Below are 57,671 nucleotides of genomic sequence, written 5' to 3'. Positions count from 1 at the left end.
TGTCGCATGAATCCCAGCCAAGCTGATCCATCTCCTCCCTGCTCATGGGCAGGAATGGCGCTGGACCGAAACATTCGGCCCAGTACTTGGGATAGTCAAATAACGGCTTGGCTGTTTGCATGACGGTGACCGGTGTTGAGATGAAAAATCGCGGGCGCGGAATATAGCACAAAATTTGACCAATTCCGACGGTAATGGTCGGAATTGTGCTGACTCCATCGCGGGCTAGCCCGCCCCCACACTTGAATGGTGAATGCTTTCAAATGTGCGGGCGGGCTTGCCTGCGATAGGGCCCTTATAGACGCTGGAAACTATTCGTCGTCGTCGAAGTTATAACTGCCCGGCGCCAGGTTCTCGAAGCGCGTGTACTTACCGATGAACGCCAGGCGGATAAAGCCGATCGGTCCGTTCCGCTGCTTGCCGATGATGATTTCGGCAATGCCCTTGTGCTCGGTTTCCGGGTGATACACCTCGTCGCGGTACACGAACATGATCACGTCGGCGTCCTGCTCGATCGCTCCGGATTCACGCAAGTCGGAGTTCACCGGGCGCTTGTTGGGACGCTGCTCCAGGGAACGGTTGAGCTGGGACAGCGCCACCACCGGGCAGTTGAATTCCTTGGCCAGGGCTTTGAGGGACCGGGAGATTTCGGAAATCTCGTTGGTCCGGTTGTCGCCGCTGGAGCCAGGGATCTGCATCAACTGCAGGTAGTCGATCATGATCAGGGCGATATCGCCGTGCTCACGCACCAGGCGCCGGGTACGCGCACGCATCTCGGACGGGCTGATACCGGCGGTGTCGTCGATAAACAGCTTACGGTCGTTGAGCAGGTTGACCGCCGAGGTCAGGCGCGGCCAGTCGTCGTCTTCCAGGCGACCGGCACGCACTTTGGTCTGGTCGATCCGGCCCAGGGACGAGAGCATACGCATGATCAGCGATTCGCCTGGCATCTCCAGGGAGTACACCAGCACGGCCTTGTCGCTGCGCAACACGGCGTTTTCCACCAGGTTCATCGCAAAGGTCGTCTTACCCATGGATGGACGGCCGGCGACGATGATCAGATCGGACGGCTGCAGGCCGCTGGTCTTCTCGTCGAGGTCGGTGTAGCCGGTGGAAATACCGGTGATGGCGTTGTCAGTGTTGAACAAGGTGTCGATACGGTCGATGGCCTTGGTCAACAGGTCGTTGACGCTGACCGGGCCGCCGGTTTTCGGGCGGGCCTCAGCGATCTGGAAGATCTGCCGTTCGGCTTCGTCGAGGATCTCGGCGGCGGTGCGACCTTCAGGGTTAAAGGCACTGTCGGCGATTTCGGTGCTGATGCCGATCAACTGGCGCAGGGTCGCCCGCTCGCGCACGATCTGGGCATAAGCCTTGATGTTGGCGACGGACGGGGTGTTTTTCGCCAGCTCACCGAGGTAGCCGAGGCCACCGACTTGCGAGGTCTGGCCTTCCTTGTCCAGTTGCTCGGCCAGGGTCACCACGTCAATCGGTGAGTTCTGGTCGGCCAGCTTGGCAATGGCGCGGAAGATCAGGCGGTGGTCATGCCGATAGAAATCACCGTCCGAGACTTGATCGAGCACACGTTCCCAGGCGTTGTTATCCAGCATCAAGCCACCGAGCACGGCCTGTTCGGCCTCGATGGAATGCGGCGGCACCTTCAGGGCAGCGGTTTGCAGATCGTATTGCTCAGGAGCTGAAATATCGTTCATGGCCACTTGGAATTAGGGGGTGTGAAAAAAACAAAAGGCACGACCTGTAAACAGGATCGTGCCCGATGTTAACCGCCTGGCACGCGAGGTGCCAGTCAGTTAGGTGCTACTTAAGCTGCTACCACGACAACGCGTACGGTGGCTTCAACTTCAGCGTGCAGGTGCACGGCTACGTCGAATTCGCCTACGTTGCGGATGGTGCCGTTCGGCAGACGAACTTCGCTCTTCTGCACTTCAACGCCGGAGGCGGTCAGTGCATCAGCGATGTCGTGGGTGCCGATCGAACCGAACAGCTTGCCTTCGTCACCGGCGGTGGCAGTGATAGTCACTTCCAGCTCGGCCAGTTGGGCAGCACGGGTTTCAGCCGAAGCTTTCTTGTCTGCTGCGGCTTTTTCCAGCTCAGCGCGACGCTCTTCAAACGCGGCCAGGTTGGCAGCGGTTGCAGCGGTGGCTTTGCCGTATGGCAGCAGGTAGTTACGACCGTAGCCGGCCTTAACGTTTACTTTGTCGCCCAGGTTGCCCAGGTTGGCGACTTTTTCCAGAAGGATCAGTTGCATGTGAAAATCCTCTAACTTTTAACCTTCACCGTTCGCGTTATCGGCGTCTTTCGGCGCCAGACGACCGCGAAAATCAATCAGGCCGTCGACAATGGCCAAGACCACGAGTAACGGATAGATCAGTTGCATAAACAGCAACAGCGTCACGTACAACCCCACCAGCCAGAACTTGGCCAGGCGCTTTTGCGCCACCAGCCCGTGCATCAGGGCCAGCCCGGCAATCACCAGCGGTACGCTGCACAACGGCGTCAACATGGCCATTTGCGGACCAAAGTTCGGCCCTACAAGCATGCACGCCAGCAGCAACATCGCTGGTCCTGCGGGGATTCTGATACTGCGAAACTCGCGACCAAAACCACCCGGGTTATACAACAACGCCTGCCAGTAGCGCCCAAGAATCAGGCTCAGCACACTGACGATCTGCAACAGTGCCGCTATCAGGCCGGTAAGGACCGGAGCAATCAGTGTGGCCATGCGCGCTCGCTCATCTACCGACAATTGCTGGTAGAGATCCCCGAGGGCCAGTGGCAGGATTTTTACCAACTCCTGCGACAGCGCCTCGATTTGCGGGCGGAAAGCCGCGCCAAGCACCACTGAATACACCACTCCCAATGCCACGCTGACCAGCAGCGTACGGACCCAGGACTCACTTGCGCGTAAAACCAACGCAAGGCTCGAAGACCCCAGCAGTACCAGAAGTACCCGTGGATCGTCGAATTGCAGCCACCAGATCAAGGCCGGCAGCAACCCCAGGGCAAGAACGCCCAGGGCGTCCTTCAAACCGCGCCGCAGCAGCACAAGGCTTCCTGCGGCAGCACCCAACCAATACAACAACGGCAATGCAGCACATCCAGCCACTACCAGAGTGGCCTGCACACGACCGCGCATGATGAACTCAGCTAAGGCGCGCATGCATTCAATCCCTTACTACTTGTCGACTGCCCGGTCTCAGCGGCCGTGGCTGTCGGTGTAGGCCAGCAGGGCCAGGAAGCGGGCGCGCTTGATAGCGGTGGCCAGCTGACGCTGATAACGAGCTTTGGTACCGGTGATACGGCTTGGAACAATTTTGCCGGTCTCGGATACGTAGGCTTTCAGAGTGTTGAGATCTTTGTAGTCGATCTCCTTCACTTCTTCAGCGGTGAAGCGGCAAAACTTACGACGACGGAAGAAACGTGCCATTTGATAGGCTCCTTAATAAGGTCCGTGGATTACTCGTCAGCGTTATCGCTGTTGTCGCTGTCATCACTATCAGCGCTTTCAGCGCCTTCGTGCTCAGGACGGTCGCGACGCTCACGGCGCTCACTGCGGTTTTCTTCAGCCTTGAGCATCTCGGATTGGCCGGTAACGGCTTCTTCGCGACGGATGACCAGGTTACGGATCACTGCATCGTTGTAGCGGAAGTTGTCTTCCAGCTCGGCCAGGGCCTTGCCAGTGCACTCAACGTTCAGCATCACGTAGTGAGCCTTGTGAACATTGTTGATTGCGTAGGCCAGTTGACGACGGCCCCAATCTTCCAGACGGTGGATTTTGCCGCCGTCTTCTTCGATCAGCTTGGTGTAACGCTCTACCATGCCGCCGACTTGCTCGCTTTGATCCGGGTGGACCAAAAAGATGATTTCGTAATGACGCATGAATGCTCCTTACGGGTTGTAGCCTGCCGCTCAAAAACGGTCAGACAAGGAGTGAATGACACTTAGGAATCTTGCCACTGGGAGGCACATGCGTGCCCGCCGGGAAGGCAAGGGGCGCAATTGTAGAGAAGGGGGAGAAAGGGCGCAAGGCAATTGGTGATTATTTGTACAACCTTCCAAACCCTACAAACCAGTGTGGGAGCGGGCTTGCTCGCGAATACGTTAGGCCAGCCAACATCTATGGCGACTGACACTGCGCATTCGCGAGCAAGCCCGCTCCCACATTTGGACCTGCGCCAGACCTGATTACTTCTTGGACTTGGCCTTGGCGCCACGCTGGCGCTGGGCTTCGAACAGGCAGACGCCCGTTGCGACTGAAACGTTGAGGCTGCTGACGCTACCGGCCATCGGCAAGTGCACCAGGTAGTCGCAATGCTCACGGGTCAGACGCCGCATGCCCTTGCCTTCAGCACCCATGATCAGGATGGTCGGGCCGGTGAGGTCCTGGTCATAGATACTGACCTCGGCCTCCCCCGCCGTACCCACGACCCACAAGCCGCGCTGCTGGAGTTTTTCCAGGGTGCGCGCCAGGTTGGTCACGGCCACCAACGGAATCACTTCCGCTGCGCCGCAGGCGACTTTACGCACGACCGGGGTCAAGGTAGCCGACTTGTCTTTCGGCACGATCACCGCCAGCGCGCCGGCAGCGTCCGCCGAACGCAGGCAGGCGCCGAGGTTGTGCGGGTCGGTCACGCCGTCCAGCACCAGCAACAGCGGCGCACCTTCGGTGCGGTCGAGCAGCTCGTCGAGCATGGCCTCGCCCCAGACCTGGCTCGGACTCACGTCCGCCACCACGCCCTGGTGCACGCCTTCGACCCAGACGTCCATTTCGCGCCGCTCGGCCTGGCCGATGGCAACTTTATTCTGGTTGGCCAGCTCGACCAACGCTTGAACGCGCGGCTCGCTACGACCCTCGGCCAACCACACTTGCTTGACGCGCTTGGGGTGGTGACGCAGCAACGCTTCTACGGCGTGTACGCCGTAGATTTTTTCCAGACTCATGACTTGGCCTTAGGTTTGCGCGACCCGCCGCTCTTGGCAGGGGCCGAACCCGCTTTTGGCGGGCCTTTACGGTGTTTACTCGGTTTGCTCGACGGCTTGTCGGCGGCCTGGGACTTTCCCCCAGACGCCGCTTTACCACCGCTTTTGGCTTCGTTGAGCAACTGCTGCTTCAACTCGCGACTCTTGCGCAACTCGGCGTTTTTCGCCGCCGCATCACTGGGGCGGTACGCGTCGCTGACCTTTTCCTTGGCCGAGGAGCGGCGCGCAGGCTTGGCCGGCGCAGGCTCGGCAGCCGCTGCAGCTTTCGCAGGAGCGCCTTTTTTCGCCGGAGCTGTGGTTTCGGCACCCCGTTTTTTGCGGCCAATCGGCGCTTCGAGGGTTTTTTCAGCCATCTCGAAGTCGATCTTGCGTTCGTCGAGATCGACGCGCATGACCCGTACTTCTACGGTATCGCCCAAACGGAAGCTGCGACCGGTGCGCTCGCCCGCCAGGCGGTGATGCACAGGATCGAAGTGGTAGTAGTCACCCGGCAAGGCGGTGACGTGCACCAGGCCTTCGACGTAGATGTCGGTCAGCTCGACGAACAGACCAAAACCGGTCACGGCGGTGATCACGCCTGGGAACGACTCGCCTACGCGATCCTTCATGAACTCGCACTTGAGCCAGTTCACTACGTCACGGGTGGCTTCGTCGGCACGGCGCTCGCTCATGGAGCACTGCTCGCCCAACTGTTCCAGGGCCGCTTCGTCGTACGGATAGATCCGTGCCTTCGGAATGGTCATGGCACCGGCGCGCTTGACGTGCGGGGTGTTCTGCTTGGAATGGATCACGCTGCGGATGGCGCGGTGCGTGAGCAGGTCCGGGTAACGGCGGATCGGCGAGGTGAAGTGGGTATACGCCTCGTAATTCAGGCCGAAGTGGCCCTGGTTGTCGGCGCTGTACACCGCCTGGCTGAGGGAACGCAGCATCACGGTCTGGATCAGGTGGAAGTCCGGACGGTCCTTGATGCTGGCCAACAGAGCCTGGTAATCCTTCGGCGACGGACCATCCTTGCCTTTGTGCAGGGACAGGCCAAGCTCGCCCAGGAAGGCGCGCAGTTTTTCCAGGCGCTCCGGTGGCGGACCATCGTGCACCCGGTACAGCGCAGGAATCTCGTGCTTCTTCAGGAATTCGGCGGTGGCCACGTTGGCCGCCAGCATGCATTCCTCGATCAGCTTGTGCGCGTCATTGCGGGTGGTCGGCGTGATTTCCGCGATTTTGCGCTCGGAACCGAAGATGATCCGGGTTTCCTGGGTTTCAAAATCTATCGCGCCACGGACATGACGTGCGCCCAGCAACACCTTGTACAGCGAGTAGAGCTGCTTGAGGTGTGGAACTACGTCAGCGTACTGGCTGCGCAAAGCCTTGGCTTCGCTGGTTTTCGGCGTTTCCAGGATGGTGCTGACCTTGTTGTAGGTCAGGCGGGCCTGGGAGTGGATCACCGCTTCGTAGAACTGGTAGTCGGTCATTTCGCCGGTTTTCGAGATGGTCATCTCGCACACCATGGCCAAACGGTCGACTTTCGGGTTCAGGGAGCACAGGCCGTTGGACAGCTGCTCAGGCAGCATCGGGATCACGCGCTCAGGGAAGTACACGGAGTTGCCGCGCACCTGGGCTTCGTTATCCAGGGCCGAACCGATCTTCACGTAGCTGGATACGTCGGCAATCGCGACAAACAACTTCCAGCCGCCGGAGAACAGGCGCAGCTTGCCGGGCTTGGCTTCGCAGTAAACAGCATCGTCGAAGTCGCGGGCATCTTCGCCGTCAATGGTGACGAACGGCAGATGACGCAGGTCGATGCGTTTCTCTTTGTCTTTTTCTTCGACTTCCGGCTTGAGCTTGGCGGCTTCTTTGAGCACAGCCTCAGGCCAGACGTGAGGAATATCGTAGGTGCGCAACGCAACATCGATTTCCATGCCCGGCGCCATGTAGTTGCCGACCACTTCGACGATATCGCCCTGTGGCTGGAAGCGCGGGGTTGGCCAGTGGGTGATTTTCACCTCGACGAACTGACCGACCTTGGCGGCGCCATTGCGGCCCGGGGTCACCAGCACTTCCTGCTGAACCTTCGGGTTGTCCGGAATCACGAAGCCGATGCCGCCTTCTTCGAAGTAGCGACCGACGATGGATTCGTGGGCACGGGACACCACTTCGACGATCACGCCTTCGCGTCGACCGCGACGGTCCAGGCCGGACACGCGCGCCAGTGCACGGTCGCCATCGAACACCAGGCGCATTTGCGCCGGGCTCATGAACAGGTCGTCACTGCCGTCATCAGGGATCAGGAAGCCGAAGCCGTCACGGTGACCGGCAATGCGGCCAAGGATCAGGTCGAGCTTGTCCACCGGCGCGTAAGTGCCGCGACGGGTGTAGATCAACTGTGCATCGCGCTCCATGGCGCGCAGGCGGCGGCGCAGTGCTTCGAGTTGGTCTTCGGTGGTCAGACCGAATTCTTCAACCAGCTGCTCGCGGCTAGCAGGCGAACCCCGATCGGCGAGATGCGCCAGGATCAGTTCGCGGCTAGGAATAGGGTTTTCATATTTTTCCGCTTCACGAGCGGCCTCGGGATCGAGGGACTGCCAATCGGCCATTAGAGAGTTTTCACCTTGTCTATATGTGGGTTAGTTTGGCATACGCGTATTGAAACGGGAAATTTCAAGCAATAACTAGCCCGCAAATGCGTTTTATAGCCGCGCAAAACCACCTTGCGTGACCGCCTGCGAAATTTTCCAGGCTTTTTTGATGACGGGGGTTTACAGCTCAAAAGCCACTCCGTATAGTGCGCGCCATCGACGACGGCAACGTTGAAGATACTGCCCAGATGGTGAAATTGGTAGACACGCCAGCTTCAGGTGCTGGTGACCGCAAGGTCGTGGAAGTTCGAGTCTTCTTCTGGGCACCAATTCAAAACTTAAGGTTTGCGCCTTGAGTCTCACAAAAACCCGCGAAAGCGGGTTTTTGCGTTATAGCCCTTTGATTTTTAACCCAAAAGTTGATTTATAAAATCAAATCAGGGGTTTACAGATCAAAAAGCCCGCCGTATAGTTCGCCCCATCAACAGCGGCAACGTTGCTTGATAATGCCCAGGTGGTGAAATTGGTAGACACGCCAGCTTCAGGTGCTGGTGATCGCAAGGTCGTGGAAGTTCGAGTCTTCTCCTGGGCACCAAATTCAGATCAAACCCGCGAAAGCGGGTTTTTTCGTTTCTGGGGTTTAAAAACTCCACCCGCAATTCCCGCTGCGCCCGCACTTGAGAAGTTTTATCGTTTATCCTTGCAATGATTTGTTGCACTCAAGTGAGGAACACCCCGGATGATGATCCGCGATATCCGTCTCAAGACATCCCTTCTGCGTGGCCTGACCATCACTCTGCTCGGCCTGACCCTGCTCTCTCCCACCGCCTACTCGGCCGACAAGGTTGAACTGACCCTGTACAACGGCCAGCACAAGGAAGTCGGCGATGAACTCGCCAAGGCCTTCGAAGCCAAGACCGGCATTCATGTGAATGTACGCAAGGGCAGCAGCAACCAACTGGCCAGCCAGGTCGTCGAAGAGGGTGAGCGCTCCCCCGCCGACGTGATCTACACCGAAGAATCCCCGCCACTGAACAAACTTGGCGAACAAGGTCTGCTGGCCACTATCGACGCCAGTACCCTGGATGTCCTGCCCAAGGAATACGTGGCCGCCAATGGCGCCTGGATGGGCGTCACCGCACGTACCCGGGTAGTGGCCTTCAATCCGAAATTGATCAAGGAAGAAGAGCTACCCAAGTCGGTACTGGATTTCGCCAACCCCGAGTGGCAGGGCAAAGTGGGCTTCGTCCCCACCAGCGGTGCCTTCCAGGAACAGGCCGTGGCCATCATCAAACTGCATGGTCGCGATGCCGCCGAAGAATGGCTGACCGGGCTGCGCGCGTTCGGCAAGGTCTACAGCAATAACATGGTCGCCCTCAAAGCCGTGGAAAACGGCGAAGTAGCGACGGTGCTGGTGAATAACTACTACTGGTTTGCCCTGAAAAAGGAAAAAACCAACCTGGATTCGCAACTGCACTACTTCACCGATGGCGATGCTGGCGGCCTGATCACCGTATCGGCAGCAGCGGCATTGAAATCCAGCAAGCACCCCAAGCAAGCCCAGCAACTGCTGGCGTTCATGGCCAGCGAAGAAGGCCAGCGGGTTATCACCAACACCTCCGCCGAGTACCCGCTGCGCAAAGGCATGCAGTCCAACCGCGGCCTCAAGCCATTCAGCGAACTGCAACCGCCCAAAGTCACTCCCGCCGACCTGGGCAACGCTGAAGAAGCCCTGGAACTGGAACGTGACGTTGGCTTGAACTGATGACCCCATCGCAATCCGCCCCCGCCTTGCGCGGGGGCTTTAGCCCCCGGCGCAAACGCCCGTCAATCTGGCTGCTGCTGCCGGTCTTGTTGCTGGTGGGCCTGAGCCTGCTGCCGTTGGTGTATGTGGGCCTCAAGGCCTGGCAGGCCGGCTGGGCCGAGGCTGTGCATCTGCTGTGGCGCCCGTATGTGTTCGGGCTACTGCGCAACACCTTGGCATTGATGGTCGGCGTGACCGTCGCCTGCGCGGTGATCGGCCTGTCCCTGGCCTGGCTGCTGGAGCGCAGCAACCTGCCGGGCCGGCGGGTCTGGGGCGTAATCCTGTGCCTGCCGTTTGCCGTACCGGCGTTTGTCAGCAGCTTTACCTGGGTATCCCTGAGCGCCCAGTTCGAAGGCCTGGGCGGCGCCATCCTGGTCATGACCCTGTCCAAATACCCCCTGGTGTTCCTGCCAGTGGCGGCCACCCTGCGTAACCTGGACCCGTCCCTGGAAGAGTCGGCCCGCACCCTGGGGCTCAATCGCTGGAGCGTGTTTTTTCGCATCACCCTGCCACTGCTGTGGCCGTCGCTGCTGGCCGGCGCCCTGCTGATCGCCTTGCATATGCTGGTGGAGTTCGGCGCCCTGTCGATCATCGGCCTGCAGACATTCACCACGGCGATCTACCAACAGTTCGAATTGGAGTTCAGCAACGCCAATGCGGCGATGCTGTCTGCGGTGCTGCTGGTCATGTGCCTGACCCTGCTATGGCTGGAACTGCGCGTGCGCGGCAAGGGCCGGCATGTGCGCACCGGACAAGGCGCGGCGCGGCATGCCGAACAGGTTCGATTGGGCAGATGGGCGCCACTGGGCCAGTTGTATTGCCTGATGCTGGCGATCATTGGCAGTGGCATTCCGTTGGGGATGCTCGGCTACTGGCTGGCCGTGGGTTCTTCAGCAGCCTTCCCGGTAGCCGAGATCAGCGAGGCGCTGCTGTCCTCCCTGGCGCTGTCCCTGGGTGGCGCGACACTCTGCCTGGCGCTGGCCGTACCGGTGGGACTTCTGGTGGTGCGCTACAAAGGCCAACTGGCGCTGTGGGCCGAACGCCTGCCCTACTTGCTGCACGCCCTGCCCGGCCTGGTGATTGCCCTGACCCTGGTGTATTTCGCTCTGCATTACGTGCCGGCGCTGTATCAGACCTCGGCGTTGCTGCTGATCGCCTACGCGCTGTTGTTCCTGCCACTGGCCCAGGCGCCGATCCGTACCGCCCTGAACAAGGCTGCACCGCAACTGGAAGAGGCCGCCCGCACCCTCGGCGCATCGTCGTTCAGCGCGTTTTGCCGGGTGACCCTACCGATTATCTTTCCGGCATTGGGCGCGGCGTTTGCGCTGGTATTCCTCGATGCGATGAAGGAGTTGACCGCGACTTTGCTGCTCAGTCCGACCGGGTTGAATACCCTGGCCACGGCGGTGTGGGCGCACACCTCGAATGTGGAGTTTGCGGCGGCGGCGCCTTATGCGGCGCTGTTGATTCTGGTGTCGGGGCTGCCCGTCTACCTGCTCACGACACGGATGTATCTGAGCCGCTGAGAGCGCTATCGCAGGCAAGCCAGCTCCCACATTGGAGCGGGTTTGCCCGCGACAAGGTCCGAGCCGCCAACCTCAGGCCCGGAACTGCCCCAGGCTGGCCTTCAACTGCGCCGCCAACCCATCCAGCACCTTGCCACTGGCCGTGGTTTCCACCACCGCCTGCGCTGCGCGCTCGGCCTGGGCATGGATCACCTCGACCCGCCCCCGCACCGCATGCGCGCCCTGGGCCTGATGTTCGGCAGCCCGGGTTGCCAGGCCAATCGCCGCATGCACCTGCTCCACTGAGTCTTGCACCGTTTGCTGCAAGCGCACACTTTCGCGCAGCACCAGCAGACCCTCGCTGGCCTGGCGCCCGGCCTTGCCGATGGTCTCCACCGCCTCGCGCGCGCCTTGCTGCAACGCCACGATATGCGCCTGGATATCACCGGTAGAGCTTTGGGTTTTACTGGCCAACGCCCGCACTTCGTCTGCCACCACCGCAAAACCCCGCCCGGTTTCACCGGCACGCGCTGCTTCAATGGCGGCATTCAGGGCCAGCAGGTTGGTTTGCTCGGCAATGCCGTGGATCACCGTCAGCACCACTTCAATCTGCTCGCTTTGCTGGGCCAGGCGCTCGATCACCTTGGAACCGGCCTGCACCTGCCCGGCCAAGGCCTCGATCAAACTGCCGACCTCGGCCGAAGTACGGGAATTTTCATCCGTGGCTTGACGGATATCCACCACCTGCTGCAACGCGGCTTGCATGGCATGGCTTTCGGCCTGGGCCTCGTCAGCCATTTGCGACAGCGCCCGCAGGCTCTCGGCCACTTCATCACGCTGCAAACCTGCTGCGGCATCGGCGCCGGCATTGCGCAGGGTCATCGCGCCGATTTCCACGCCGGTACGCTGGGCCACATCCCCCGCCTCGCGCACGATGGGCTGCAACTTATCCACAAACCGATTGACCGCCGAAGCCATGGCGCCGATTTCATCCTTGCTGTTGATCTGCACACGCTTGGTCAGGTCACCGTCACCGGCCGCCAAATCATCCATGGCCGCGATCAGCAGCTTGAGGCGATTGACCACCCGCCGCCCCAGCACCACGGCAATCAGCAACAGCACACCCAGGCCCACCACCGCCAGACCCAGACCGATACGCCAGCGCAGGGCCTGCGCGGCCTCTTGTACGGCGCTGGAGGTATTAGCGGTCATTTGCGTGGCCGTGGCCTGCGCCGACTGCAGACGGGCACCCATGGCCGCCGCACTGTCCGCCGCCGCGCCTTTGAGGCTGTCGCCCACCAATTGACCGCCACTGGCGATCAGCGCGGTAAAACGCTGGTCCAGCGCCGCCAGGTCCGCCTCGACCGCTGCGGTGGAAACCCCCATCAGCACCTTGCCGATCTCTACACCATTGGGGCTGATGGACGCTTCGACGTAGTACACCGAAGGGTCGTTTTTCGCGGCATTCAACACTTTATCCAGCGCACGGTCGCCCTGGCCTTTTTCCAGGAGCGCCTTGTTGATCGGGTTTTCCCGGTTCAAATAACGGGTCAGGTGCTGGCCTGTGGCGTCGTCATACACCACAAACAGCACATTGGGATTGCGCTGGGCACGCCGGGCGAACTCCGACAACGCCGGAACATCGCTGTCCCACATTGCACGGGGTGCAACCGAGGCCAGCAACTGCGCCATGTCATTGGCAGAGTCCTTCAGGTCCTTTTCCAGGGTCGTACGCAGTTGCTGCTGCTCTTGCTTCAACCGCGCAGAAAGCCCGGCCGTCAGACGGTCGCTGGTGCTGGCCGACAAGCTATCCAGGCTGGACGTCACTTCCTTGCCGGCCTGGGTCAATTCGCCCGACAGTTTCTGGCTGTCCACACCCAGGCGTTTGCCCAAATCGGCTTCCAGGGCCGTGACTGTGCTCCGGGTCAGGGCGACCGCCACCAGCACTTGCACCAAAAGAGCGATACCAAGGGTAACGAACACCGGCCTCAACAGCCGGCTTTGTAACAATGAGAGAACGGCAGACATCGGGAATCCCTCCACCACGGGTGCCATTAAATTGATAGCACCGCGAAAGAGAGAAACATAGCAAGGGTCGTGCCGTGCGCACCGCAGAAACGACAAAGGGCCCCCGAAGGGACCCTTTGCTTTTTACATCAACAGCTTATTAAGCGAACGGATGACGCAAAACGATGGTCTCGTTGCGGTCCGGGCCCGTCGAAATAATGTCGATCGGCGCGCCAATCAGCTCTTCAACGCGCTTGATGTAGGCGCGGGCGTTAGCTGGCAGTTCTTCCAGGGTCTTGGCACCCACGGTCGACTCGCTCCAGCCCGGCACTTCTTCGTACACAGGCTGCAGGCCCACGTAGCTGTCAGCGTCGGTCGGGGCAACATCATTACCTTCTGCGTCTTTGTAGCCGACGCAGATGTTGATGGTTTCCAGGCCGTCGAGTACGTCCAGCTTGGTCAGGCAGATGCCCGAGATGCTGTTCACGTCGATAGCGCGACGCAGGATGACAGCATCGAACCAGCCACAACGACGGGCACGACCGGTCGTCGCGCCGAACTCGTGACCTTGCTTGGCCAGGTGCGCACCGACGTCGTCGAACAGCTCAGTCGGGAACGGACCCGAACCTACGCGCGTGGTGTAGGCCTTGGTGATGCCCAGGATGTAGTCCAGGAACATCGGACCAACGCCCGAACCCGTCGCAACGCCGCCAGCGGTGGTGTTGGAGCTGGTCACGTACGGGTAGGTACCGTGGTCGATGTCCAGCAACGAGCCCTGGGCACCTTCGAACATGATGTCTTTGCCGGCGCGACGCAGGTCGTGCAGCTCGGCAGTCACGTCCAGCATCAGCGGCTTGAGCAGCTCGGCGTATTCCTTGCACTCGGCCAGGGTCTTGTCGAACTCAATGGCTGGCTCTTTGTAGTAACCGACCAGCATGAAGTTGTGGTAATCCACCAGTTCACGCAGCTTGTCTTCAAAGCGCGGCATGTTGAGCAGGTCGCCCACACGCAGGCCACGACGTGCAACCTTGTCTTCGTAGGCCGGGCCGATACCGCGACCGGTGGTGCCGATCTTCAGCTCGCCACGGGCCTTTTCACGGGCCTGGTCCAGCGCAACGTGGAAGGACAGGATCAGCGGGCAGGACGGGCTGATACGCAGGCGCTCGCGCACCGGTACGCCTTTCTCTTCCAGCTTGGTGATCTCGCGCAGCAGGGCGTCAGGTGCAACCACCACGCCGTTGCCGATCAGGCACTGCACGCCTTCGCGCAGTACGCCCGACGGGATCAGGTGCAAGACGGTTTTTTCGCCATCGATGACCAGGGTGTGGCCAGCGTTGTGGCCACCTTGGTAGCGCACTACGGCGGCAGCATGTTCGGTCAGCAGATCAACGATCTTGCCTTTGCCCTCATCACCCCATTGGGTGCCCAGGACTACGACATTCTTACCCATAACACTTGTCCTCATTCGCGCAAACTTGGTGCCGGCGTTGGCCGGCAGGAAAACTCAAGAAGCCAGTGGCGATACTTGCCAAAGCCCGTTCTGCTGAATCAATTGCCGGTCGCAGTCCGCTTCACGGGCGGCGGCCAATGGCTGCCCAGGCAAGGCCTGGACGACACGCTGACCCTCACTGCGCAACTGGCAGACCTGCTGCCAGAGTGCCGCGTCCGTACTGTCTGGCATCCAGATACCGCCAGACGGTAGCTCGACTTCAGCACGCCCCAGGGTCACCAGGGTTTTCAAATCGGTGGAAAAGCCAGTCGCCGGACGGGCACGACCGAAGTCGGCGCCGATATCGTCATAACGACCGCCCTGGGCGATGGCTTGGCCCACGCCCGGAACAAACACCGCGAACACCACACCGGTGTGGTAGTGGTAGCCGCGCAGCTCACCCAGGTCAAAATACAACGGCAGTTGCGGGAAGCGCGCCGACAACTGCTCGGCAATCGCCAGCACGTCGTCCAGGGCCGCCAGCACCGGGGCCGGCGCGTTGGCCAGGCGATCACGGGCAGCGGTCAGCACTTCGCGACCACCACACAGATCCACCAGCGCACGCAGCATGCCAGCCAGGTCGGCAGGCACGCCTTCGGTCAGGGCGATCACTTCGTCGATGGCCTTGCGCTGCAGGGCATCGAACAACTGCTGCTCCACTTCGCCGGACAAACCGGCCGCACGGGCCAGGCCACGGTAGATACCGACATGCCCCAGGTCCATGTGGACATCCGGCACATCGGCCAGTTGCAGCATCGCCAGCATCAGGCTGATGACTTCAACGTCGCTGCTCGGGCTCGCATCGCCATACAACTCGGCGCCCAACTGGATCGGGCTACGGGACGATGACAAGGCGCGCGGTTGCGCATGCAGCACGCTGCCGGCGTAGCACAGGCGGCTCGGCCCTTCACGACGCAAGGTATGCGCATCAATGCGCGCCACTTGCGGCGTGATGTCGGCGCGAAAGCCCATTTGCCGACCCGATTGCGGGTCGATGACCTTGAAGGTGCGCAGATCCAGGTCCTGGCCCGCGCCGGTCAGCAGGGATTCCAGGTACTCGATATGGGGAGTCACGACAAACTCGTAACCCCAGCTCTGGAACAGATCCAACACCTGGCGACGCGCGATTTCAATACGCGCAGCCTCTGGTGGCAGTACTTCTTCGATGCCATCTGGCAGCAGCCAGCGGTCTACCGTTGCCATTACGCCATTCCCCTATGACCCGGCCTGCCCTTGGGCGAGCCTTGAGTGAAGCAGAAAATACCCGGCCCCTGCATAAACCACGCGCAAGAGCGACGTGACGAATGGCCTGTAGACGGCCTCGTCGGGCACTTTCCTCGAAAAACCTGTCACGCCTGCAACGCACAACAACAATCAAACATGCAGACGCAAAAAAGCCGGGAATTTCCCGGCTGCCGCATCATACACCCGTTTTCCGAAAGGATCACCCCGCCGAGCGTTTTAGCCGCCCGACGGAGTGGAACCAGCCAGTCTGCGGGTTACTTGGACTTTTCCAGGTAGCGGAAGAAATCGCTACTTGGGTCCAGCACCATGACATCGGTTTTGTTCGCAAAGCTTTCACGGTAGGCACGCAGGCTACGGTAGAACGCGTAGAACTCCTGGTCCTGGCCATAAGCCTTGGCGTAGATCGACGCGGCTTGGGCATCACCATCACCACGAGCCTCTTCAGACTCACGATAGGCCTCTGCCAACAGTACGCGACGCTGACGGTCGGCATCCGCACGGATACCTTCAGCCAGTTCGTTACCCTTGGCACGGTGCTCACGCGCCTCACGCTCACGCTCGGTGCTCATACGCTCGAACACGCTGCGGTTCACTTCCTTGGGCAGGTCAATGGCCTTGACCCGAACATCGACCACTTCGATACCCAGCTCTTTTTCCGCCATGGTATTCAACGAACGGGTGATGTCAGCCATCAGCGCATCACGTTCACCGGATACCACCTCGTGCAGGGTGCGCTTACCAAACTGGTCGCGCAGGCCCGATTCCAGACGACGGGACAAACGCTCGTCGGCAATCTGCTTGAGGCCGGAAGTCGCGGTGTAGAAGCGCTCGGCATCCTTGACGCGCCACTTGGCGTAGGCGTCAACCATCACGGCTTTCTTTTCCAGGGTCAGGAAACGCTGTGTCGGTGCATCCAGGGTCATCAGGCGGGCGTCAAACTTGCGCACCTGGTTGACGTAGGGGACTTTCACATGCAGGCCCGGCTGGACATCAGCCTGGACCACACGCCCGAATTGCAGCAACACCGCACGCTCGGTCTGAGCCACGATGTAGAAGCAGTTCCAGGCAGCGATGACCACGACGACGCCCACAATCAGGGCGGTCAGCGATTTATTGCTCATCAACGACTCTCCCGGGAACGTGTTTGCTGTTGCTGCAAGTCAGCGGCCGCACGGGCGCTCGCTTCGTTGGCAGCGGCAGTCGAACTGGCGGAAGACGAAGTACTGCCGGCGCTACGACCACCTTCGATCATCTTGTCCAGCGGCAGGTACAGCAGATTGTTCTGCCCACCTTTGTTGCCGGTCACGAGAACCTTGCTGGTGTTGGTGAAGACTTCCTGCATGGTGTCTAGGTACAGACGCTCGCGGGTGACTTCCGGTGCCTTGCGGTACTCGGCCACCAGCTTGGTGAAGCGGTCAGCCTCACCCTTGGCGCGGGACACGACTTCGTCGCGGTAACCGTTGGCATCTTCAAGGATGCGCTGGGCCTGACCACGGGCTTCCGGCACCACGCCGTTGGCGTAGGTTTCAGCCTGGTTGCGCGAACGCTGCTCGTCTTCACGGGCGCGGATCACGTCATCGAAGGCTTCCTGCACTTCACGCGGTGCCGCTGCGCTCTGTACGTTGACCTGGGTAACGGTGATACCGGTGCGATAGGTATCGAGGAACCGTTGCAGGCGCTCCTTGATCTCGCTGGCCATCAGTTCACGGCCTTCGGTCAGCACCTGGTCCATCGCAGTGGAACCCACTACGTGGCGCAGGGCGCTTTCGGTCGCGTGCTGCAAGCTGATTTCCGGCTGGTCGACGTTAAGCACGAAGTCCTGCAGGTTGCTGATCTTGTACTGCACGGTCAGCGGCACTTCGACGATGTTCTCGTCTTCGGTCAGCATCTGGCCCTGCTTGGTGTAGGCACGCTCACGCGTGACGTTCTCCATGTACTTCTTGTCGATCGGCGGGAAGTAGATATTCAGGCCGGGGCCGACAGTCTCGTAGTACTTGCCGAAGCGCAGCACCACGGCTTGCTCCTGCTCGTCCACCACATAGACCGCGCTGTACAGCCAGACAGCCGCCAGCGCCACGAGGCCCAGGCCAAGCAGGCCGTAGCCGCCGCCCTTGCCTGTGCGACCGCCGTCGTCACCACCACGTTTTTTTCCACCACCGAACAACCCATTCAGGCTTTCCTGCAGCTTTCGGAAGGCCTCGTCGAGATCTGGTGGCCCCTTGCGGTCGCCATTATTGCGGCGTTTACCACCCCAAGGATCCTGATTATTCGAGTTGCCACCCGGCTCATTCCAAGCCATAGCGCTCTCCATCTGATAAAGCAAAGACGCACCCACGGCGCGCCGACCAATGCTACAGAATGCCTGCCACAGCGGCACAACCGCTTTCTCAGGCTTTTATTGCAAAGTGTGTTGTTCGAGGAACTCCGTCGGTACAACGCCCTCACGACTCACCAGCCGATTGAGCTCCGAACGAGGCAAACGAACAGCCAGCAGGCTGACACCCTCTTCGTCGTGTTCTTCTTTCTGTACGGCACCCAGCTCAAAGAACTGAGCACGCAGTCGAGCAAAACGCTGAGGCAAGCGCAAGGTGCCGACGAACAAATCGCCACCGAGCAACTCGGCAATCGCCTGCTCAAGCAATTCCAGACCGCTACCGTCCCGCGCCGACAGCCAGACCCGCTGGGGCCTGCCGTTTTCGTCGCGCTGGATTTGCGGCTCCACACCTTCAAGCAAATCGAGTTTGTTATAGACCTCGAGGATCGGCAAGTCCTGGGCGCCAATCTCACCCAGTACTACCATGACCTGCTCGATCTGCAACATCCGGTCAGGCTCGGCCGCATCAATGACGTGCAGCAGCAGGTCGGAGTTGCTCGACTCTTCGAGCGTAGACCGGAATGCCTCGACCAGCTTGTGCGGCAAGTGGCGGATGAAGCCCACAGTGTCGGCCAGCACAATCGGCCCCAGGTCGTCGAGTTCCAGACGGCGCAAGGTCGGGTCAAGGGTGGCGAACAGCTGGTCTGCCGCGTACACGTCCGATTTGGTCACGTTGTTGAACAGCGTGGATTTACCGGCGTTGGTGTAGCCCACCAGGGACACGGTAGGGATATCCGCACGAGTACGGCCGCGTCGCGATTGCTCGCGCTGGCTGCGCACCTTCTCCAGCCGGCCCTTGATCTGGCGCAGGCGCACCCGCAGCAGACGCCGGTCGGTTTCGAGCTGGGTTTCACCCGGCCCACGCATGCCGATACCGCCACCCTGACGCTCAAGGTGCGTCCAGCCGCGAACCAGGCGGGTGCTCATGTGGTCAAGCTGGGCCAGTTCGACCTGGAGCTTGCCTTCATGGGTACGGGCGCGTTGGGCGAAGATATCGAGAATCAGACCGGTACGGTCAATCACGCGACACTCGAAAACACGTTCGAGGTTACGTTCCTGACTGGGCGTGAGGATGTGATTGAAGATAACCAGATCGGCTTCTTCGGCATGGACCAGGTCGCGCAGTTCCTCGACCTTGCCGCTGCCAATCAGAAATTTGGCGGTTGGCCGATGACGCGGCACGTTAAAAAACGCGACGGTCTCGGCGCCGGCCGAATTTGCCAGCTCCTGAAACTCCTGCGGATCTTCGCGCGCCTCAGGGTCCTGTCCATCCAAGTGAACGAGGATTACTCGCTCACCACCACCGTGGCGCTCAAAGAACAAAGGAGACTCCTATCAGGCGTTACCTGGCTCAGCGTCACCCTGTTCGGATTCGGTTGCGCTAGGCAGACGAATTGGACGAACCGGCACTACTGTCGAGATAGCGTGTTTGTAGACCATCTGGCTGACGGTGTTTTTCAGCAGGATCACGAACTGGTCGAAAGACTCGATCGTACCTTGCAGCTTGATGCCGTTGACCAGATAGATGGAAACCCCAACTTTCTCTTTACGTAAAGTATTCAAGTAAGGGTCTTGTAGCGAATGCCCTTTTGACATGTGCCGCACTCCTTTAAGGATCAATAATAAAAAATCGGAAAAATAGATAGCTTGTGACCGTCACCCCCCCAAGGATAGACGGCAATTGCAAGGACTCAGCTCAATATGGAGACCGTTCCCAAGTATTTCAAGGCGCGTGACAGATTGTCGCAATCCAGACTGTCCAGCCAATGCAGGTCAGTCCAGCTGCGCAGCCAAGTGAACTGGCGTTTTGCCAATTGGCGCGTGGCAATAATGCCGCGCTCCTGCATTTCGGCTGACGTCAGCTTGCCATCCAGATGATCCCAGACTTGGCGGTAGCCTACAGCACGTATCGAAGGCAATCCCGGATGCAGATCACCTCTTGAACGCAGTGCTACGACCTCCTCCACGAACCCCTGTTCCAACATAATTGTGAATCTTTGTGCAATTCGTTCATGCAGCACCTGCCGATTCGCCGGAGCGATAGCCAGATTGGCGACAGTATAGGGCAATTGTCCCGGTCCAGAGGTGCCTGCGTCAGTACTTTGCGCAGATTGTCTGAGGCGATGGGCCGTCATTGTCTGGCCACTCACGCGCCAGACTTCCAGAGCCCGGCTCAAGCGCTGGGGGTCGTTGGGGTGAATGCGCGCGGCAGATACCGGGTCAATCGCCGCCAATTGCTCGTGCAGGGCCTGCCAACCAAGGCGCGCAGCCTCTTCTTCGATTTCAGCGCGCACCTGCGGATCGGCGGGCGGCATGTCGGCCAAGCCTTCCTGCAGCGCCTTGTAATAGAGCATCGTGCCGCCCACCAGCAGCGGGATATTGCCCCGCGCGGTGATTTCAGCCATGGCCGCCAGGGCATCGGTACGAAAATCCGCCGCCGAGTAGCTTTGCGACGGATCAATAATGTCGATCAGTCGATGGGGATGGGCGGCCAACAGCTCCTTGGACGGCTTGGCGGTACCAATGTCCATGTCCCGGTATACCAGGGCTGAATCGACACTGATCAGCTCACAGGGCAAAACCTTGGTCAGCTCGATCGCAAGGTCTGTCTTGCCGGCGGCCGTCGGGCCCATCAGGAAGATGGCGGGAGGTAGAGAGCTCATCAGCGGCCGCGCAGGAATAGTTTGTCCAGATCATCCAGGCCCATTTGGGTCCAGGTCGGTCGGCCATGGTTGCACTGGCCACTGCGCTCGGTGTTTTCCATGTCCCGCAGCAGGCCGTTCATTTCCGGCAGGGCCAGGCGCCGGTTGGCGCGGATCGCGCCGTGGCAGGCCATGGTGCCGAGCAGTTCGTTGATATGCGCCTGGATCCGGTCACTGGTGCCGTATTCCATCAGGTCCGCCAGCACGTCGGCCACCAGCCGATTGGCCTCGGCCTGCTTGAGCAAGGCGGGAATCTGCCGGATGGCCAGGGTTTCCGGGCCCAGGCGCTGCAACTCAAAACCCAGTTTCTGGAACACCGCGTGGTGCTCCTCGGCGCAATCGGCTTCCCGCTGGCTCACCGCCAGGGACTCCGGCACCAGCAATGGCTGGCCGCTCAGGCCTTCACTGGCCATGGCGATCTTCAGGCGCTCGTACATGATCCGTTCGTGGGCCGCGTGCATGTCCACCAGCACCAGGCCGTGGGCGTTTTCCGCGAGGATATAGATGCCCTTGAGCTGGGCCAGGGCATAACCCAGGGGCGGGATATCACCGCCGCCTTCCGGCAGGGCCACTGCGCCCGGCTCGGCACCGGGCAGCGGCGCGAAGAATTCGCGATAGGCCGCCTGGGCCTCGGCCACCGGCACCGCCGATTGCGGACGCGGGGTGTATTGATACTGATAGCCCGCCCCCGCGCCGGAACCCGGCGCCGGGTAACTTGGCTGGGCTTGCGGCGATTGCAGCAGGTTGGCCGCCAGGCTCATTTCGCCCTGGGGCCCGAATTCACCGGCCTCCGGCCCTGTCGGGCGGACGACGGCGGTGACAATCGGCGCCGCCAGTTGATCGTCCGGGCGCACATCGCCCAAGGCGCGGTGCAAGGTGCCATAGAGGAAGTCATGGACCATGCGCCCGTCACGGAAGCGCACCTCGTGCTTGGTCGGGTGCACGTTGACGTCGACCACCGCGGGATCCACTTCAAAAAACAGTACAAAGGTTGGGTGCCGGCCATTGAACAGCACGTCGCGATAGGCCTGGCGCACCGCATGGGCCACCAGCTTGTCGCGCACGGCACGGCCATTCACAAAGAAATACTGCAAGTCTGCCTGGCTGCGGGAGAACGTCGGCAGGCCGACCCAACCCCACAAATGCAGGCCGTTACGCTCGATCTCAATCGGCAGCGCCTGTTCCAGGAAGCCTGCGCCGCAGATTGCCGACACGCGTCGGGCGCGGGCGGCATCGTCATTGGCCTCGTGCAGGCTGAGGATGGTCTTGCCGTTGTGGCGCAGGTGGAAGGCCACATCAAAACGCGCCAGGGCCAGGCGCTTGATGACTTCTTGCAGGTGATCGAATTCGGTTTTTTCGGCCTTGAGGAATTTACGCCGCGCCGGGGTATTGAAGAACAGGTCGCGCACTTCCACCGAGGTGCCCACTGGATGGGCTGCCGGCTGGACCCGAGGGGCCATGTCGCGGCCTTCGGTTTCTACCTGCCAGGCCTGTTCGGCGCCACGGGTGCGGGAAGTCAGGGTCAGGCGCGCCACGGAGCTGATTGACGCCAGCGCCTCACCACGAAAGCCCAGGCTCATCACCCGCTCAAGGTCTTCCAGGTCACGGATTTTGCTGGTGGCATGGCGTGCCAGTGCCAGCGGCAGGTCGTCCGAGGAAATCCCGCTACCGTCGTCGCGTACCCGCAGCAGCTTGACGCCGCCCTGCTCGACATCCACGTCGATGCGCTTGGCGCCGGAGTCGAGGCTGTTTTCCAGCAGTTCCTTGATCACCGAGGCCGGGCGCTCAACCACCTCGCCCGCAGCGATCTGGTTGGCCAGCCGCGGGCTGAGCAGTTCGATGCGCGAAGCGCTGTTCAATACCGATTCGCTCATTACTGTGCTGCCAATTCAGTGCCGGGGATGGTCAACACCTGGCCGACTTTCAGTTCATCGGTTTTCAGGTTGTTGGCGCTGCGCAAGGTGGCGGCCGAGACCTGGAAACGCACGGCCAGCATGGCCACGGTGTCGCCGGGCTGCACCCGATGGTCACGCGGGCCCTGGGCGATTTTCCCGGAGTCCCGCAGCCAGGCGATATAGGTGCCGGGCGGCGGGTTCTGCTGGAAGAACTGACGCACGCCGGAACTGATGGAGCGCGCCAGCGCCTGCTGGTGGCTGGCGCTGGCCAGCTTGTTGGCTTCGTTGGCGTTGGAGATAAAGCCGGTTTCGACCAGGATCGACGGGATATCCGGCGACTTGAGCACCATAAACCCGGCCTGCTCCACCCGCTGCTTGTGCAACGGGGTGACCCGGCCCATGTTGGTCAGGACTTTCTGCCCGACGTTCAGGCTGGAGGTCAGCGAGGCAGTCATCGACAGATCCAGCAATACACCCGCGAGCATGCGGTCCTTGTCATCCAGGGACACGTTGCCGGCACCGCCGATCAAGTCGGAACGGTTTTCGCTGTCGGCCAGCCAGCGTGCGGTCTCGGATGTGGCGCCACGATCCGACAGGGCAAACACCGAGGCGCCAAAGGCGGCCTTCGACGGGGCGGCGTCGGCGTGGATCGACACGAACAGGTCGGCGCCCTTCTTGCGGGCGATTTCGGTACGCCCGCGCAGCGGGATGAAGTAGTCGCCGGTACGGGTCAATTCGGCGCGGTAGCCTTTCATCCCGTTGATCTGGCGCTGCAATTCGCGAGCGATGGCCAGGACCACGTCTTTTTCGTGCTGGCCACGGGAGCCCGAGGCGCCCGGGTCTTCACCGCCGTGGCCGGCGTCGATCACCACGATGACGTCACGTTTGCCGGCCGGGGCTGGCGGCAGCGGTGGCAACTTGACCTGGGGCTGCGCGGGGCTGACCGGCACGGCTGGCGTGGTGGCGACCGAAGGCGCAGGTGCCGGGGCTGGCGCCGCATCGGCAGGGTTATCGAACAGATCGACCACCAGGCGGTTGCCATACTGGGCGTTCGGCGCGAGGGAAAAACTCTTCGGCGTCACGACCTTTTTCAGGTCGATGACCACCCGCAGGTCGGTCGGCGTGCGCTGGGCCGAGCGCATCGCGGTAATCGGCGTGTTCGCAGTGGAGACCTTCAGGGGCGCGGCCAGGGTCGCACCATTGATGTCAATCACCAGGCGATCAGGCGCCGTCAGGGTAAAGACACTGTGCTGGACCGGGCCAGACAGGTCGAACACCAGTCGCGTGTTATCCGGAGCTCGCCACAGGCGCACACTTTTCACCTGTGAAGCAGCCAGAGCATTGACAGTCATTGCCGCAAGCAACACCCCCACGACAGCAACCAACGCGCGAAAGCGCATACCTAACCCACCCATTATTAGAATTTCAAAGCCAAAGCGGCACACCAGGACTCACTGCGCGCGCTCTGGGACAACAATTTCAACTGACGCCCATGGTTATGCGCAGTAATGGTAATGGTCAGGTCGGGCTTTGGCAAAAAGCCTGTGCCCTTGTCCGGCCACTCGATCAGGCACAAGGCGTCGCCATCGAAGTAATCGCGGATGCCCATGTACTCCAATTCCTCGGGATCCACCAGGCGATACAGGTCGAAATGGAACGCCCGCACCTCACCGATCTCGTAAGGTTCTACCAGGGTGAACGTCGGACTTTTCACTGCCCCGCTATGCCCAAGCCCGCGAATGATGCCGCGCGACAGCGTGGTTTTGCCGGCGCCCAGATCACCTTGCAGAAAAATCAGGCCCACACCCCCGGTGATCTCGGCAATGCTCTTGCCGAGAGCCACCATGGCCTCTTCATCCGCTATAAACAGCGTTACTTCAGACACGGTGACTGCTCCTCCAACAACTGACGAATGGCGGGAATCAGGTCACTGGCCACCAGGCCGCGACCCAAGGTGCCCTGACGATCGCCGGCCGTGGCGTGCAACCACACTGCCAGGCTGGCGGCCTCGAACGCCGGCATGCCTTGGGCCAGCAGCGCGCCGGTCAAGCCGGCGAGCACATCCCCCAGGCCCGCCGATGCCATGGCCGGATGCCCCTGATCACAGCGCGCCACCCGCCCATCCGGGCTGGCGATCAGGCTGCCCGCGCCCTTGAGCACCGTGACTGCATTGAATTTCTGGCTCAGCGCGCGCGCCACCTTAAGCCGGTCGGCCTGAACCTCGGCTGTCGAGATCCCCATCAGCCGCGCCGCCTCCCCTGGGTGCGGAGTGATCACGCAATCGGCCGGCAAGGTTACATGGCCTGCGGCCAGCAGGTTCAGCGCATCGGCATCCCAGACCTGGGGTTGCCGGGCATTGGCGGCCACCGACAGTAGGCTTTTGCCCCACGCCATGTCGCCCAGACCAGGGCCGACAACCATCACCGAGACTTTTTCCAGCAAGCCCATCAACTGATTGGCCGAATGCACGCCGCGCACCATGACTTCCGGCAAGCGGGTCAAAGCGGCGGGGACATGTTCACTGCGGGTCGCCAGGGACACCAGGCCAGCACCGCTGCGCAAGGCGCTTTCGGCACTCAGCAGCGCGGCGCCGCCAAAGCCATGGTCGCCACCAATCACCAGGACGTGACCAAACTGCCCCTTGTGGGCCTCTGGGGAACGCGCAGCCAGTTGCGGCAATTGGCCGGGCAACAGGGGCTGCACGTCGGTTATTTCGTGTTTTGTCTGCGGCATGCGTCTTCAAGCTCCGATGTCTGGCAGAATTATACCCATCTAACCTGCGGTTTCTCTCGTCTCATGCCTGCTATTACCACCGATCTGCCCGCCCTCGCCCAATCGATCAAAGACTGGGGTCGCGAGCTGGGCTTTCAACAAGTCGGCATCAGCGGCCTGGACCTGGCTGAGCATGAACAGCACCTGCAGCGCTGGCTCGACGCGGGCTACCACGGCGAGATGGACTACATGGGCGCCCATGGCAGCAAACGCTCGCACCCGGACGAGTTGGTACCCGGCACCTTGCGCGTGGTGTCCCTGCGCATGGATTACCTACCCGGCGATACGCAAATGGCGCAACTGCTGGCCCAACCCGAAAAAGCCTATATCTCCCGCTACGCCCTGGGCCGCGACTACCACAAGCTGATCCGCAAGCGCGTGCAGCAACTGGCCGACCGCATCCAGGCACAGATCGGACCGTTTGGTTTTCGCGCCTTCGTCGACAGCGCCCCAGTGCTGGAAAAAGCCATCGCCGAACAAGCCGGCCTGGGCTGGATCGGCAAAAACACCCTGGTCCTCAACCGCAAGGCCGGTAGCTACTTCTTCCTCAGCGAACTGTTCGTCGACCTGCCGCTGCCCGTCGACCCGCCCCACAGCAGCGAACACTGCGGCCGCTGCACCGCCTGCCTGGACATCTGCCCCACCAATGCCTTCGTCGGGCCCTATGTGCTGGACGCCCGGCGCTGCATTTCCTACTTGACCATCGAGCTCAAGAGCGCAATCCCCGAGGATCTGCGGCCACTGATTGGCAACCGCGTGTTCGGCTGCGATGACTGTCAGATCGTTTGCCCGTGGAATCGTTTCGCCCGACCTTCAGGAGAAAGCGATTTCAAGCCGCGCCACAACCTGGATAACGCCGAACTGGCCGAGTTATTTATGTGGGATGAGGATAAATTCCTCAGCAGCACCGAAGGCTCGCCGCTACGCCGCGCCGGTTATGAGCGTTGGCTGCGCAACCTGGCCGTGGGCCTGGGCAACGCGCCTTCCAGCATTCCGGTGCTGGAAGCCTTGAAGGCGCGCCGGGACTACCCCTCCGAACTGGTCCGCGAACATGTCGAATGGGCGCTGAACCAGCACGCGACGCGTCAATGTTCGTCGTTGTAGACGAACTTGGGCATTTCCCAGTGAAAGCGGATGGCCAGCAGTCGCAGTAGAAAACCGCTGAACAGGGTGAGCAGAATCGCTTGCTCGCTGGGCAGTTCGAGGTAGATGCACAGCATGTAGCACCAGGCGGCGAGGAACGACACGCTGGCATACAACTCGCGGCGGAAGATCAACGGAATATCGTTACAGAAAATATCCCGCAGGATCCCGCCGAAGACTCCGGTGATTACCCCGCTGACCGAGGCCACCAGCATGCCGTGCCCCATTTCCAGGGCCGTCATGCAGCCGATCAGGGTGAAAGCCACCAGGCCTACGGCGTCCAGCGCCAAAAACAGTGAGCGCAAGTGGCGCATCAGCGGGGCGATAAAGATCGTCACCAATGCCGCTACCGAGGTCAGCACCAGGTATTCCGGGTGTTTGACCCAGGTCAGCGGGTAATGGCCGAGCAACACATCGCGCACCGAACCGCCACCCAGCGCCGTCACGCAGGCGATCAACACCACGCCAAACCAGTCCATGCCACGACGGCCGGCGGACAAGGCGCCGGTCATGGCTTCGGCGGTGATGGCAATGAGGTAGAGCATCAGCAGCATGATGGCGATCCTTGCAAAGAGGCGCGCAGTCTAATCATTTGGCGAAGGCACCAAAAGGGGGCGCTCGGCGAAAGACCGAGCATGCCCACACTTGGAATGCGATCAAATGTGTGGCTTGAGGGCACAGAACTTTGCACACACCCCACAGCAACTGTGGGAGCGGGCTTGCCCGCGATGGCGCCAGCCCTGGCGCCACGAATTCAAGCCTTGATGAAATGCTTGCGGTAATGCTGCAACTCGGCAATCGACTCGCGGATATCATCCAGGGCCAGGTGGGTGCTGCCCTTATGGAAGCTGTCCTTGACCTCTGGCGCCCAACGCGCGGCCAGTTCTTTCAAGGTCGACACATCGAGGTTGCGGTAGTGGAAGTAGCTTTCCAGCCCCTTCATATGGGTATAAAGGAAGCGGCGGTCCTGGCAGATGCTGTTGCCACAGATCGGCGACTTGCCCTTGGGCACCCACTTTTCCAGGAAGGCAATCGTCTGGGCCTCAGCCTCGGCCATGCTGATGCGGCTGTCGCGCACGCGCTGGGTAAGGCCCGAGTTACCGTGGGTGCGGGTGTTCCACTCGTCCATGGTGGCCAGCACCGCGTCGCTGTGGTGGATGGCGATCACCGGACCTTCGGCCAAGGTGTTGAGGTTGCTGTCGGTGACAATGGTCGCCATCTCGATGATGACGTCGGTGTCAGGGTTCAGACCGGTCATTTCCAGATCGATCCAAATCAGGTTCTGTGGGTTTTGCATGTCGTGGTTCCTTGGCACCTTGGCGTAGCTGCGCAGTTTAGCAGGCGGGGCGTGCTAGACTCGCGACCGTTTTATCCAACCTTTGCATTATCGACACGGAACACCAATGGCCAAACGCCAGCTCAACCGTCGCCAAAACTGGCGCATCGAAAAAATCCAGGGTGAACGCGCTGCCCGCGCCGCCAAACGTGAATCTTCCGCCGTGGAAGCGCTGGAGGGTGGCGACCTGGGCCCCGAACAAACGGGCCTGGTGATCGCGCACTTTGGGGTGCAGGTCGAAGTCGAGGCCCTGGAAGGCGAACTGGCCGGCGAAGTGTTCCGCTGCCACCTGCGCGCCAACCTGCCGGCCCTGGTAACCGGCGACAAAGTGGTGTGGCGTGCCGGCAACCAAGGCATCGGGGTGATCGTCGCGCAACTGCCGCGCAGCACCGAACTGCGCCGCCCGGACAGCCGTGGTCAACTCAAGCCGGTGGCGGCCAACGTCGACATGATTGTCATCGTCTTCGCCCCGCTGCCCGAGCCACACGCCAACCTGATCGACCGCTACCTGGTGGCGGCCGAGCACGCTGGCATCCGCCCGCTGTTGCTGCTGAACAAATTCGACCTGATCGACGACCAGAACGCCCCGGCGCTGAATGCGTTGCTTGCGGTGTATCGGCAGTTGGGCTACCCGGTGCTGGAAGTCTCGGCACACCATGGCAACGGCATGGAACAGCTGCAACAGCAGTTGGACGGGCGCATCAGCGTGTTCGTCGGCCAGTCGGGCGTGGGCAAGTCGTCGCTGGTCAACAGCCTGCTACCGGAAGTCGAGACCCGCGTCGGCCCGCTGTCGGAGCTGTCCGGCCAGGGTACGCACACCACCACCACCGCACGCCTGTTCCACTTCCCGGGCGGTGGCGAGCTGATCGACTCCCCCGGCATCCGTGAATTCGGCCTGGGCCACGTCAGCCGCGCAGATGTAGAAGCGGGTTTCATCGAGTTCAACGACTTGATCGGCACGTGCCGCTTCCGCGACTGCAAGCACGACCGCGAGCCGGGTTGTGCGTTGCTCAAGGCCCTGGAAGACGGGCGCGTGCAACAACAACGCATGAACAGCTATCGCTCGATCATCGCGAGTTTGCCGGAAAGCAGTTACTGAGTGGCCATGCCTCGATACACTTTAAGTGCAGCCTGCAACCCCCTACTCCATTGATTTAATAGGGGCCGGCATCAAGAATTCAGGACAACTGGGTGGCTCGTTGACACAAGCCAGCTTGAATTCGGAATTCCTGATGCCCATAATCACTCCGTTACCGGCGAAAGTCGGCAGGAGTCTGGATCCTTCCCGGAGTTGATCCAGCGGCGCAGAAGGGGCGAAGCAAGCTCCACTGCGTGTCGAATGAAGCCGCCTTCGGGCGGCTTTGCTTTTGCGGGACATTCGATTGACTCTCTACTATCACCCCAAACAAGGCGATGTTCTTCTCTGCGATTTCACACGAGGCTTTGTCGCCCCTGAAATGCTGAAGATCCGTAAAGTCGTGATGATATCCCCTACCTCCAGCCACAATCGCAGGCTGTGCACTGTAGTCCCGATCTCCTCTACTGCCCCCGAAGTCCAGCATGCCTGGCACCACCTGCTACACATCAACCCACTTCAGTCCGATGGCTACAAAGAGCTGTGGGTGAAGTGCGACATGATCTATACCGTGAGTTTCGAGCGCCTCGACAAGCTCCATAGAAAGACCCGCTCCAAAGGTCGGGAGTACTTCGTACCGCGGCTGAATACCGATGATATGCAAGGCGTGATCAGTGGCGTCAAAGCCTACCTCCCACTTTGAGCACAAGTAAAAACGCCCCGACTGATCGGGGCGCTTTCATTTAGACGGTACGCCTACGAGCCTGGCGCAGGCACCGTAGGAGCCTTCACCCCACCCTCGTCAAACAGATTCAGCTTCTGCCGCAACTCATGGGCCGGCAACGGCTGCTGCTCGGGTGGCAGGGCATTCGGGTCTACCGGCACTTCACCCGGTGCGCCCTCGCCCTGGGTCGGTACCGGCGCAGGGGCACCCTGCTCGCCTTCGATGGCACGCTGAGCCTTTTTGGTCAGCACCACAATATCAATGCGCCGGTTGATCGGGTTGAACGGGTCCTGGACATCAAACAGTTGGGATGAAGCAAAGCCTACGACGCGCGCCACCTGGGTATCCGGATAACTGCCGGCCACCAGGACGCGGCGGGCGGCGTTGGCACGGTTGGCCGACAACTCCCAGTTACCGAAATCGCCCAGGCCCGAATACGGCTTGGCATCGGTGTGGCCGCTGACGCTGATCTTGTTCGGCACCGCCTTGATGGTGTCGGCCATGGCCAGCAGGATGTCTTCGAAGTAAGGCTTCAGGCGTGCACTGCCAGAGTCGAACATCGGTCGATTGGCCGCATCCATGATCTGGATACGCAGGCCGTCCTGGGTGATATCGAAGTGGATCTGATCCTTGAATTTTTGCAGTTGCGGGTTTTCATCGACCTTGTTCTGCAACTCTTGCAGTAACAACTCCAGGCGTTCCTGCTCGACCTGTTCGGCCATGCTCTCGACGGTCTGGCGTTCGATCGGGATATTTTCCTGGGGCGCTTCGGTTTGCACCTCCGGGTTGATGGTGCGCTCAGGGGCCAATTCGGGCGAGCCGCCCAAGTCGATCACAAACGGCGTGCCGCTCTCGGAAAACCCAATGGGGTCCTTGAAGTAACCGGCGATGGCGATCTTCTGTTCCGGCGTCGCGGTGGACATCAGCCACAACACCAAAAAGAACGCCATCATCGCCGTCGCAAAGTCAGCGAAGGCAATTTTCCAGGCACCACCGTGGTGCCCGGCAGCGAAGCGCTTGACGCGCTTGATGATAATCGGCTGGTTGTTTTCCATGGCTTAGCGACCGCGAACTGCTTGTTCCAGCTCGGCAAAGCTTGGACGGTGCTTCGGATACAGCACCTTGCGCCCGAACTCCACCGCCAGGGATGGCGGCATGCCGGAAGCCGAAGCCACCAGGGACGCCTTGATCGCTTCGTAGATATTCAGCTCTTCCTTGGCGTCGTGGGCCAGGGAGGTGGCCAGCGGGCCAAAGAAGCCATAGGCCGCGAGAATACCGAAGAAGGTCCCCACCAGCGCCGCGCCGACGTGCATACCGATGGCCGCCTGGTCGCCTTCGCCCAGGGACGCCATGGTCACCACGATCCCCAGTACTGCCGCGACAATACCGAAACCGGGCATGCCGTCGGCGATACCGGTCACGGCGTGGGATGGGTGCTCGAGTTCTTCCTTGAGGCTGAACAGCTCCATGTCGAACAGGCCTTCCAGCTCGTGGGGGGCCATGTTGCCGGAGGACATGATGCGCAGGTAGTCGCAGACATAGGCGGTCATGCGGTCATCCTTGAGCACGGCAGGGTACTTGGCGAAGATCGGGCTCGCTGCGGCGTCCTCGATATCCGCCTCGATGGCCATCATGCCTTCGCGGCGGCTCTTGTTAAGGATCTCGTAGACCAGGCCCAGTACTTCCAGATAGAACGTGTGGGAAAAGCGCGAGCTGAACATGCCCAGCGACTTTTTGATCACGTGCATGGTCATGTAGCCAGGGTTGGCCTGCAGGAAAGCGCCAAACGCCGCACCACCGATGATCAGCACTTCGAAGGGCTGGATCAGCGCAGCAATTTTGCCGTGGGACAGAACGTATCCGCCGAGCACGCTTGCGATGACGACGATGATGCCGATAATTTTAGCCATAGGGGATGAGTACTTGCGCCGTCGGGTTCATGGACATATTCGGAAGATCTAAAAACTCTTCTTCTACTTATCGGCAAAACTGCGCCAGACTATAGCCCGTTAAGGCGAAAAGCCAGTTCGGCCCACTCCGGGCGTGTTGACCGCAAGTGATGATCGCGCCCCAATCATGGCAAACGAAACGACAGTCCCAACTACAAAACCCAACTCTCTGGCTGGCTGGATCAAGCGTCTGGACGAGGTTCTCCTGCCCGTCCCGCAGGCGAGCCACATTGCCGTGTGCAAGGCCATCGGCGACAGTCGCCGTTCGTTGCGAGATATTGCAGAGCTGATGCAAGACAGCCCGGCACTGGTCCTGAGCGTCATGCGTGAAGCCAACAACCAGGCCCACGGCAGCCTGGCAGAGCCCGCAGAAAACCTTGAAGTGGCGATCAACCGCCTCGGCCTCAAGCGCACCGAAGAACTGCTCGCGCGCCTGCCGTCGGTGCCGCTCAACGAAATCCCCGTGGCCCTGCGCCAATTGCAGCTGATCAGCCAGCATGCCTCGCAGCAAGCCAGCGGCCTGTTTGCCAGCCGCCTGGCGCGCCTGTGGCAGGATATTCATTGGGGCAGCCTGCTGTTTCTTTCACCGCTGTGGCCGATGGCCGTTGCCTACCCCAAGCTCCTGGAGGAATGGGAGCTGCGGGTGATCCACAAGGGTCAATCGGCACGCAAGGTCGAACAGGAATTGTTTGGCGTGCCCCTGCTGGCACTGTGCCTGGAGCTGACCGAGGCCTGGCGCCTGCCGATCTGGGTGTCCCAGGGCTACCAACTGCTGCTCAAGGAACAACGCTTACTGGTCAAGGCCCTGCACATCGCCCGCGATGAAGTGCCGTTGAGCCAGCAGCAAAAACTCGATGCCGACCCGGCGCTGCGGCGCTGGCTGAACCAGCCGGCCAATACCGTGCTGCTGGCCAATGGCATGGCACTGGCGGCCCAGGAATCCTGGGCCTGCCCCCATACCCAGCGCTGGCAGTACCTCACCGCGTTGTACCTGCAACAACCATTGGCCGACGTGCAGCAACAGGTGCACCAACAGGCGGTCATCAGCGCGCGCCATACCCTGACCGCCGGTCTCTGGCATCCGGCACTGGCGTTGATCTGGCCGTGGCATATGCAACGAGTGCATCGCGGCCTGCTGCCCGCACCGCCGCCGACCGCCGAAGCCCTGGCGGTGTGGCGCAAGCGTTGTACTGAGCTGCTGGTGGAGCCCAGCCGCTTCGCCAATGCGATGCACTTGACCACCTGCGCCAAGGAGGCCCTGGTTGCCAGTGGCATGCAGCGCGTGATGTTGCTGATGGCCGACAAGGCCTTGGCCACTTTGCGCGTGCATCAGGTCGATGGCCTGCCCAAGGACGCTGCCAACCTGAGCCTTGAGTCCGCACAAAGCACGCTGCTGCAACGCTTGCTGGAGAAGCCTGCGCAAGTGCGCCTCAACCCGGAAAATCACGCACAATTCGCGGTGCTGCTGCCTGCTTCATTGCGGCGCCTGTTCGTCGGCGAGCATTTGCTGCTGCGCTCCCTGAGCTGTAACGGCCGGGTGGTGATGCTGATGATTGCCGACCAGGGGGGCGGGCCGTTCTCCGAAACCACCGTGCAGGCCTTCGGCAAAACCGCCCAATGCATCGAGAAAGCCCTGCACTGCTTTACCAACCGCACCGCTTGATGCTTGCGTTACAATCGCCCTCTTTTATCACCCAACCTAGCGCCCGGGAGACCTCACATGCCTGACTTTTCTGGCTTGCCGCTGGTGATCGAACCCAGCGACCTGCTTAGTCGCCTCGCCGCCGAGCCGTTGATTCTGGTGGACCTCACCAGCGCCGCCCGTTATGCCCAGGGGCATATCCCCGGCGCGCACTTTGTCGATCCCAAGCGCACCCAGTTGGGCCAGCCACCGGCCCCAGGGCTGCTGCCGGCCAAGGCCGACCTGGAGAAACTGTTCGGCGAACTGGGCCACACCCCGGATGCCACCTACGTGGTGTATGACGACGAAGGCGGCGGCTGGGCCGGGCGGTTTATCTGGTTGCTCGACGTGATCGGCCACAAGAAATATCACTACCTTGATGGCGGCCTACTGGCATGGCTGGATGAACAGCACCCCGTGTCCACCGAGGTCACCGCAGCCGTCGGCGGCCCGGTCAGCCTGACCCTGCACGACGAGCCCACGGCCACCCGCGAATACCTGCAAAGCCGCCTCGGCGCTGCCGACCTGGGCATCTGGGATGCCCGTGGCCCGCTGGAATACAGCGGCGAAAAAGTCCTCGCGGCCAAGGGCGGGCATATTCCCGGCGCAGTCAACTTCGAATGGACGGCGGGCATGGACAAGGCACGCAACCTGCGGATCCGCCGCGACATGCCGCAGATCCTCGAAGGCCTGGGCCTGACCAAAGACAAAGAAATCATTACCCACTGCCAGACTCACCACCGTTCTGGCTTCACCTACCTGGTGGCCAAGGCGCTCGGTTATCCGCGAGTCAAAGGTTATGCCGGTTCCTGGGGCGAATGGGGCAACCACCCCGACACCCCCGTTGAGATTTAAGGTTTAAGGACAGTTCATGAAAAAGCGTTTGTTTATCCTCAGCCAGTACCTGCTGCCCCACCACCTGCTGTCGCGCCTGGCCGGCTGCATTGCCGAATGCCGTGTGCGCTGGTTTAAAAATGCCTTCACCACCTGGTTCGCCAAGCGCTACCAGGTGGATATGTCCCAGGCGCTGGTAGAAGACGTGACCGCTTACGAGCACTTCAACGCCTTCTTCACCCGTGCCCTGAAAGACGGCGCCCGCCCCCTGGACCCAACCCCAGGCGCGGTGCTGAGCCCGGCAGACGGCGCGGTCAGCCAGCTCGGCCCGATCGAGCACGGCCGCGTGTTCCAGGCCAAGGGCCACAGTTTCAGCGTGCTGGAACTGCTCGGTGGCGACGCCGCCGTTGCCGCACCGTTCATGGGCGGCGACTTTGCCACCATTTACCTGTCGCCGAAGGACTACCACCGCGTGCACATGCCACTGGCCGGCACCCTGCGGGAAATGGTCTACGTGCCTGGGCGGATTTTCTCGGTCAACCAGACCACGGCCGAAAACGTGCCGGAGTTGTTTGCGCGTAACGAGCGTGTGGTTTGCCTGTTCGACACCGAACGCGGCCCGATGGCCGTGGTATTGGTGGGCGCGATGATTGTCGCGTCGATTGAAACCGTATGGGCCGGCCTGGTAACGCCGCCCAAGCGCGAGCTGAAAACCGTGCGCTACGACGAAGCCGCCCGTGCGCCGATCCACCTGGAAAAAGGTGCGGAACTGGGGCGTTTCAAGCTGGGTTCGACCGCTATCGTGCTGTTTGGGCCGGATCAGGTGAAATGGGCTGAAGAACTGGTGGCGGGAACGCCGGTGCAGATGGGCCAGGGTATCGCGCTGCCAAAAGCCTGATCCGAATACAGCGAAAATCAAATGTGGGAGCGGGCTTGCTCGCGAAAGCGGTGTGACACCTTAGTTGACTGACACACCGCCTTCGCGAGCAAGCCCGCTCCCACATTTTTGACCGCGTTCCTGTCGTTATTGACCGTCGCGGTCACGCAGCCCCAACAGATACAACACACCATCCAGCCCCAAGGTCGAAATCGCCTGCTTGGCCGATTGCTTGACCAGCGGCTTGGCCCGGAAGGCCACGCCCAACCCCGCAATAGCCAGCATCGGCAGGTCGTTGGCGCCGTCGCCGACCGCAATGGTCTGCTCCAGACGCAAACCTTCCTTGTGTGCCAGCTCCTTGAGCAAGTCAGCCTTGCGTTGCGCATCGACAATCGGTTCGACCGCCACGCCCGTCACCTTGCCATCCACCACTTCCAGCTCGTTGGCGAACACGTAGTCGATGCCCAGCTTGGCCTGCAATTGCTTGGCGAAGTAGGTAAAGCCGCCCGAGAGGATCGCGGTCTTGTAGCCCAGGCGCTTGAGTTCGGCGAACAGGGTTTCGGCACCTTCGGTCAAGCGCAGGGAGGCGCCGATGGAATCGAGGACGCTGACGTCCAGGCCCTTGAGCAATGCCAGGCGCTCCTTGAAGCTGGCGCGAAAATCCAGCTCGCCGGCCATGGCGCGCTCGGTGATCGCCGAGACTTGCTCGCCCACACCTGCGGCCTTGGCCAACTCGTCGATAACTTCGGCTTCGATCAGAGTCGAGTCCATGTCGAACACCGCCAGGCGCCGGTTACGACGGAACAGCGAATCTTCCTGGAAGGCGATATCCACGTTCAGTTCCTGGGCCACGCTGAGGAACTCGGCGCGCAAGGCTTGCGGGTCAGCCGGCTCACCGCGCACGGAGAACTCGATGCAGCCCTTGCCCTGGTCCGCCGGGGTGTCCAGGGGCATGCGACCCGACAGACGGTCGATATGGTCGATATTCAAGCCATATTGCGCAGTGATCGAGCTGACCCGCTGCAATTGTTCAGCGGTGACCTTGCGCGTCAGCAGGGTGACGATGTGGCGTTTCTTGCCTTGGCCGGCCACCCAGTGCTGGTAATCCGCTTCGGATACCGGGGTGAAACGCACCTGCTGGTCCAGCTTATAGGCGGTAAACAGGATGTCCTTGAGCACAGACGACGCCTGTTCGGTATCTGGAATCTCCACCAGGATGCCGAACGACAGGGTGTCGTGGATCACGGCCTGGCCGATGTCGAGAATGGTCACGCCACCCTGGGCCAGAACACCGGTAATGGCTGCGGTAAGACCCGGACGGTCAACACCGGTGATGTTAATCAGGACAATTTCGCGCAAAGCGCACCCCCGAGCTGGAAAAAAACCGCATTCTACCCACTTTCAGTGACCATCGGGCACAGCCAGCGCTTTGCCGGTCTTGGGCCTGTCGCTATACTGCGCGTCAACTTCACGGACCAAGAGCCGAGCGCAAGTGAACCGGCCCACGCCAGTAAAAACCGATAACTTCTTCCTGCTGATCTTCCGGGCACTGCGCCACCGCCGTGTACCGATCGCATTACGCATCGCCAGCCATAACGTGATCCTGGTCGCCCTGGCCCTGGTGATCTACGCCTGCGTGATGGGTTTGCAGTTCAAACAGGCCATGCACGAGCAAGCCGACGCCCTGGGCGAGAGCTTGACGACCCAGACCGCCACCTCGGCGACCGAGCTGTTGGTGTCCAACGACATCCTCAGCCTCAACGTGCTGCTCAACAACCTGACCAAGAACCCGCTGGTGGCCCACGCGGCCATCTACAGCGTGGACAACCGGATCATGGCCGAAGCCGGGCAACGCCCGAAAAACGGCCTGCTGGGTGAGGCCGAAGGCCTGTACCAGAGCAATATCACGTTTCAGGATGTGAAAGCCGGCCAATTGCGCATCAGCCTGGACATGCAACAGTTCCAGCAGCCGATGACCATCAGCCTGCAAAGCATGGGCATCCTCAGCGCGATCCTGCTGGCCCTGGCCCTGGCCTTGAGCCTGCGCCTGGGCCGGCATATCTCCACGCCGCTGATGCAATTGCGCATCTGGCTGCGCGATATCGACGAACACACCCCGGCCACCGACCGCCAGGATGAGATCGGCGACCTTGCCCGCCAGTTGCACACCAGCTTTGCCCCGGAGCCGGTCATACCTGAAGCCAAGCCCGAGCCGGAGTTCGACGACACCGACTATGACGACGAACCCGAGTTCGAAGTGCGCAACCTGCGCGATCCGAGCTTCGACGAGTCGACGCCGATGGCTGGCCTCAAGCCGGCACCGCGTACGGCCATCAAGGCCGAAGAAGACAGCCTGGACGATGACGATCCGTTTGCCGACCTGCGTGACGAGTCGGCGCCAAGCCCGGTGGTCGCGCCTCGGCCTGCGAGCAGCCAGCCCCAGCACAGCGCGGTATTGGCCGTGCAACTGGGCGCCCAGGAGCAATTGCGCCGCCTGCCACGGGCACGCCTGACCGAGTTGCTGGAACGCTACCGCGATTGCCTGGACCAGGCAGCCTCGCTGTACCAGAGCGAACTGCACACCCTGAACGACGGCAGCACGTTGATGCTGTTCCACAGCGAAGACAGCGGCGAAGACTACCTGACCAATGCCATCTGCTGCGGTGAACTGCTGCGCGCCCTGGGCCATGCCTTGCAGATCGAAGTCGCCGACAGCGGCATCACCCTGCAACTGCAACTGGGCCTGACATTGGGCGATGATCTGTATGGCATGAGCCAGATTGATCTGCTGCTGACCGAAAACGCCCAAGACGCCCTGGCCTTGTCGCAACACAGCCGCAACCTGCTGCTGGTGGAGCGCAAGATCAGCGACGACGCCTTGATCCGCCAACGCGCACGTATCCGCCCGATTGCCAGCCCTGAAGGCGCGTGCTGTGTAGAGCGCTTGATGGAGCCTTACCCGTCGATGCTGGAACGTCAGCTGGCACGGATGCATGAGACCCGCAACAAGCCAGCAATGTGACACAGGCTTGTGTGGGAGCGGGCTTGCCCGCTCCCACATTGGATCTGCGCCAAACAAAAAGGCCCGCTTACTCAGCGGGCCTTTTATTTGGCTGCGATTCAAGTCAGAACCTGAACACTTCCATATCCGTACGAATCGGCGATGCCATCGGGATCTTCGGCTTTTCCGGGGCTGCCGGCTTGGCCGGCGCCGGGGCCTGCTTGCGCGGGGCCTCGGCAATCGGTGGCTGGTTGGCCAATGGCTTGAGGGCAACCGACAACTGCTCAGCCAAACGCTGCAACAACACACCCTGGGCCTGGACCTGGGAAGCGGTGCTGCCGGCATGCTGCTCCTGCAGATGCACAATGCGGTTGTCCCGCACCTGGCCACGGCGGTCGATCAGGCGCCATTGCGCGTCAAGGATGGCCGGCTGCGAAGCCCCGGAGTCCAGACGCGTAATGGTCAGCAACACCTGCACATCCGGCGTAAAGCTGGTGGGCGCCGGCGACAGCACCACACGCTGGCTGTCCAGATGACCGGCCACCTGGCGCAGCATCAACTGGTTGATATCCGACGACAGGCTACCGGCCCAACGGCCGTCGATGGAGCCTTGCAGGCTGCCATCGTCCTGGCGTTGCAGCAGGGTTTCACGTTGCAGGTAATCGGCAACCACGACCGGCCCGAGCAAGACCGCCATGCCAGCACTTTGCGCAGGCTGCGCCGGATTTCCGCTATCCAGCTGGTACAGCGACACCGGTTGGTGCGTAGTGCAACCCGCCAACCCCAAAAGGCCAGCGAGCATCAAAAATAAAGGAAGGCGTGGAGCAGTCATCATCCCATCCAGGTGGCTGCCACAAGGCAAACCACAATGTAATACTAAAAATAACCTATACGCGCTCAGCCACGCCGGCGCTGGAAAGGCCATATCATCCGTGAATATGCGCCATGACTCCAGCGCGAAAGCGCCGATCTACGCGTTAAATCGTAGATCGGGCGCTCTATATCGCTTTAAGCAGGTGTTTCTACCAGCAAAGCATCCACCCGCTGGAAGCCACGGGGCAATTTGTTCCCGCGGCGTCCACGTTCACCCTTGTAATGCTCAAGGTCATCAGGGCGCAGGGACAGTGTACGTTTACCGGCCTGCAGCACCAGGGTAGAGCCTTCCGGGATCACCGCGATGTCGGTCACGTACTCTTCGCGACTGGCCACCCGCTCCCCTGGGATACCAATGATTTTATTGCCCTTACCCTTGCCCAACTGCGGCAGGTCGCTGATCTTGAACACCAGCAAACGCCCCTCGGTGGTCACCGAGGCCAGCCAATTGCCTTCACGGTCCTCGACCGGACGCGGCAGGATCACCTTGGCGTTGTTCGGCAGGCTCAACAGCGCCTTGCCCGCCTTGTTCTTGGCCTGCAAATCCTCGCCCTTGACCACGAAACCGTAGCCGGCGTCAGAGGCGATGACGTACAGCGAGTCATCATCGGGCAGCAATACACACTCAAAACTTGCCCCTGGCGGCGGCGCCAGGCGGCCGGTCAACGGCTCACCCTGGCCCCGTGCAGATGGCAGGGTATGGGCCGGCACCGAATAACTGCGCCCGGTGGAGTCGATAAACACCGCGAACTGGTTGGAACGCCCGGCTGCGGCGGTCTTGAACCCATCGCCGGCTTTGTACGACAAGCCAGTGGCATCAATATCATGCCCCTTGGCGGAACGAACCCAACCCTTTTCCGACAGAACGACGGTAATTTTCTCGTTGGGCAACAGCTCGGTTTCGGTCAGGGCCTTGGCTTCGGCACGCTCGACAATCGGCGAGCGGCGGTCGTCGCCATAGGTTTCGGCATCTTTGATCAATTCGCTGCGCACCAGCTTCTTGAGCTTGGCTTCGCTGCCCAGCAGGGCTTGCAGCTTGGCTTGTTCCTTGAGCAGCGCGTCCTGTTCGTCGCGCAGCTTCATCTCTTCCAGGCGCGCCAACTGGCGCAGGCGGGTGTCGAGGATGTAGTCGGCCTGGATCTCGCTCAGCTCGAAACGCGCGATCAGCTCGGCTTTCGGGTGCTCGGCGGTGCGGATGATGTGGATCACTTCATCCAGGTTGAGATAGGCGATCAGCAAGCCGTCCAACAGGTGCAGGCGACGCTCGACCTTGTCCAGGCGGAACTGCAGGCGGCGGCGCACGGTATTGACCCGGAACTCCAGCCACTCCACCAGCAGGTTGCGCAGGTTTTTCAGCTGCGGCTTGCCGTCCAGGCCAATGATGTTGACGTTGACCCGGTAGCTGGATTCCAGCTCGGTGCTGGCAAACAGATGCTGCATCAACACTTCGTGATCGACCCGGCTATTGGTCGGGATGATCACGATGCGGCAAGGGTTCTCGTGGTCGGACTCGTCACGCAGGTCCGCCACTTGCGGCAGCTTCGACGGCTTGGCCTGCATCAGCGCGGCAATCTGTTCCAGCACCTTGGCGCCGGAGACCTGGTGCGGCAAGGCGGTGACGATGATGTCGCCATCTTCGATGTGGTACACCGCACGCATGCGCACCGAGCCCTTGCCGGTCTCGTACATTTTCAGCAGGTCTGCACGCGGCGTGATGATTTCCGCTTCGGTCGGGTAATCCGGGCCCTGGATATGCTCACACAGTTGCTCAACCGTGGCCTTGGGCTCATCGAGCAGGCGCACGCAGGCCGTGGCGACTTCACGCAGGTTGTGCGGTGGCACATCAGTGGCCATACCCACGGCAATGCCGGTGGTGCCGTTGAGCAGGATATTGGGCAGGCGCGCCGGCAATACCAATGGCTCGTCGAGGGTGCCGTCGAAGTTCGGGCCCCAGTCTGCCGTGCCCTGGCCCAGCTCGCTGAGCAGCACTTCGGAGTAACGCGACAGCCGCGCCTCGGTATAACGCATGGCGGCGAACGACTTGGGATCATCCGGCGCACCCCAGTTGCCCTGGCCATCGACCAGGGTGTAGCGGTAGCTGAACGGCTGGGCCATCAGCACCATGGCTTCGTAGCACGCCAAGTCGCCGTGGGGGTGGAATTTGCCGAGCACGTCACCGACGGTACGCGCCGACTTCTTGTGCTTGGAGTCCGCGTCCAGGCCCAACTCACTCATGGCGTAGATAATGCGCCGCTGTACCGGTTTCAGGCCGTCGCCGATATGCGGCAAGGCACGGTCCATGATCACGTACATGGAGTAGTTGAGGTAGGCATTTTCGGTGAAGTCAGCCAGCGACCGGCGTTCTACGCCGTCTAAGCTGTCTGCAAGGATGTCACTCATGCGGGCCTCATCATTGTCTGGTCTGGCGTAGCAGCAAGGTGCCGCCACGCTGGGTAAATTCAAGTTGTTTCAATGCGCTCATGCCCAACAGCACTTGCTCGCCACCCAGCCCCGGCGCCACCAGGGCGCGCACGTCCTGCAGGACGATATCGCCCAACTGCAGGCGGTCGAGGTGGGTGCGATAGCCCTGGCTGCGGCCGTTGGCGGTGCTCAAGGTCACCGGCAAACCGCGCTTGAGCCCCAGGCGTTCGGCCAACTCGGCCGGCACCGCCACATCGGTGGCGCCGGTATCGAGCATGAAATCCACCGGCTGGCCGTTGATCTGGCCAGTGGCGACGAAATGCCCCTGGCCGTTGCCGACCAGTTTCACTTCGATATAACCCTCGTGTTGCTGTGAGGTGACCACGGCATTGGGGTTTTCCTGCCGCGCCTCCCATTGCCCGAAAAACCGCGTGGCCAGAAACAGTCCGGCCCCCCAGGCCACGAACATCAACACCCGCCCGGCACGCTTGCCCAGTGGTTGCGCACTCAAGGCTGGGCGCTCCAGCCACCGGCCGGGGCGGCAAAACGATAGACCATCGGGCGTTTTTCAGCATCGGCCCGAGCGCCGAAATTATTGTCGATGCCAATCCAGGCGCCGTCGGCGTCAATCAACAGGGCTTCCGCCAGGCCGTAGCTCTGGGAGTAACGTCGATTTGGCACCAGGGCCTCATCGGCATACGACCAACACAACTCGACCTTGGCCGTCACGCTGTCGCGCCGGCAGATCTGGAACGCGTTGCGCTCCAGGGTAAACAGCTTGCCGTTGAACAACGCCAGGTCGGCAAAGTCCTTGGACACCGCCTTGGCCCCCGGAAACTGCGCCGGTTGCATTTCCTGGCCGGCTTCGCTCAACAGTACGCATGGGCCATCACAATCCCAAACGCTTTGCCCGCGCTTGATCGAGATCAGCCCGCGCCGCTCACGCTCGGCTGCCAGCCAGATCTGGTTGCCCTCGGGGTTGACCGCCAAGCCCTCAAACAAGGCATTGAAGTGCAACAACAGGCCACTGGCCCGCGCCTCGCGGACCATGCCAGGGGCAATCTTCAGCCACTCGGGATCACCGCTTGCCGGCACCTGCAGCACGGCCGCATGGGCTTCGCTGACGATATAGCGATTACCCGCGGCGTCACAGCTGATGCCTTCAAAATCCAGGTCGCCGCCGCGAATCACCGACGCCGCCGTGGTGCGTGCGCGCAAGCCCCAGGGCAGGCCAGACTCGGGCACCGGCGGCACGTTGATCGTTACCGTCTCGGCCTGCCAGGTGTCGGCGCGGGTATCGAGGCGGTAGATCTGGTCGTCGTCGCGGTCAGAGACCGTCCACAAGTCCTTGCCACACAAGGCCAGGCCCGACAGGTTGCCGCCGCGCATGCCGTCTACCGGGTGTTCGGACAACAACTTGAGTTCGGCCGCAGGTTGGGCAACCACTGAGGTAGCTGCCAACCCGCTCAACAACAGTATCGCCAGGGCGAAACCGCTGCGCATCAGCCCAATACCTCGGCCAGGTTGCCTTTGGACTCCAGCCAGGCCTTGCGGTCGCCGGCGCGCTTCTTGGCCAGCAACATGTCCATCATTTCCGAAGTGGCGGCATAGTCTTCGAGGGTCAACTGCACCAGGCGCCGGGTGTTCGGGTCCATGGTGGTTTCGCGCAGTTGCGGCGGGTTCATTTCACCCAGGCCCTTGAATCGGGTGACTTGTGGCTTGCCGCGCTTCTTCTCGGCCACCAGGCGGTCGAGGATGCCGTCGCGTTCGGCCTCGTCCAGGGCGTAGAAGATTTCTTTGCCCAGGTCGATGCGGTACAGCGGCGGCATGGCCACGTAGACGTGACCGGCATCCACCAGCGGGCGGAAATGCTGGACGAACAGTGCGCAGAGCAACGTGGCAATGTGCAGACCATCGGAGTCGGCGTCGGCCAGGATGCAGATCTTGCCGTAGCGCAACTGGCTCATGTCCTCGGCGCCTGGATCGACGCCAATGGCCACGGCGATGTTGTGCACTTCCTGGCTGGCCAGGACTTCGCTGCCATCGACTTCCCAGGTGTTGAGGATCTTGCCGCGCAACGGCAGGATCGCCTGGAATTCCTTGTCCCGCGCCTGTTTGGCCGAACCACCGGCGGAATCACCTTCGACCAGGAACAGTTCGGAGCGCATCGGGTCCTGGCCGGCGCAGTCCGCCAGCTTGCCGGGCAATGCCGGGCCCTGGGTAATGCGCTTGCGCTCGACCTTTTTGCTGGCCTTGAGGCGACGGCCGGCGTTGTTGATCGCCAGCTCCGCCAGGGCCAGGCCCAGTTCCGGGTGCTCGTTGAGCCACAGGCTGAACGCATCCTTGACCACGCCCGAGACAAACGCCGCGGCCTCGCGGGACGACAGGCGTTCCTTGGTCTGGCCGGAGAATTGCGGCTCCTGCATTTTCATCGACAGCACAAAGGCGATGCGTTCCCAGACGTCTTCCGGCGCCAGCTTCACACCGCGCGGCAACAGGCTGCGGTATTCGCAGAATTCGCGCATGGCATCCAGCAAGCCCTGGCGCAGACCGTTGACGTGGGTACCGCCCTGGGCGGTGGGGATCAAGTTGACGTAGCTTTCCTGGACGCTGTCGCCCCCTTCAGGCAGCCACAGCAAGGCCCAGTCCACGGCCTCCTTGTTACCTGCCAGGCTGCCGCAGAACGGCTCGTTGGGCAGGCGCTCGAACTCGCTGACCGAGTCTTCGAGGTAGGAACGCAGGCCGTCTTCGTAGTGCCACTCGACCTTTTCGCCGGTGCCTTTGTCTTCAAAACTGACCAGCAAGCCCGGGCACAGCACGGCCTTGGCCTTGAGTACGTGCTTGAGGCGGCTGATGGAGAATTTCGGGGAATCGAAGTACTTCGGGTCCGGCGCGAAGTACACGCTGGTCCCGGTATTGCGCTTGCCGACCGTGCCGACCACTTCCAGCTCGGTGGCCTTGTAGCCATCGGCGAAGGTCATCTGGTATTCGTTGCCGTCGCGCTTGACCTTGACCCGCACCTGCGTGGACAAGGCGTTGACCACGGAAATACCCACACCGTGCAAGCCGCCGGAAAACTGGTAGTTCTTGTTGGAGAACTTGCCGCCCGCGTGCAGCTTGGTGAGGATCAGCTCGACACCCGACACGCCCTCTTCCGGGTGGATGTCCACCGGCATACCGCGGCCGTCGTCGGACACCTCCAGGGAATGGTCGGCGTGCAGGATGACCTGGACCGACTTGGCATGCCCGGCCAAGGCTTCGTCGACGCTGTTGTCGATGACTTCCTGGGCAAGGTGGTTCGGCCGACTGGTGTCGGTGTACATGCCGGGGCGTTTGCGCACCGGGTCGAGGCCCGAGAGGACTTCGATGGCGTCGGCGTTATAAGAGCTAGCGCTGGGAGTGGCCATGGGGTCTCGTCGTGAGTCGTTCGATTAAAAAGTAACCTGCGGTTTCACAATGCGGTGAAATCGAAGGATTGGTACTGATCTGCGCCAATGCCGGCAAAACTCAACAACGCCGGCAACTGTCGGCCAAAGCCCTGGTAACCGTGGTCGCCGCCAGCCTGGATACGCAAGGCACAGGCCCGGTAATACTGCTCGGCGAGGCGATAATCCAGTGTTTCGTCCCCGGTCTGCAACCACACCTGATAGCGCTGGGCATCCTGGGGCGCTGCAACCTCAAGCTCAGCCAGGGCCGCGACGTGATCGTGGGTCAGTTCCCAGGTTTCATCGGTGTAGAGGTTCTTCTGGGTGCCCAGGTAACCGTCGAACATGCGATGGGGGCTGACCGCCGGGTTGACCAACAGCGCCTTGAGGCCATGGCGTTCGGCAAGATGGGTTGCATAGTAGCCGCCGAGTGAGCTGCCGACCAGCAGCGGCCGCCCCAGCTCGCCGATCGCCTGCTCCAGCTGGGCCATCGCCTGGCGCGGGTGATGATGCAAGGCCGGCACCCGCAATTGGTCGGCCAGACCGAGACTGTCCATCACGCCCATCAGCAAGCTGGCCTTGGTCGAGGCCGGCGCACTGTTGAAACCGTGGATATACAAGATCGAAGCGGACATGCAGGGCTCTCCGTGCGTTATCAGCCAAAGGGGCGCAGTTTACAGGGAACGCGGGGGTTGTGGGTGCAGCCCATCGCCGCTGGCGGTACTATCGCTGACGCCGCGTTGATGAGCCGCCAGGCAGGAAAACCGCATGCAACTAGAATGGCTTGAGGATTTTATCGAACTGGCCCGCACCCGCAGCCTGTCGCGGGCCGCCGAAAATCGCTGTGTCACGCACCCGGCGTTCGGCCGACGTATCCGCGCCCTGGAAGAATGGGTCGGTACACCCTTGATCGAGCGCAAACAGCCCCTGTCACTGACGCCTTGCGGCGTGCTGTTCCTGGACGCCGCGACACAATCATTGCAACTGCTGACCACTGTCAGGGCGCAATTCAAAGGCACCACCCTGAGCCGCGACGAGCCTGTGCGCATCGCCACCGGCCGGACCCTGGCCAGCGATTTTTTCCCGGACTGGTACGACTCATTGCACCAGCGCCTGGGCAATTTTGCAGTGTCATTGGTCACCAGCGGGGCGCAAGAAGCGATCAGCAAGTTATCCGCCGGTGAGGTCGACCTGCTGTTGAGCTTTTCCAGCCCATTGACCCAGACCCTGCTGGGCGCGGAGCGTTGCGACTCCCGGGTACTGGCCAATGAGGAACTGTTGCCGGTCAGTGCGCCGGACGCCAATGGCCTGCCGCGCCAGCAGATCTGCACCGCGCCCTGCGCCATGAGCATCCCCTGGCTGGCCTTTTCTCCGTCCCTGGCACTGCGCGGCGTGCTGGCCCAGCACCTTGAGCGGCTGCCACAGCACCTGGCGCTGCGCATGGTCTACCAGGCGGACTCTTATGACGCCATCCTGGAAATGGCCAAGCGTGGCAGAGGTCTGGCATGGCTGCCGCGCATGGTGGTCAAGGATGCGCTGGCCTCGGGCGAGTTGCTGATTGCAGGCGGCCCCGAGTTTCACGTCGCCTTCGACGTCTCGCTGCATCGCCTGCACGCCAACCAGAGCGAAATGGTCATGAAGATCTGGGAAGGTCTGTGAACCTGTCGTTGCGCCAACAGCGTTTGCGATCATAGCGCCAGGCATTGCATCAACTTCAAGATGCGTAAAACCCAATGCCTGTCGGCCCCGTGCCAAAACAGCTCAAACCTGTGCCGAAACGGCAATTGCTGTTCGTGCGCACTTGATTCAATTTCACCCGGGCTTTCACCCATAACAATTAATGCCTTCGATCTCGTCAGGCCGCGCTGCGGTTCGGCGAATCCGAATGCCAACTGTGAAACAGACCCGGTGCACACCCATGACAGTCCCATCATCCGTCTTATCATCGGCACAGGCTCCAACCCAGCGAGGTCCATGGAAGGAGATCGTCGCTGCCAGTGTCGGCAACGCCTTGGAGTTTTATGATTTGCTGATCTATGGCTATTTCGCAGTAGTGATCAGCAAACAGTTTTTCCCATCCGATAACGAAACCACCTCACTGCTGCTGGCCGTAGGCTCGTTTGGCATTTCCTTCCTGATGCGCCCCCTGGGCGCCATCGTGCTCGGCTCCTACACCGACAGGGCCGGGCGAAAGGCATCGTTAACGATGTCGATCATGATCATGCTGATCGGCACCGCAATGATTACCTTCGCCCCGACCTATGAGCAGATCGGCTTGGCAGCGCCGCTGTTGATCATCGTTGCGCGCATGCTCCAGGGCTTTTCTACGGGCGGTGAGTTTGGTGCGGCGACCGCATTCATGGTCGAGCACGCCGATGCCAAACGCCGTGGCTTCTTTGCCAGTTGGCAATTGTCGACCCAGGGCCTGGCGACCGTACTGGCCGCGGGGGTCAGTGCAATCCTCAGCTATGTGCTGTCGGATGTGCAGTTGAACGACTGGGGTTGGCGTGTGGCCTTCGGCTTCGGCCTGCTGATCGGGCCGGTGGGTTTCTACATTCGCACGCAAATCGATGAAACCCCAGACTTCAAGAAAACCGCCGCCAGCACAAAGGTGAAGACGCCGCTGCGCGATGTGTTGGTCAAAGGGCACGTCAGCCTGTTGCTGGCTATCGGCGTGGTGGCCGGGGCCACAGCATTCAACTATGTGCACAAACTGTACATGCCCATTTATGCCCTTAAACAACTGAACATCACCGCCACCTCTTCGTATCTCGGGGCGCTGATGACTGGCGTGACCCTGATGTTGATGGCCCCGGTATTTGGCGGCTTATCCGATCGCTACGGACGCTTTCGGGTACTGACAATCGCCTTGCTGCTTACCGGGTTTTCGTCCTATCCGATGTTCGCCCTGCTCAACGCCTTCCCCAGCTTTTCTACGCTGCTGACCGTGCAGGCGATTGTCGGGTTGTTGATCGCTGCCTGCCTGGGGCCCATCCCGGCGATGCTTGCCGATATTTTCCCAACCAGCATTCGCGGGACCGGCCTGGCGCTGAGCTACAACTTTTCCGTCACCCTGTTTGGTGGTTTTGCGCCCTTGATCGTGACCTGGATGATCGACACCAGCGGCAGCAAGCTGGCCCCCAGCTTTTATGTCATGGCGACCATTCTGATCAGCGTACTGGCGATTATCTGCCTGGGCCGACGCATGCGCGGCACCCACCCCGCTGCCCATTAAACAAACCCTTCTTGCTTGTCGCGCGCCAAGCCCGCGCGGCAAGTGCACACCTCGGTCAGTCGGAGACTGAAATGAAAACCCTTGAGCAGGTTCGTGCAGCACTCAAACCCTACCCCGTGGAGGTCCAGTTCCCTGATCTGAGCCAATGGAAAACCGGTAACTGCGGGATCGACTACATCCACAGCTTCGACAGCGGCACGCCAGGGCCCCATGTGCTGATCATGGCGCTGACCCATGGCAATGAAGTCAGCGGCGCAATCGCGGTGGACGCCCTGTTGCGTAGCGGGGTGCGCCCGCGCCAGGGGCGATTGTCACTGGGCTTTGCCAACATACAGGCCTATCAACGCTTCGACCCACAGGACATTGATGCGACCCGCTTTATTGACGAGGACATGAACCGCGTCTGGCTGCCATCAACCCTCGACGGCCCGCGCGACTCCGCCGAATTGCGCCGCGCCCGGGAGCTGCGCCCGCTGATCGACAGCGTCGATTTGCTGCTCGATATCCACTCAATGCACGAAGAATCACCGCCGCTGATGATGTGCGGTGCATGCGCCAAAGGCCTGGCGTTCGCCCAATCATTAGGCGTACCGGCAACCATCGTCGCAGACGCCGGCCACGCCAACGGCCGGCGCATGCGTGATTACGGCGGATTCGGCGATGCCGCCAGCCCCAAGAATGCGCTGCTGATCGAGACCGGCCAGCACTTTTCGAAAACCAGTGAACGGGTCGCCCTCGACGTCGCGGCCCGCTTCCTGATTGCGACTCAGGCAGTCGCCGAGGCGGATGTATCGACGTTTCTCAGCCAGGAAAAACCTGCAGCCCAGCAATGTTTGCAAGTCACTGACCCAGTGATTGCCCACAGCATGGACTTCAGTTTCACCGATGACTTTCGTGGCCTGGAGCGGATCAGCCACGCTGGAACGGTGATCGCCCGGGATGCCCAGCGCGAAATCGTCACGCCGTATGACAACTGCGTGTTGATTCAGCCTTCGCTGCGGCATCTGGGGCAAGGCGTTACGGTGGTGCGGTTAGCGCGGGACCACCGTCAATAGATCAGTAGCCATTGCTGGCGTAATCGACGGTGAAGGCAAACCCCTGGACCCGCTCTACGCCTGTTTCCAAGCGTCCATCGGCATGCAAACGCAGCCAGCGATAGCCAGGGGCCTGTTCGCTGACGTTGAAATCCTCACTGCCCGGGGTGAACTGGATACAGGTCGACGGCGACGCCAGCAGGCGCACGCCATGGCGTTCGCGGTCGATTTCCTGGTGCACATGCCCCCACAGCACCGCCCGTACCTGGGGAAACCGGTCGAGGACAGCGAACAGCGCCTCAGGGTTACGCAGGCCAATCGGCTCCATCCAGGCACAGCCGATAGGCACGGGGTGATGATGGAAGCACACCAGGTGATGGCGGCCCGGTGCTTCGCTCAACGCCTGGGCCAAGAGCTGCAATTGCACATCCGCCAGATAACCCGGCACCGAGCCCGGCACGGCGGAGTCCAGCATAATGACCCGCCAGTTGCCCACATCCACCACCGGCTCCAGCAACGCACTGCCCATGGTGGCCTCGGCCATGACCTGCGGCTCATCGTGGTTGCCCGGGATCCAGCGCGCCGGGGCCCCGACCCGCTGGCTCAGTTCGCGAAACAGCTGGTAGGACGCAAGCGTGCCGTCCTGGGACAGGTCGCCGGTGGCCAGCAGCAAATCAATCTGCGGCTGCTGGGCGCGGACCAGGTCAATCACCCGCTGCAGGCTGTCACGGGTGTTCATGCCCAGCAGCGTGCCGTCGGCCTCGGCAAACAGGTGGCTGTCAGACAGTTGCACCAGCAACGCCGGCGCATCAGGGTTCACGATGGATACGCTCGGCAAGGCGTTCTCCCAGGGCGATCACGAAAAATGGACAATGGGCGCAATTATGCTGGGGCAGGATACAAAGAGGAAACCCGTGAAGCAGACGCAGTTCACATCTACCGCACGACTTCAAACTCATGGCCCAACGCCAGGCAATGGCTCAACCACTCGCCGAGGAACACATTGAGCTGGGCTTTCTCATCGGGCTGGTGCATGAACACATTGGGGTAAGGATAGATGCTGCGAAAGCGCCGTGCATGTTCGGCACTGACCACTTCGGCCATCTGTGCATCGTGATACACCTGCACTTCCAGCTGCGGCACCGGCAGCCACGGCAGGCTGTGCTCCTGGCGCACCCGCAGGGTGCTGGTGTAGGGGCAGGTGAGGATCACTTCCAGGTTCAACACGCCGAGCATCTGGTCGCCGTGGGTCACGGCGATCCGGCGCGCTTCGGGCGCGTGGCGCATGTCCGGCAACAGGCGCATCAGCCGCGCGTAGTTGGCCTCGCAAGCGGCTTGCAAGCCGATCAGGTCGACCCGGTAGCGTTCCCGTACCTTTACTGCCATAGCCCCCTCACTTCCGCGCGATTAAGCGCAAGCCATTGCAGGGCGATAATGCTGGCTGCGTTGGAAATTTTACCGTCGCGTACCGCTTGCAGGGCATCTTCAAAAGCCCAGACGGTGACACGGATATCTTCTGCCTCCTCGGCCAGGCCATGGATACCGCCGGCACCGGCACTGTCGCAACGCCCCAAAAACAGGTGGACAAATTCGGTGCTGCCACCCGGCGAGGGGAAATATTTGGTGATCGGCCACAGCGCGGAGAAGGTCAGCCCAGCTTCCTCTTCGGCTTCGCGGTGTGCAACCTCCTCCGGTTGCTCGTCCTTGTCGATCAGGCCGGCCACCATTTCCACCAGCCAGGGGTTGTCGGTGCGCCCCATGGCGCCCACACGAAATTGCTCGATCAACACCACTTCATCGCGCTGCGGGTCGTAGGGCAGTACACACACGGCATCGTGGCGTACAAAAATCTCACGGTTGATAACCGGGCTCATGCCGCCATCGAACAACTCGTGACGCAGTTGCACGCGATCGAGCTTGTAGAAGCCGCTGTAGGCATTGTCGCGCTGAACCTCTTCGAATCTGGTCGGCGTCGATTTCGCACTGTCGGTCATATCAACCCTCGTTTAATCCAGTGTGTGTCTTAGCATCGCGCCATCCTACAGCGCTCGCGCGCCTCGGTGCAGCCCCTTTGCGGTTGCCGGGACGGGCGGCGGCGGTCACACTCACTGTAATCAGCTTAGTGGCGAACTGACTGGGATGCCGATAGTCGAAGCCCCATATCTTTCGCTCTTCTCCGCTTTATGAAGGACGCCCATGTCGCTGTTAAAAGTCGCCTCCGTGGCCTGTATTGCCCTGACGCTCGGTGCTTGCCAGAGCCTGTTCCAACCCAGCTACCGTGCGCCGCTGGAAGCCACTCGCGATGCCTCCGAGGTGGTGCAACCCGGCTGCACCACTGCCGATTGCCCGCTGGTGAACATCGATACGGTGCATTTCGCCAGCGAGCCCAAGCTCGATGCGTTGATCGAGCAACGCCTGCTGGAAATGACCCGCACCACCTCCGGCGCCCCGGTGCCGGCGACCTTGAATGCCTATCGAGAAAAATTCCTGCGTGAGTCCGGCCCGCGCAACAGCATGTATTTGCAGGCCAAGGTACGGGAGCAGCATGACGGCTTGGTGATCATCGAGCTGTCCAGCTACCTGGACACCGGCGGTGCCCACGGCGAACCCGGCCGTGGCTTCATCAACTACTCGCGCCAACAGCAAAAAAACCTGACCCTGGCGGACATGCTGCGCCCGGGCAAGGAAGACGCGTTCTGGAAAGCCGCCCAAGTGGCCCACAACAGCTGGCTGATCAGCACTCGCCTGAGCCTGGAGCCGGAGTACGTGAAAAGCTGGCCCTTCCAGAAAACCCCGAACGTGGCGCTGACCTACGGTGCCGTGGTGCTCAAGTACCCTACGACCACCATTGCGCCTTACGCCATGGGCCACGTCGAGTTGCAGATTCCTTACGCTCGCCTCGACGGCATCATCAAGCCTGAACTGGTGCCCGTGCGCCGCTGAAAGCGCGCCCAAGGATAAATTGCAACAGCCCTGCCAGCGCCAGTGCCGGCAGGGTCGCGCCAATATCCGGGTACAGATTGGCCAGCAGATGATAGGTACTGATTCCTCCCAGCCAGGCCAGCAATGCCGGCCAGCGCAGGCTTGTAGCCAGGGCCTGGCCACGCCGGCGCAGAATGAAGTGGTCCACCAGCACCACGCCAAACAGCGGCGCGAATACCGAGCCGATCAACAGCAGGAAGTTCTGATACTGGGCCAAGGGCGCAAAGCAGGCGATCAGCGTGCACACAAGCCCAATCGCCAGCGCCAGGTGCTCGACTTTCAGGCGCAATAGCATGCCGCTGGACACCGCCGCCGAGTGAATATCAGCGAAGGCGTTTTCTGATTCATCCAACAGAATCAGCAACAGCGGAATCCCCAGGCCAGCCCCGGCCAACGCCAGCAACAGCGCATTGACCTCGCCACTGGGCGCAAACGCCAGGGTGTAGGCCACGCCCAGGCTCATCAGCCAGAAATTACCGATAAAAAAGCCCAGGGCGGTGCCGCCGAACACACGGGTGGCGCGCTGGCCGAAGCGTGAGTAATCGGCAATCAGCGGCAGCCAGGACAACGGCATGGCAATGGCGATATCAAACCCGACGGCAAACGGCAGCGAACCATCGCCGGCCTGGGCCCACAGCGCGGCCAGGTCGGCCTTGGCGAACAGGTTCCAGGTCAGCCATAGGCACGCCGCCAGCAACAGCCAGATCCCCCACTTGCGCAGGATCTGCCGCACGAAGGTCAACGGGCCGCTGACCGCGAGCAACGTGGCGAGGCCGCCGAAGAACACGGTCCAGAGCAACGGGCTGGCCCACAGGCTGCCGGCGCTGAAAGCCCGGGTACCCAGCAGGCTGGCGGCATCGCGCATGACAATAATCTCGAACGAGCCCCAGCCGATCAGTTGCAACAGGTTCAACAGCGCCGGCAGGCTCGCCCCCTTGGCGCCGAGGCTGAGCTTGAGGGCGGCCATGGACGACAGGCCGGTGTCACTGCCGATCACCCCGACGGCAGCCAGCAACAGCACGCCCACCAGGGTACCGAGCAAGATCGCCAACAACGACCCCGACAGGCCCAGCCCCGGCGCCAACAGTGCACCGGTTTGCAGGACCATCAGGCCGATGCCGAGGGAGAACCATAGGGAAAACAGATCGCGGGCGCCGAAGACTCTTTTATCGGCAGGCACCACGATGTCAGGGGAATAGGTGCTGGGTTGAATGCTCAAGGGGGTTATCTCAGAGGGACATGATCGTTGCCACGCTCTGCGTGGGAATGCCGCTTTGGACGCTCCGCGTCCGCTTTGTGACGCGCAGCGTCACGGGATGCATTCCCACGCGGAGCGTGGGAACGATCATTGGGGTCAGACCTTTTTGTAGAGCTGACTGCCTTCCTGCTTGAACCGCTCCGCCTGCTCGGCCAAGCCCTTGGCCACATCCACGTCCACCGCCTCGATGCGCTGGTTGGCCGCGTACTCGCGCACTTCCTGGGTGATTTTCATCGAGCAGAATTTCGGCCCGCACATCGAGCAGAAATGCGCGACCTTGGCCGAGTCCTTGGGCAGGGTTTCATCGTGATAGGAACGTGCGGTGTCCGGGTCCAGGCCGAGGTTGAACTGATCTTCCCAGCGGAACTCGAACCGCGCCTTGCTCAAGGCGTTGTCGCGGATCTGCGCGCCCGGATGACCTTTTGCCAAGTCGGCCGCGTGGGCCGCAATCTTGTAGGTGATGATCCCGGTCTTCACGTCATCCTTGTTCGGCAGGCCCAGGTGTTCCTTGGGCGTGACGTAGCAGAGCATGGCGCAACCGAACCAGCCGATCATCGCCGCGCCAATGCCCGAGGTGATGTGGTCGTAGCCCGGTGCAATATCGGTGGTCAGCGGGCCCAGGGTGTAGAACGGCGCTTCGTCACAGCACTCCAGCTGCTTGTCCATGTTCTCCTTGATCAACTGCATCGGCACATGGCCAGGGCCTTCGATCATGGTTTGCACATCGTGTTTCCATGCGATCTTCGTCAACTCGCCGAGGGTTTCCAGCTCGCCGAACTGCGCCGCATCGTTGGCGTCGGCAATCGAGCCTGGGCGCAGGCCATCGCCGAGGGAGAAACTGACATCGTAGGCCTTCATGATTTCGCAGATTTCGTCGAAATGCGTGTAGGTGAAGTTCTCTTTATGGTGCGCCAGGCACCACTTGGCCATGATCGAGCCGCCCCGGGACACAATGCCGGTGACGCGCTTGGCGGTCAGCGGCACATAGCGCAGCAACACGCCGGCGTGGATGGTGAAGTAGTCGACGCCCTGCTCGGCCTGTTCGATCAAGGTGTCGCGGAACAGCTCCCAGGTCAGGTCTTCGGCGGCGCCGCCGACTTTTTCCAGGGCCTGGTAGATCGGCACGGTACCGATCGGCACCGGCGAGTTGCGGATGATCCACTCGCGGGTTTCGTGGATGTGCTTGCCGGTGGACAGGTCCATCACCGTGTCCGAGCCCCAGCGAATGCCCCAGGTGAGTTTCGCCACTTCTTCTTCGATGGACGAACCCAGGGCGCTGTTGCCGATATTGCCGTTGACCTTCACCAGGAAGTTACGGCCGATGATCATCGGCTCCAGTTCGGTGTGGTTGATGTTGGCCGGAATGATGGCGCGGCCACGGGCGATTTCTTCGCGCACAAATTCCGGGGTGATGATTTTCGGCACGCTGGCCCCGAAGCTGTGCCCGGCGTGTTGCTGGTCGAGCAGGCCAGTGGCGCGAGCCTCTTCAAGCTTCATGTTTTCGCGGATGGCGACGTATTCCATCTCGGCGGTGATGATGCCTTTGCGTGCGTAATGCATCTGGGTCACGTTGGCCCCGGCCTTGGCGCGGCGCGGGTTTTTCACGTGGGCAAAACGCAGGGCGGTCAGCTCGGCGTCGCTCAGGCGCTGCTGGCCGAAGTGCGAACTGAGGCCCGACAGGCGCTCGGTGTCGCCACGGGATTCGATCCACGGCGAGCGCACATCGCCCAGGCCTTTGCGCACGTCGATGATGATATTCGGGTCGGTATACGGCCCGGAGGTGTCGTAGACCACCACTGGCGCATTGATTTCGCCGCCGAAGTCGGTGGGGGTCACGTCCAGGCTGACTTCACGCATCGGCACGCGGATATCCGGGCGAGTGCCCTGCACATAGACTTTTTGCGAGCGGGTAAACGGCTGCACGGATCCGGAATCGACCTTGGCCGACTCACTCAAATGCACGGTGTTTTTTAGTTTTGTACTCATCACGGGCTCTCCAGACACATCCAGGCAGTGGATTTTTGTCGGAGTGAACCTGTGGCGGACGGACGCACTGGAACCAGTGCTGTGCTTGGCGCACGAGGGCTGTTCGATTGTCGAACAACATCCCGGACGAAGCACAAGAGGACTCGCCGGGTGACGAGAAATCTTGTTCCCTACGCAGGCGCTAACCTGATCAGGTTCAACGGGATCCGGTATTTACCGATCTCAGCCTCATAGCAAGGCACCCCGACAAGAACGCGGCCAGTCTAGACCATGGAGCAGGCAAATTGCCAATAGCGGTGCATTCAGCGTGATGAATGGCGCAATTACAGGATTGTTGTGCCGGGGTACGGCCACTACACTCGGCTCCTGCCTCAGCGGCTTGACGCTATGGATTGCTCGTCGTAGCCTTGAACGCTAAATTATTGCCGTAATATTTATCTAGGGATCGCCTCATGCTGCGCAAACTTTCACTGGCTCTTGCCGTGTCTTGTGCGACCAATGGAATGGTCTGGGCAGCAGAAGCGCCCTTGTCGACCAAAACCGACCTGGTCAGCGTCTACCAGGAAGCGGTGGACAACAACGCTGACCTGGCCGCCGCCCGCGCCCAATATGGCGCGCAAAAAGAAGTGGTGCCCCAGGCCCGTGCCGGCTTGCTGCCCAACCTTTCGGCCGGCGCCGACGTGAACAACGTACGCACCCAGATCGACACCCCGTCAGCCACCGCCAATCGCGATGCCCACACCTGGCGTGCGACCCTGAGCCAGCCACTGTTCCGTGCCGACCGCTGGTTCCAGTTGCAGGCGGCCGAAGCGGTCAATGAACAGGCCGCACTGCAGCTGTCGGCCACCGAGCAGGAACTGATCCTGCAAAGCGCGGAAAACTACTTTGCCGTGCTGCGCGCCCAGGACAACCTGGCCTCGACCAAGGCCGAAGAAGCCGCTTTCAAGCGCCAGCTGGACCAGTCCAACGAGCGTTTCGACGTGGGCCTGTCGGACAAGACCGACGTGCTGCAATCCCAGGCCAGCTACGACACCGCGCGGGCCAACCGGATCCTCGCCCAGCGCCAGGTGGATGACGCGTTTGAAGCGCTGATCACCCTGACCAACCGCCAGTACAACGCGATCCAGGGCATTGTCCACACCCTGCCCGTTTTGCCGCCAGCGCCGAATGACGCCAAGGCCTGGGTCGACACCGCCGGGCGGCAGAACCTGAACCTGCTGGCCAGCAACTATGCGGTCACCGCTGCCGAAGAAACCCTCAAGCAACGCAAGGCCGGCCACGCGCCGACCCTGGACGCGGTGGCGCAATACGAAAAAGGCGACAACGACGCCCTCGGTTTCAGCAACCCCAACCCACTCGGCACTTATCGTGGTGATGTCGAGCAACGCACCATCGGCCTGCGCCTGAATATCCCGCTGTACAGCGGCGGCCTCACCAGCTCCCAGGTGCGTGAATCCTATTCGCGCCTGGGCCAGACCGAACAGCAACGCGAAGGCCTGCGCCGCCAGGTGGTGGAAAACACCCGCAACCTGCACCGCGCGGTGAACACCGATGTGGAACAGGTACAGGCACGCCGCCAGTCGATCATCTCCAACCAGAGCGCAGTGGAAGCCACGGAAATCGGTTACCAGGTGGGCACACGCAATATCGTCGACGTGCTCGACGCCCAGCGCCAGCTGTACACCTCGGTGCGCAACTACAACAACAGCCGTTATGACTACATCCTCGACAACCTGCGCTTGAAGCAGGCGGCGGGGACGTTGAACCCGGGGGATCTGCAGGATCTGGCGCGGTACCTGAAGGCTGACTACAACCCGGACAAGGATTTCCTGCCGCCGGATCTGGCCAAGGCCGCGGCCGAACAAATGAAGGCCCGCCCCAACAATTGAGCCACACCACAACACCCGTGTGAGAGTTGGCTGGTGTGGGAGTCGGGCTTGCCCGCGATACAGGCACCTCGGTTTATCTACACGTCTCTTTAGTGATTCTTAGGTTTGTGTACATATCCGTTGCTGCGGTCATGGCCACTCAGGGTTCCGCCCTTACGGCGGCTCACTTTGGAAAGCCCCAAAGTAAGCAAAGGGCTCTTGCCCCACCACTCGGCACCTCGCCCAGGCTCGGTGTGCCCGTCATCCGACATTGATTTGGGGGGCCGCCGCGATGGGCCATCCATGGCCCAGCGCGGCTAACCCGGCGTCCTGCCGGGTTACCCCCCAAATCAATATCGGATGACGGCCAGCGTGGTTTAACGGGGCGCCTCAGATCAAAAGCAAAGCGAGGCGGCCTGACAGCCGACCTGATCTTCGAGGCGTGCGCGTATACCTGTGGGAGCAGGCAAGCCAGCTCCCACAGGGGGGAATGCAGCTTCACCGAGCTGGCTTTTGATCTTGATCTCAGGCGCCCCGTTAAACCACGATGGCCGCAGGCAGGTGTTGCGCAGTGGGCACCCCGGCATGGATGCCGGGGTAGCCGC

Annotated in this window: 50 protein-coding genes, 2 tRNA genes and 1 riboswitch (1 of these 53 running past the window's edge); of the genes, 16 read left to right on the top strand and 36 right to left on the bottom strand. The window is 61.4% G+C overall.

Translation table 11 applies throughout. The annotated features are described in order from the left end of the window. The 8 genes from HBO24_RS16025 to rnr form a co-directional block, all read right to left on the bottom strand. Nucleotides 1–121: the 5' portion of a YgiQ family radical SAM protein gene (locus tag HBO24_RS16025; RefSeq protein WP_057958158.1), read on the bottom strand. 2,183 nt of this gene lie to the left of the window's left edge; the window shows 121 of its 2,304 coding nt (coding positions 1–121); the start codon lies at nucleotides 119–121; the stop codon falls past the left edge of the window. Between the two features lie 190 nt (nucleotides 122–311). Next, entirely contained in the window at nucleotides 312–1,709 is a 1,398-nt protein-coding gene (dnaB, locus tag HBO24_RS16020) for a replicative DNA helicase (protein ID WP_017138451.1), read from the bottom strand. 110 nt (nucleotides 1,710–1,819) lie between these two features. Beyond that, nucleotides 1,820–2,266 carry a 50S ribosomal protein L9 gene (gene rplI, locus HBO24_RS16015; RefSeq protein ID WP_003171376.1) on the bottom strand — a complete coding sequence of 149 codons (447 nt, stop codon included), beginning with the start codon at nucleotides 2,264–2,266 and terminating at the stop codon, nucleotides 1,820–1,822. A gap of 18 nt (nucleotides 2,267–2,284) precedes the next feature. Next, complete coding sequence (locus tag HBO24_RS16010; protein ID WP_057437422.1) at nucleotides 2,285–3,178, bottom strand: hypothetical protein; 894 nt, start codon at nucleotides 3,176–3,178, stop codon at nucleotides 2,285–2,287. Nucleotides 3,179–3,214: 36 nt separating this feature from the next. Then, the gene (gene rpsR, locus HBO24_RS16005; RefSeq protein ID WP_003171373.1) at nucleotides 3,215–3,445 is read right to left on the bottom strand and encodes a 30S ribosomal protein S18; all 231 of its coding nucleotides are present in this window, start codon (nucleotides 3,443–3,445) and stop codon (nucleotides 3,215–3,217) included. 29 nt (nucleotides 3,446–3,474) lie between these two features. Further along, on the bottom strand, nucleotides 3,475–3,897 hold the full coding sequence (gene rpsF / locus HBO24_RS16000) for a 30S ribosomal protein S6 (protein ID WP_003217491.1): 423 nt from the start codon (nucleotides 3,895–3,897) through the stop codon (nucleotides 3,475–3,477). Between the two features lie 306 nt (nucleotides 3,898–4,203). After that, complete coding sequence (rlmB, locus tag HBO24_RS15995; protein WP_057444490.1) at nucleotides 4,204–4,959, bottom strand: 23S rRNA (guanosine(2251)-2'-O)-methyltransferase RlmB; 756 nt, start codon at nucleotides 4,957–4,959, stop codon at nucleotides 4,204–4,206. Further along, entirely contained in the window at nucleotides 4,956–7,589 is a 2,634-nt protein-coding gene (rnr, locus tag HBO24_RS15990) for a ribonuclease R (protein ID WP_115127258.1), read from the bottom strand. The genes rlmB and rnr overlap by 4 nt, the downstream gene beginning before the upstream one ends. Before the next feature lie 224 nt (nucleotides 7,590–7,813). Between rnr and HBO24_RS15985 the strand changes: the two genes are divergently transcribed. From HBO24_RS15985 to HBO24_RS15970, 4 genes are all read left to right on the top strand, one after another. Beyond that, nucleotides 7,814–7,900, top strand: a tRNA-Leu gene (locus tag HBO24_RS15985). Between the two features lie 179 nt (nucleotides 7,901–8,079). Then, a tRNA-Leu gene (locus HBO24_RS15980) sits at nucleotides 8,080–8,166 on the top strand. A gap of 144 nt (nucleotides 8,167–8,310) precedes the next feature. Continuing rightward, nucleotides 8,311–9,336 carry an extracellular solute-binding protein gene (locus tag HBO24_RS15975; RefSeq protein WP_057958156.1) on the top strand — a complete coding sequence of 342 codons (1,026 nt, stop codon included), beginning with the start codon at nucleotides 8,311–8,313 and terminating at the stop codon, nucleotides 9,334–9,336. Beyond that, nucleotides 9,336–10,901 (top strand): iron ABC transporter permease, encoded by a 1,566-nt coding sequence (locus HBO24_RS15970; protein WP_170059986.1) that lies wholly within the window; start codon nucleotides 9,336–9,338, stop codon nucleotides 10,899–10,901. The genes HBO24_RS15975 and HBO24_RS15970 overlap by 1 nt, the downstream gene beginning before the upstream one ends. A 72-nt stretch (nucleotides 10,902–10,973) precedes the next feature. Here HBO24_RS15970 and HBO24_RS15965 read toward each other — a convergent pair whose 3' ends face one another. The 12 genes from HBO24_RS15965 to HBO24_RS15910 form a co-directional block, all read right to left on the bottom strand. Beyond that, nucleotides 10,974–12,908 (bottom strand): methyl-accepting chemotaxis protein, encoded by a 1,935-nt coding sequence (locus tag HBO24_RS15965; RefSeq protein WP_170059985.1) that lies wholly within the window; start codon nucleotides 12,906–12,908, stop codon nucleotides 10,974–10,976. Nucleotides 12,909–13,047: 139 nt separating this feature from the next. Continuing rightward, complete coding sequence (locus tag HBO24_RS15960; protein ID WP_057437412.1) at nucleotides 13,048–14,337, bottom strand: adenylosuccinate synthase; 1,290 nt, start codon at nucleotides 14,335–14,337, stop codon at nucleotides 13,048–13,050. Nucleotides 14,338–14,391: 54 nt separating this feature from the next. Continuing rightward, nucleotides 14,392–15,579 carry an ATP phosphoribosyltransferase regulatory subunit gene (locus HBO24_RS15955; RefSeq protein ID WP_057958153.1) on the bottom strand — a complete coding sequence of 396 codons (1,188 nt, stop codon included), beginning with the start codon at nucleotides 15,577–15,579 and terminating at the stop codon, nucleotides 14,392–14,394. 296 nt (nucleotides 15,580–15,875) lie between these two features. After that, nucleotides 15,876–16,742 (bottom strand): protease modulator HflC, encoded by an 867-nt coding sequence (hflC, locus tag HBO24_RS15950; RefSeq protein WP_017849753.1) that lies wholly within the window; start codon nucleotides 16,740–16,742, stop codon nucleotides 15,876–15,878. Continuing rightward, nucleotides 16,742–17,920 (bottom strand): FtsH protease activity modulator HflK, encoded by a 1,179-nt coding sequence (gene hflK / locus HBO24_RS15945; protein WP_115127254.1) that lies wholly within the window; start codon nucleotides 17,918–17,920, stop codon nucleotides 16,742–16,744. Before hflK ends, hflC begins: the two co-directional genes overlap by 1 nt. Before the next feature lie 96 nt (nucleotides 17,921–18,016). Further along, nucleotides 18,017–19,318: a ribosome rescue GTPase HflX gene (hflX, locus tag HBO24_RS15940; RefSeq protein WP_029299582.1), complete on the bottom strand. Its 1,302-nt coding sequence runs from the start codon at nucleotides 19,316–19,318 to the stop codon at nucleotides 18,017–18,019. Between the two features lie 12 nt (nucleotides 19,319–19,330). Beyond that, on the bottom strand, nucleotides 19,331–19,591 hold the full coding sequence (hfq, locus tag HBO24_RS15935; RefSeq protein ID WP_010221594.1) for an RNA chaperone Hfq: 261 nt from the start codon (nucleotides 19,589–19,591) through the stop codon (nucleotides 19,331–19,333). 95 nt (nucleotides 19,592–19,686) lie between these two features. Then, nucleotides 19,687–20,658, bottom strand: a complete 972-nt coding sequence (gene miaA, locus HBO24_RS15930; protein ID WP_057958151.1) for a tRNA (adenosine(37)-N6)-dimethylallyltransferase MiaA — start codon at nucleotides 20,656–20,658, stop codon at nucleotides 19,687–19,689. Continuing rightward, nucleotides 20,658–22,556 carry a DNA mismatch repair endonuclease MutL gene (mutL, locus tag HBO24_RS15925; RefSeq protein ID WP_162947781.1) on the bottom strand — a complete coding sequence of 633 codons (1,899 nt, stop codon included), beginning with the start codon at nucleotides 22,554–22,556 and terminating at the stop codon, nucleotides 20,658–20,660. The genes miaA and mutL overlap by 1 nt, the downstream gene beginning before the upstream one ends. 14 nt (nucleotides 22,557–22,570) lie before the next feature. Then, nucleotides 22,571–23,992 carry an N-acetylmuramoyl-L-alanine amidase gene (locus HBO24_RS15920; protein WP_115129351.1) on the bottom strand — a complete coding sequence of 474 codons (1,422 nt, stop codon included), beginning with the start codon at nucleotides 23,990–23,992 and terminating at the stop codon, nucleotides 22,571–22,573. 17 nt (nucleotides 23,993–24,009) lie between these two features. Then, complete coding sequence (gene tsaE, locus HBO24_RS15915; protein ID WP_057437400.1) at nucleotides 24,010–24,477, bottom strand: tRNA (adenosine(37)-N6)-threonylcarbamoyltransferase complex ATPase subunit type 1 TsaE; 468 nt, start codon at nucleotides 24,475–24,477, stop codon at nucleotides 24,010–24,012. Next, a complete protein-coding gene (locus HBO24_RS15910; protein WP_057437392.1) occupies nucleotides 24,465–25,325 on the bottom strand; it encodes an NAD(P)H-hydrate dehydratase in 861 nt (286 codons plus the stop codon). The genes tsaE and HBO24_RS15910 overlap by 13 nt, the downstream gene beginning before the upstream one ends. Nucleotides 25,326–25,388: 63 nt before the next feature. Between HBO24_RS15910 and queG the strand changes: the two genes are divergently transcribed. After that, a complete protein-coding gene (gene queG / locus HBO24_RS15905; protein WP_170059984.1) occupies nucleotides 25,389–26,468 on the top strand; it encodes a tRNA epoxyqueuosine(34) reductase QueG in 1,080 nt (359 codons plus the stop codon). Here the strand turns inward: queG and HBO24_RS15900 are convergent. Continuing rightward, nucleotides 26,450–27,064: a trimeric intracellular cation channel family protein gene (locus HBO24_RS15900; RefSeq protein ID WP_169851492.1), complete on the bottom strand. Its 615-nt coding sequence runs from the start codon at nucleotides 27,062–27,064 to the stop codon at nucleotides 26,450–26,452. The genes queG and HBO24_RS15900 overlap by 19 nt on opposite strands. A 197-nt stretch (nucleotides 27,065–27,261) precedes the next feature. Then, on the bottom strand, nucleotides 27,262–27,804 hold the full coding sequence (gene orn / locus HBO24_RS15895; RefSeq protein ID WP_003188046.1) for an oligoribonuclease: 543 nt from the start codon (nucleotides 27,802–27,804) through the stop codon (nucleotides 27,262–27,264). A gap of 106 nt (nucleotides 27,805–27,910) precedes the next feature. Here orn and rsgA point away from each other — a divergent pair, with 106 nt between their 5' ends. Together rsgA and HBO24_RS15885 are read left to right on the top strand one after the other, a co-directional pair. After that, on the top strand, nucleotides 27,911–28,942 hold the full coding sequence (gene rsgA / locus HBO24_RS15890; RefSeq protein WP_057437388.1) for a small ribosomal subunit biogenesis GTPase RsgA: 1,032 nt from the start codon (nucleotides 27,911–27,913) through the stop codon (nucleotides 28,940–28,942). Between the two features lie 283 nt (nucleotides 28,943–29,225). Further along, a complete protein-coding gene (locus tag HBO24_RS15885) occupies nucleotides 29,226–29,621 on the top strand; it encodes a type II toxin-antitoxin system PemK/MazF family toxin (RefSeq protein ID WP_170059983.1) in 396 nt (131 codons plus the stop codon). A 53-nt stretch (nucleotides 29,622–29,674) separates the two neighbouring features. On the opposite strand, the gene motB is transcribed toward HBO24_RS15885, so the two are convergent. Continuing rightward, entirely contained in the window at nucleotides 29,675–30,697 is a 1,023-nt protein-coding gene (gene motB / locus HBO24_RS15880) for a flagellar motor protein MotB (protein WP_170059982.1), read from the bottom strand. Nucleotides 30,698–30,700: 3 nt separating this feature from the next. Continuing rightward, entirely contained in the window at nucleotides 30,701–31,552 is an 852-nt protein-coding gene (gene motA, locus HBO24_RS15875; protein ID WP_057437383.1) for a flagellar motor stator protein MotA, read from the bottom strand. Between the two features lie 166 nt (nucleotides 31,553–31,718). Between motA and HBO24_RS15870 the strand changes: the two genes are divergently transcribed. The 3 genes from HBO24_RS15870 to asd are packed head-to-tail and all read left to right on the top strand — an operon-like array spanning nucleotide 31,719 to nucleotide 35,004. Beyond that, entirely contained in the window at nucleotides 31,719–33,254 is a 1,536-nt protein-coding gene (locus tag HBO24_RS15870) for an HDOD domain-containing protein (protein WP_170059981.1), read from the top strand. Between the two features lie 57 nt (nucleotides 33,255–33,311). Then, entirely contained in the window at nucleotides 33,312–34,127 is an 816-nt protein-coding gene (gene rhdA / locus HBO24_RS15865) for a thiosulfate sulfurtransferase (protein WP_170044473.1), read from the top strand. 16 nt (nucleotides 34,128–34,143) lie between these two features. Then, nucleotides 34,144–35,004: an archaetidylserine decarboxylase gene (gene asd / locus HBO24_RS15860; protein WP_057437374.1), complete on the top strand. Its 861-nt coding sequence runs from the start codon at nucleotides 34,144–34,146 to the stop codon at nucleotides 35,002–35,004. 126 nt (nucleotides 35,005–35,130) lie between these two features. Here the strand turns inward: asd and serB are convergent, their stop codons facing one another. Further along, a complete protein-coding gene (gene serB, locus HBO24_RS15855) occupies nucleotides 35,131–36,342 on the bottom strand; it encodes a phosphoserine phosphatase SerB (RefSeq protein WP_115127251.1) in 1,212 nt (403 codons plus the stop codon). 133 nt (nucleotides 36,343–36,475) lie between these two features. On the opposite strand from serB, the gene HBO24_RS15850 reads away from it, so the two are divergent. Continuing rightward, nucleotides 36,476–38,005, top strand: a complete 1,530-nt coding sequence (locus HBO24_RS15850; RefSeq protein ID WP_057437372.1) for an AhpA/YtjB family protein — start codon at nucleotides 36,476–36,478, stop codon at nucleotides 38,003–38,005. A gap of 103 nt (nucleotides 38,006–38,108) precedes the next feature. Here the strand turns inward: HBO24_RS15850 and HBO24_RS15845 are convergent, their stop codons facing one another. From HBO24_RS15845 to HBO24_RS15820, 6 genes are all read right to left on the bottom strand, one after another. Further along, nucleotides 38,109–38,816 (bottom strand): ABC-type transport auxiliary lipoprotein family protein, encoded by a 708-nt coding sequence (locus HBO24_RS15845; RefSeq protein ID WP_057444497.1) that lies wholly within the window; start codon nucleotides 38,814–38,816, stop codon nucleotides 38,109–38,111. Between the two features lie 176 nt (nucleotides 38,817–38,992). Beyond that, nucleotides 38,993–41,257 carry a DNA topoisomerase IV subunit A gene (parC, locus tag HBO24_RS15840; protein WP_170059980.1) on the bottom strand — a complete coding sequence of 755 codons (2,265 nt, stop codon included), beginning with the start codon at nucleotides 41,255–41,257 and terminating at the stop codon, nucleotides 38,993–38,995. A gap of 10 nt (nucleotides 41,258–41,267) precedes the next feature. After that, nucleotides 41,268–41,789 (bottom strand): TIGR02281 family clan AA aspartic protease, encoded by a 522-nt coding sequence (locus HBO24_RS15835; protein WP_170059979.1) that lies wholly within the window; start codon nucleotides 41,787–41,789, stop codon nucleotides 41,268–41,270. Beyond that, nucleotides 41,786–42,781, bottom strand: coding sequence for an esterase-like activity of phytase family protein (locus tag HBO24_RS15830; RefSeq protein ID WP_170059978.1), 996 nt, complete (start codon nucleotides 42,779–42,781; stop codon nucleotides 41,786–41,788). Before HBO24_RS15830 ends, HBO24_RS15835 begins: the two co-directional genes overlap by 4 nt. Continuing rightward, nucleotides 42,781–44,685 carry a DNA topoisomerase IV subunit B gene (parE, locus tag HBO24_RS15825; protein ID WP_057437361.1) on the bottom strand — a complete coding sequence of 635 codons (1,905 nt, stop codon included), beginning with the start codon at nucleotides 44,683–44,685 and terminating at the stop codon, nucleotides 42,781–42,783. Before parE ends, HBO24_RS15830 begins: the two co-directional genes overlap by 1 nt. A gap of 44 nt (nucleotides 44,686–44,729) precedes the next feature. Further along, nucleotides 44,730–45,338 (bottom strand): YqiA/YcfP family alpha/beta fold hydrolase, encoded by a 609-nt coding sequence (locus tag HBO24_RS15820; RefSeq protein WP_115127248.1) that lies wholly within the window; start codon nucleotides 45,336–45,338, stop codon nucleotides 44,730–44,732. A gap of 133 nt (nucleotides 45,339–45,471) precedes the next feature. On the opposite strand from HBO24_RS15820, the gene HBO24_RS15815 reads away from it, so the two are divergent. The 3 genes from HBO24_RS15815 to HBO24_RS15805 all read left to right on the top strand — a co-directional run bounded on the left by HBO24_RS15815 (nucleotide 45,472) and on the right by HBO24_RS15805 (nucleotide 48,993). Further along, a complete protein-coding gene (locus HBO24_RS15815; RefSeq protein ID WP_170059977.1) occupies nucleotides 45,472–46,362 on the top strand; it encodes a LysR family transcriptional regulator in 891 nt (296 codons plus the stop codon). Nucleotides 46,363–46,588: 226 nt separating this feature from the next. Further along, complete coding sequence (locus HBO24_RS15810; protein ID WP_315973197.1) at nucleotides 46,589–47,938, top strand: MFS transporter; 1,350 nt, start codon at nucleotides 46,589–46,591, stop codon at nucleotides 47,936–47,938. Between the two features lie 71 nt (nucleotides 47,939–48,009). After that, a complete protein-coding gene (locus tag HBO24_RS15805) occupies nucleotides 48,010–48,993 on the top strand; it encodes a M14 family metallopeptidase (protein ID WP_170059975.1) in 984 nt (327 codons plus the stop codon). 1 nt (nucleotide 48,994) lies between these two features. Here HBO24_RS15805 and cpdA read toward each other — a convergent pair whose 3' ends face one another. The 3 genes from cpdA to HBO24_RS15790 form a co-directional block, all read right to left on the bottom strand. Next, a complete protein-coding gene (gene cpdA, locus HBO24_RS15800) occupies nucleotides 48,995–49,810 on the bottom strand; it encodes a 3',5'-cyclic-AMP phosphodiesterase (RefSeq protein ID WP_170059974.1) in 816 nt (271 codons plus the stop codon). 98 nt (nucleotides 49,811–49,908) lie between these two features. Then, complete coding sequence (locus HBO24_RS15795) at nucleotides 49,909–50,358, bottom strand: DUF1249 domain-containing protein (protein WP_057437343.1); 450 nt, start codon at nucleotides 50,356–50,358, stop codon at nucleotides 49,909–49,911. Continuing rightward, nucleotides 50,349–50,966, bottom strand: coding sequence for an NUDIX domain-containing protein (locus HBO24_RS15790; protein ID WP_057437341.1), 618 nt, complete (start codon nucleotides 50,964–50,966; stop codon nucleotides 50,349–50,351). The genes HBO24_RS15795 and HBO24_RS15790 overlap by 10 nt, the downstream gene beginning before the upstream one ends. Before the next feature lie 202 nt (nucleotides 50,967–51,168). Between HBO24_RS15790 and HBO24_RS15785 the strand changes: the two genes are divergently transcribed. Beyond that, a complete protein-coding gene (locus HBO24_RS15785; RefSeq protein WP_170059973.1) occupies nucleotides 51,169–51,915 on the top strand; it encodes an RsiV family protein in 747 nt (248 codons plus the stop codon). Here HBO24_RS15785 and cytX read toward each other — a convergent pair. Together cytX and thiC are read right to left on the bottom strand one after the other, a co-directional pair. Next, nucleotides 51,884–53,173 carry a putative hydroxymethylpyrimidine transporter CytX gene (cytX, locus tag HBO24_RS15780; protein WP_170059972.1) on the bottom strand — a complete coding sequence of 430 codons (1,290 nt, stop codon included), beginning with the start codon at nucleotides 53,171–53,173 and terminating at the stop codon, nucleotides 51,884–51,886. The genes HBO24_RS15785 and cytX overlap by 32 nt on opposite strands. A gap of 135 nt (nucleotides 53,174–53,308) precedes the next feature. Further along, nucleotides 53,309–55,198 carry a phosphomethylpyrimidine synthase ThiC gene (gene thiC / locus HBO24_RS15775; RefSeq protein ID WP_170044469.1) on the bottom strand — a complete coding sequence of 630 codons (1,890 nt, stop codon included), beginning with the start codon at nucleotides 55,196–55,198 and terminating at the stop codon, nucleotides 53,309–53,311. A 150-nt stretch (nucleotides 55,199–55,348) separates the two neighbouring features. Continuing rightward, nucleotides 55,349–55,454: riboswitch (TPP riboswitch) on the bottom strand. 196 nt (nucleotides 55,455–55,650) lie between these two features. On the opposite strand from thiC, the gene HBO24_RS15770 reads away from it, so the two are divergent. After that, nucleotides 55,651–57,087 (top strand): TolC family outer membrane protein, encoded by a 1,437-nt coding sequence (locus HBO24_RS15770; RefSeq protein WP_170059971.1) that lies wholly within the window; start codon nucleotides 55,651–55,653, stop codon nucleotides 57,085–57,087. Nucleotides 57,088–57,671: the final 584 nt, after the last annotated feature.

The sequence above is a fragment of the Pseudomonas sp. WS 5410 genome (assembly GCF_012985645.1).
In the GTDB taxonomy this organism is placed as follows: Bacteria; Pseudomonadota; Gammaproteobacteria; order Pseudomonadales; family Pseudomonadaceae; genus Aquipseudomonas; species Aquipseudomonas shahriarae.
This window is presented reverse-complemented; position numbering and strand designations above follow the sequence as displayed.

Coding starts and splice junctions, on each gene's coding strand:
- dnaB (WP_017138451.1), bottom strand. CDS start 1,709: ATGAACGATATTTCAGCTCCTGAGCAATACGATCTGCAAACCGCTGCC.
- rplI (WP_003171376.1), bottom strand. CDS start 2,266: ATGCAACTGATCCTTCTGGAAAAAGTCGCCAACCTGGGCAACCTGGGC.
- HBO24_RS16010 (WP_057437422.1), bottom strand. CDS start 3,178: ATGCGCGCCTTAGCTGAGTTCATCATGCGCGGTCGTGTGCAGGCCACT.
- rpsR (WP_003171373.1), bottom strand. CDS start 3,445: ATGGCACGTTTCTTCCGTCGTCGTAAGTTTTGCCGCTTCACCGCTGAA.
- rpsF (WP_003217491.1), bottom strand. CDS start 3,897: ATGCGTCATTACGAAATCATCTTTTTGGTCCACCCGGATCAAAGCGAG.
- rlmB (WP_057444490.1), bottom strand. CDS start 4,959: ATGAGTCTGGAAAAAATCTACGGCGTACACGCCGTAGAAGCGTTGCTG.
- rnr (WP_115127258.1), bottom strand. CDS start 7,589: ATGGCCGATTGGCAGTCCCTCGATCCCGAGGCCGCTCGTGAAGCGGAA.
- HBO24_RS15975 (WP_057958156.1), top strand. CDS start 8,311: ATGATGATCCGCGATATCCGTCTCAAGACATCCCTTCTGCGTGGCCTG.
- HBO24_RS15970 (WP_170059986.1), top strand. CDS start 9,336: ATGACCCCATCGCAATCCGCCCCCGCCTTGCGCGGGGGCTTTAGCCCC.
- HBO24_RS15965 (WP_170059985.1), bottom strand. CDS start 12,908: ATGTCTGCCGTTCTCTCATTGTTACAAAGCCGGCTGTTGAGGCCGGTG.
- HBO24_RS15960 (WP_057437412.1), bottom strand. CDS start 14,337: ATGGGTAAGAATGTCGTAGTCCTGGGCACCCAATGGGGTGATGAGGGC.
- HBO24_RS15955 (WP_057958153.1), bottom strand. CDS start 15,579: ATGGCAACGGTAGACCGCTGGCTGCTGCCAGATGGCATCGAAGAAGTA.
- hflC (WP_017849753.1), bottom strand. CDS start 16,742: ATGAGCAATAAATCGCTGACCGCCCTGATTGTGGGCGTCGTCGTGGTC.
- hflK (WP_115127254.1), bottom strand. CDS start 17,920: ATGGCTTGGAATGAGCCGGGTGGCAACTCGAATAATCAGGATCCTTGG.
- hfq (WP_010221594.1), bottom strand. CDS start 19,591: ATGTCAAAAGGGCATTCGCTACAAGACCCTTACTTGAATACTTTACGT.
- miaA (WP_057958151.1), bottom strand. CDS start 20,658: ATGAGCTCTCTACCTCCCGCCATCTTCCTGATGGGCCCGACGGCCGCC.
- HBO24_RS15920 (WP_115129351.1), bottom strand. CDS start 23,992: ATGCGCTTTCGCGCGTTGGTTGCTGTCGTGGGGGTGTTGCTTGCGGCA.
- HBO24_RS15910 (WP_057437392.1), bottom strand. CDS start 25,325: ATGCCGCAGACAAAACACGAAATAACCGACGTGCAGCCCCTGTTGCCC.
- queG (WP_170059984.1), top strand. CDS start 25,389: ATGCCTGCTATTACCACCGATCTGCCCGCCCTCGCCCAATCGATCAAA.
- orn (WP_003188046.1), bottom strand. CDS start 27,804: ATGCAAAACCCACAGAACCTGATTTGGATCGATCTGGAAATGACCGGT.
- rsgA (WP_057437388.1), top strand. CDS start 27,911: ATGGCCAAACGCCAGCTCAACCGTCGCCAAAACTGGCGCATCGAAAAA.
- motB (WP_170059982.1), bottom strand. CDS start 30,697: ATGGAAAACAACCAGCCGATTATCATCAAGCGCGTCAAGCGCTTCGCT.
- motA (WP_057437383.1), bottom strand. CDS start 31,552: ATGGCTAAAATTATCGGCATCATCGTCGTCATCGCAAGCGTGCTCGGC.
- HBO24_RS15870 (WP_170059981.1), top strand. CDS start 31,719: ATGGCAAACGAAACGACAGTCCCAACTACAAAACCCAACTCTCTGGCT.
- rhdA (WP_170044473.1), top strand. CDS start 33,312: ATGCCTGACTTTTCTGGCTTGCCGCTGGTGATCGAACCCAGCGACCTG.
- asd (WP_057437374.1), top strand. CDS start 34,144: ATGAAAAAGCGTTTGTTTATCCTCAGCCAGTACCTGCTGCCCCACCAC.
- HBO24_RS15845 (WP_057444497.1), bottom strand. CDS start 38,816: ATGACTGCTCCACGCCTTCCTTTATTTTTGATGCTCGCTGGCCTTTTG.
- parC (WP_170059980.1), bottom strand. CDS start 41,257: ATGAGTGACATCCTTGCAGACAGCTTAGACGGCGTAGAACGCCGGTCG.
- HBO24_RS15830 (WP_170059978.1), bottom strand. CDS start 42,781: ATGCGCAGCGGTTTCGCCCTGGCGATACTGTTGTTGAGCGGGTTGGCA.
- parE (WP_057437361.1), bottom strand. CDS start 44,685: ATGGCCACTCCCAGCGCTAGCTCTTATAACGCCGACGCCATCGAAGTC.
- HBO24_RS15820 (WP_115127248.1), bottom strand. CDS start 45,338: ATGTCCGCTTCGATCTTGTATATCCACGGTTTCAACAGTGCGCCGGCC.
- HBO24_RS15815 (WP_170059977.1), top strand. CDS start 45,472: ATGCAACTAGAATGGCTTGAGGATTTTATCGAACTGGCCCGCACCCGC.
- HBO24_RS15810 (WP_315973197.1), top strand. CDS start 46,589: ATGCCAACTGTGAAACAGACCCGGTGCACACCCATGACAGTCCCATCA.
- HBO24_RS15805 (WP_170059975.1), top strand. CDS start 48,010: ATGAAAACCCTTGAGCAGGTTCGTGCAGCACTCAAACCCTACCCCGTG.
- HBO24_RS15795 (WP_057437343.1), bottom strand. CDS start 50,358: ATGGCAGTAAAGGTACGGGAACGCTACCGGGTCGACCTGATCGGCTTG.
- HBO24_RS15790 (WP_057437341.1), bottom strand. CDS start 50,966: ATGACCGACAGTGCGAAATCGACGCCGACCAGATTCGAAGAGGTTCAG.
- HBO24_RS15785 (WP_170059973.1), top strand. CDS start 51,169: ATGTCGCTGTTAAAAGTCGCCTCCGTGGCCTGTATTGCCCTGACGCTC.
- thiC (WP_170044469.1), bottom strand. CDS start 55,198: ATGAGTACAAAACTAAAAAACACCGTGCATTTGAGTGAGTCGGCCAAG.
- HBO24_RS15770 (WP_170059971.1), top strand. CDS start 55,651: ATGCTGCGCAAACTTTCACTGGCTCTTGCCGTGTCTTGTGCGACCAAT.